Below are 45354 nucleotides of genomic sequence, written 5' to 3' on the forward strand. Positions count from 1 at the left end.
GGGACAGGACTCTTTTTTGCCGCTTCATCGTTAAAAATAAGCGCTTAGAGTGACTAAACTTATTATTTTTAACATCGAATCGCCTAAAAAATAGTCGCTGTCAGTGCCATGGTCGAATGTTCAACACGCCCTAATATTTTGCAGAAACTATAGCCCATTAAAAAAGGCAAATAACGTGAATCGCTATTTGCCCTTTTTAAAACTCTATAATTGTTTATAGCAGTTGATTTACTTAGCCTTCGAGCTATTCGCCTTTAAGCTTTTAGCCTTCATAGTCACGAACTTGGTTACGTAGCTGCTGCTTGTATTCAGGCGTGATTGGTTGGTTCTCTTCATCGAGCATAATCGCGTCAAGATCGCTTGCCATCATATAAGCAATGCTCATCATGCTATCGAAGCTGCGCACGGCTTGTGGATGTGGCAATGATAAAAACATAACGATGCCGTTATACGTGTTGGTCGCGACACTATGCGGATCAAAGGGCGCGATACCACTGTCGGTGATACCCATCATGCTAAACCACAGCATACCCGTGCCGTCTTTTTGCTCATAGCGATGGAACATATTCATCGCGCCATAGCGTAGACCATATTTATCAATCAATGCTAGCAGATCATGACCACGGATAATCGCGGTTGGACGATCGCGATATTGGTGCGGCAAGATGGTGATATTAATGTTGTCTTTGGCATTGATCAAGGGACCGTTTTGCGCGTCATCGCCTGACTCTGATAGATGCTGATCGAGTATCGGACTGTTGTTGTCAAAGCTTGGCTCTTCTGCGGTATCAATCGATGGCATCAGGCTATCTGTTGCTGACATGAGGCTAGAGAATGCATCAGGCTCTTGCTCGATATGCATCTGCTCAGCCGCTTCTGCAAACTCAGCATTATCAGCGCGACGTTGCTCTTCTTGCCAGCGCGCATAGTCCTCATTGTCGACGACGTCGTGACCTTCATCCGCCATAGTGTCACGCTCAGCAGTCAGCTGGGCATCGACACTGGTATGAGTCTGCGTCAATGGCTCTTCTTCAACGACAGCATTCAGATAAGTGCGGTCAGGGCCAATGCTCGTCTCGCCAGCAACCGTATCATCAAAGTCTGGCTGATCAACGATATTGCGCTCATGACGCGGTATGATGGGAATACCGTTTTTATCATAATTGACCGCAGCAGCTTCAGCACCATTACGGCGCTTAAAACTGCGAATGACCATAAACAGCCCTGCGAGCACGATAAACGCGGCAATGGCAATCAATACAAACTGAATAGCGGTCATGATAAATACATCCTAGTATATATAACAAAAGGGAATACACAAACGAGCATAAATGGCAATATTCTAGCATGGCTGACCCATGTCGTCACCACATTGTGTACTTTATAACCAGTATGCTGGACTGAGGTCAAGCATATTTGTATTTATGCCGATGGATTGATTATATTTGCATCGCTTTGATTCTCATAGCGCTTTTAATTTTGGCTTTTTTAGTCTTAGCTCTCTACATAACGCGCGGCTTCATCGAGCGACACACTGACTAGGGTAGAAATACCTGCGCTTGGCATGGTGATGCCTTTTAGCTCATCGGCAATCTGCATCGTCAGTTTATTATGACTGATAAAGATAAACTGCAAATCATCTGCCAGCTCATGAATCAGGCTAGTAAAACGCGCGACATTGGCATCATCGAGTGGCGCATCGACTTCATCAAGCACACAAAACGGCGCAGGATGCTGCTTAAATATTGCAAAAATCAGGCTAAGCGCAGTCAGCGTTTTTTCACCGCCCGAGAGTACGGCTAAGCGACTATTGCGCTTGCCCTTTGGCTGCGCCATCAAGGTAAGCCCTGCCCGCCATTGCTCCGACTTTGGCGTATTGGCTGGCATCTCGTCTGTGTTCAGTGTCAGACTGGCTTGCCCGCCGCCAAACACTTTAGCAAACAAATTGGCCAGCTCATTATTGACCGCATCGAGCGTCTGCATAAATAGCGTCTTGGTCGTCTCATCGATCGAAGCAATCGCTTCAGTCAACGTTTGCATACTGGCGGCGATATCGGTGGTCTGCTGTTCGAGTGGCTCCAAGCGCTCATTGACCTCGGCCAACTCCGCGACAGCAGCAAGATTGACAGCGCCAATCTTACTTAATTGCTGGGTCAGCTTGGCACGTTCGGACGCAAGCTCAGCGATTTTGTCTGGGCGCACACGGCGATCATGAGCGATAAAATCTGCCAGCAAGTTTGAGACACTCATGGTTTGTTGCGTATGCTCTGATGCCGCATTATATTTCTCACTTACTCGAGTATAAGCATCTAGAGCGCTTTGGGTATGTCTACTTGCATCCTCCAAACGCGCGGCACTTAATGCTAACTCAGTTGCATGCTGTGCAAGTTCGCTTTGCTGCTTTTGCAAGGTATTTTGCAACGTATCAAATACCGTCTGCTGCTCAGCATACGTTTGCTTTAGCGCTGTGAGCGCGCTATCACGCTCGCTCAATAACGCTTGCTGCTCATCGCGCGTTGTCTGTGCGCTATGCAGTGCGGCTTGCAGCTCGGGCAGTTTAGCTTGCTGCTGCTTGTGACGCGCCTGTAGACTCTGCTGATTCTCTAATGACTTATCATATTGCTCGGTTGCACGCGCCAGACTGCTCACACGATGCTCTAGGCGCATCTCATACTGCTGAATACGTAGCTGCAGTGCCTGCCAAGCCTCATCATCGGCTTGACGCGCGCGGTGTAGCTCGCTGCGCTCAGATTGTAATTGCTGATTGGTCACTCGTGCCTCTACTATTTGCGGCGTGACTGTGGCGATCTCGCGTTCGATATGCTGCTGCTCATGAATAAGTATCTGCGCCTCATGCGCAAGCTCTTGCTTTTCTTGCTCAAGCGCTACTTTATCAGCGTTTAGGCGTTGGCTATCCGCTTGCAAGCGCTCAGCGTTGGCTCGCTCGGTCGTCAGTTGCTGCTGGTATTTATGCTTATCACGGGTTAATTGCTCAGCTTGGGCGCGCGTTTCTTCTAGACTGACCATCAATGCGTCATAGTCACGCTGGTGTTTTGCGATGGATTTTTGCTGATTGTCGATGCTCAACTCTAGCTCACCGAGCAGGTCCTCTAGCGTTTGCAAACGCGTGCGCTGCGCCAAACGCTGGGTGAGAAACTGACTGCTGCCCTCGCTTTGATCGTCTTGCGCGCCCGCAAGCTTACTCAAATTAAGCGTGCCTTGACAACTAATGACCCAACCATCAGCAGTCAGTAGAAGTGCTGATGACGGTAATGACTTTAAGACATCGGCAAACACGTTAATATCATGCTCACTAGTAGACTCAAACTGCGCTGTGTATAGATAACACTGCTGCCATAGCGCAAGCGCAGGCTGCGCAATCAGCTGTGATAATGGCAACACTTTATCAGTTAAGCTCTCTGGTAAGTCGCTGATAAAGGCACTGTCTCTGGTTTTATTTTGCTTCGCAGGCAACCATAGGCTATGACCCGTTGCTAGTGTTTTTTCTTCTGTACTGGCTGAGGTGTTTTGTACGGTTTGATAAGTCAGTAAATCAGTAATGTCATGTTCAAGTACTTGCCACAAACTCAAACTATTGGCTTTTTGATCCGCATCATTCATATGATCAGCACGTGCTGAATTGGTGTGGCTTGCAATTAATACATGGCTATCTATCCATAACGCTAAAACACTATCGAGTAGCTGTGCGTGCGCTTGCCCTGTCGCACTCAGTTCAATCTGCTCTCGCAGCGTGGCAATGGCCAATTGCTGCGTATTTACAGCGCCACTATCGGTGTTATTTGTTACAGCTGCTTTGTTTTGAGAGTTTGTTATAGGCTTAGGGTGCAATATCTGATGCAAAGTGTCGTATTCACCTGCCAGCAGCGCATGACGTTTTTCATCATCGCTCAGCTCGCGTTGCTGCGTGTTCAGTCGCTGCTGCAAATGATGCGCTTGCGGCTGTATCTCAGACAGACGTTCATCCACACCCTCTCGTTGACGCTCAATCTGCTGTAGCGTTGTGCTCAGTTCAGTGACTTGCTGCGCTAGCGCTTGACTTAGGTCGTGCTTATCCGCTGCCTGACTTGCATCAGCACTGGCACTAACAGCATTAGTATTATCAGATGGCGCTATAGACTGCTGCAATTGCTGCCAGAGGTTTTGCCAATTTTGCTCGCGGCGTTGCCACTTATCATCGCTTTGCTGGTGACGCTTTTGTGCTTGAGTATTAATCGCCTGCTGCTGCTCAAGCGTCCGAGCCTTGTCTTGCAAGCGTGATAGCTGGTTTTGCGCATCATGCCACGCGCGCTGCAATGGTTGCTCATTACGCTTATAATTGTCGCGCTTGTGAGTCAGCTCAGCGAGCTGTGGGCGTAACCTCTCTAATGCTTGCTGCTGCTCAGCTTGTTCAGTGTTAAGCCGCTCGATATCAGCGAGTGATTGCTGGCGCTGCTGCGCCAAGTAAGACAGTTGCTGCTCTATCGCCATTAGTTGTGAGGTGACATCACCTAATTGATGCTCAGCGTTTTGGTAGCCCAGCTGCTGCTCGTAATGCGCGCTTTGGGCATCATCTTTGAGCCATTGCTCTTGGTTAATACGAGCGGTGAGCTTATCTTGCTTTGCCTTTAGCGTGTCATAATCCGCTTGCAATGTTGACACTTCAGCCGTACTGCGCTCATGTATGATTTTTTGCTGCTGATGCTGCTGCTTGGCCTGATAGAGCTGCTGAATGGCAAGCTGCTGCTCAATATCAGCCAAGCTTAGAGAGGTTTCTTCGTGACGCTGCGCGCTCGCTGCCTGTTTGGACAGTGCCTTTTGTTGGCGGAGCAGCTCGCTTTGCATATCGTGCAGACGCGCCAGATTGTCTCTTGTCTTTTCAAGCTTTTTTTGTGTCTCTTCGCGGCGCGCCTGATAGCGCGACACCCCAGCCGCTTCTTCGATAAACTCGCGCAATTGCAAAGGACTTGACTCAACAATCCGCCCAATCATGCCTTGCTCAATGACCGCATAACTACGCGCACCCAACCCTGTTCCCAAGAACACATCGACCACATCGCGGCGACGACAGCGCGTACCATTGATAAAGTAATCTGAGCGGCCGTCTTTATTTACCTGACGGCGAACGGACAGCTCTTGGTACAAGTTAAGCTCATGGCGAATACCCGTTTGCTCATCTTGGGTATGCTCAAAGGTCAGCTCAACGCTGGCAACGCTCTTGGCCGTTTTATCCTGCGTACCGGCAAAGATGACATCACTCATCGCACCGCCGCGCAGCTGCTTGGCGGAGGTCTCACCCAGCACCCAGCGTATGGCATCAATCACATTGGATTTGCCGCAGCCGTTTGGCCCGACGATGGCGGTGATACCATGACGAAAGGTAAAGGTCGTTGGATTGGCAAAAGATTTGAAACCTGCCAGCTTTAAGGATTTTAAACGCATGAATAGTCAGTTGATATGGCGAAAACAGGCGGCTATTCTACCTGAAATTGTCGTGAGTTTTTAGGGTTAAACGTCTAAGTGCATAAACGATTTTGCCTTCAGGCTCTGATGAAACCCATGTAGCAGTTTTTGCTCGACTTGGCTGACGTTGTTTTCTGCCAAGTAGCGCTGATTGAACTCAATCAATGCCGACCACGTGATACTGGCCACTTGTAGATGATCGACGATTTCTAACAGCTCTGGTCTTAATAGATGCTGATACTTCTTGGGTCTTTTGTGACACAGTGCCAGCTCTCGGTCGGCTAAGCGCTGCTTATTGTGCTCTAGCTCACTGCCACCGATGAACAACAACAAAAACTTTGCGCCTTTATCAATAAAGCCTTTATCAAGTAAATGCTCATACATCACGCAGTACTTGAGCAGCTGATCTGGGTTTTTTCGACCATTAAATTTCAATTCATTGGCGACCAGCACATTCGCCTGATGGTTGTAGGCCAAGTTGTCCATATACATCGCTTTTAGCTCGGTGCTGGCCTCAAACAATCCGCTGTTGCCATGGGTTGACCATGATCCATTTGGCTCAAAGGCGATGAATTGCTGATAAAATGAGTCTAAGTAGACATCGCTACATAAACTCAAAAAGATATCGAACTCTTTGTTGAGATACTCTTCAGAAAAAAACATGACACGGCGGGTGGCTTCTCTCGGATGACAGATACCGACCCTTTGTGTTGAATAGGTCTCTAGCTGCTCAGACTCATGCATCTTTGCAGTGAGCTTTTTGATGACGGCGTGTTCGACCTCTTCCAGATTTTTTCCTGCTAGCTCTGGATCGATTGCCCATTCGATGATTTGGCGTACATATTGCTTTTTGGTAATTCCAAGAATTTGCTTTGGCTCCCACGCCAAAAACTCTACCATATTGGTAAGACCAGTCGTCCATGATAGCTGATCTTTCAAGTGACTCACCGAGCCAAAGACACGGCGATATTTTTCTGCTGCTTTCATACTAAGAATGTCTCATGGTTTACATTTTTTACAACAAAGATGTGCCGTGATTACAACACACCCAATCCACTTAATAACAACTGCCCTCCTGCAAATATCAATAATACGCCAAACGCGCGCTTGAGCATCAAGGCAGGCAATACATGAGCGAGTTTGGCACCCACTTTTGCCATTGCAAAGCTCGCCGCCGAAATAAATAAGAATCCGGTGACGTGGACAAACCCGATGGTGCCCTCGGGCAGATTAACCACATCTTGACCAAACCAGGCAAACCCAGCCGCGCCAGCTAAGGCAATGGGTAGACCGCACGCCGCTGACGTACCGACCGATTGCTTCATCGGCAGTCCCGCCCAGTTCAAAAACGGTACGGTCAAACTACCACCGCCAATACCGAAGATAGACGACGCCATACCAATGCCCGTACCTGCGCCAAACTGCACCCCAGCAGGCGGCAACGGCTTACCCACTTGCTCTTTGTTAGAAAAGAACAGCATTTTTAGCGCAACCAATAGCGCACCGACCCCAATGATGGCTTGTAGCGCCTGACCATCAATCATATCTGCGATACCAGCGCCGACCAAACTTCCGATAACCAAACCAAGCGCCATCTTGCGCCACACTTCCCAGCGGACACCGCCGCGTTTATTGTGAGCCGTCAGTGAGCTGATCGAGGTCACAACAATGGTCGCAAGAGACGTACCAATAGCTAGGTGTGTCACCACCTCTGGCGAAAAGTCGTACGCGGTAAAAATCCAGACCAGGGCGGGGACGATAATCATGCCGCCGCCCACGCCAAACAAGCCTGCACTGACACCTGCAAATGCCCCTGCAATCACAAACCACACATATAACATCATAGAACAAACCTTTTATAATACTGGCCTAGTATTAATTTTATTGCCTACCTACTGGTTTCTTAGCGCACTTAACTGTATTTGCCAAATCTCAACGTGACCTTTATGCTGTCTTTGGTAACCGCTTAGTATATCAAAGTTTCCCTTAACCACATCGATTAAACTTATGCCACCACTCACCAATTCTTCTCCCGCTTTATCCGAGCTTAACCACCGCCACGTTGCCAGTAGCGCCTCAACCAATAGCGAGCTGATCGAAGCGTTGCAAGATGGGTCGTTAGATATCGCAGCCGTACACGTCTTGACCGCAGAAACCCAAAGCGCTGGACGTGGACAACATGGGCGCTCGTGGCAGTCGCCGCGCGGCAATGTCTACCTGTCGTTGTACCATCCGGTGCATATGCCAGTTAGTGGTTTATTGTCTTTAATTATTGGCCTTGAGCTGGCAAAAATGCCTGTTATCCAAACCGTAAATCAGCAACTACAAGCGCAAGGTCTGACGCCAATTGGGGTGAAATGGGCAAATGACTTAGGGTTTTATCAGAGTCAAGCCAATCATCATTCTGAATTGGCGCACTCTGCACCCGATGGTTCAGCTTTAGACAGCGCCATCTCACTTCAGCGCACATTGCCCTTTCAAAAGCTCGCTGGCATCTTAATAGAACCCGTGACCAAATCTGGCAAGCTGGTTGGTGTGGTACTAGGCATTGGGTTGAATGTAAAAGCTGCGCCAACGCTCACCGCGCAAACCTCTGAGGGGATGAGTTATCAGGCGATCAGCTTACAGGACATCCATGAGTTGCTACATCCAGAAGTGGCATCTACCACGAGCCTGCCAGACCTACAAACGCTGTATCAGCAGATGAGCAAAGCACTGATGGCGGCGATGACCCGCTTTGAGCATTTGGGTATAGAAAAACCAACAGGTCATACGTACTATTTAGATGGATTTTTGCAGCAGTTTGCAGCGATGGATGCGCTAGCCGGTCTGCGTTTACGTGTTACCCAAGACTATAATAATGAGAAAAAAGTCATGACGGGAGTCGCTTGCGGTGTCGATACTCATGGGTGTTTGCAATTACAGCAAGATAACGGTAAGATTTCTACGCTTTTTACTGGACGTATTGACGTTATTTATTAGGCTTAACCACCAAACTGACGAGCACCATCATTAACGAGCGCTATATAAAGGGATTTTTATGCTCTGGCTTGATCTTGGCAATACCCGCCTAAAATACTGGCTGACCGACGATATCGGGCAGATAGTCTCACATGATGCCAAGCAGCATCTGCAAGCACCCGCTGAATTACTCATGGGTCTGACTGACCGCTTTGAGCGTTATGCGCCCGATTTTATTGGTATCTCATCCGTACTGGGCGATGCGCTAAATGCCCAAGTATCAGAGACACTGAGTCGTTTGAACATTCCATTTGAGTTTGTCCATGTTGATGCCGCGCATGCGCTTATGAAAAGTGCTTATAATGACCAGCAGCTCGGCTGTGACCGCTGGCTACAGATGCTCGGCGCCGTCGATAAGAAAAAACGCCAATGCGTGATCGGCTGCGGTACGGCGGTGACGATTGACTTGATTGATCACGCTGAGCATTTGGGTGGTTATATCTTCCCCAGTATCTACTTACAACGCGAGTCTCTGTTTTCTGGAACCAAACAAATCACTATCTCTAACGGTACATTTGATAGTGTTAGCCAAGGCATGACCACCCAAGATGCGGTGCACCGCGGTATCTTGCTCTCTATCGTTGGTGCGGTTAATGAGATTAGCCGTCGTCACCCAAACTTTGAAGTGATCATGACAGGCGGCGATGCAGCCACTATCTCTCAGCATGTCAATCGCCCCGTACGCTTGCGCGATGATTTATTATTAAATGGTCTGGCACGGTATTTTGATTATCGTAATAAGCCATAATCCATCATAGATAAGCCAATATCATACTGTCACACTGACAAAAAAAGCAGCACGTTTAAAGCGTGCTGCTTTTTTATTAGATACTTTTCTCTTTTATAAGGTCAAAGCTTTGCTAGCTACTGCCCTAACCCTTTTTTATTTGGTCTCGTTAAACAGCTCACGACCGACCAGCATACGACGAATCTCGCTAGTACCTGCGCCAATCTCATACAGCTTAGCATCGCGCCAGTAGCGACCGAGTGGATACTCGTTGGTATACCCATTACCGCCAAATATCTGAATGCCCTCACCTGCCATCCATGTGGCTTTTTCGGCGCACCATAGAATCACGCTTGCACAGTCTTTTCGCACTTCTCGACTATGACCAGCGCCGCCCGCGTCCAACATATCGAGGTTTTTACCCACGGTGTATAAGAAGCTACGACCTGCCTGCAAAATAGTATACATATCAGCCACTTTGCTTTGGATAAGCTGAAACTCACCAATTGCTTGACCAAACTGCTTGCGCTCATGGATATAAGGGACGACATTGTCCATCACCGCCTGCATGATACCGATAGGCCCTGCCGCCAAGACGGCACGCTCATAATCTAGGCCACTCATGAGTACCTTAACGCCTTCATTGAGACCGCCCAAGATATTTTCACTTGGTACGGTGACATTGTTAAAAGTCATCTCACCCGTATGGCTACCGCGCATGCCAAGCTTGTCGAGCTTTTGCGCGGTACCAAACCCTTCCATACCTTTTTCTACGATAAAGGCAGTCATGCCTTTGGCACCCATCTCAGGACTGGTCTTGGCATAGACCACCATCACATCCGCATCAGGACCATTGGTGATCCACATTTTGCTACCGTTCAAGATGTAATTGCCGTCTTTTTCTTCGGCTTTGAGCTTCATGCTGACGACATCTGAGCCAGCGCCTGTCTCACTCATTGCCAATGATCCAATGAATTCACCACTGATGAGCTTTGGCAGATATTTCTGCTTTTGTGCTTCAGAGCCGTTGCGTTTGATTTGGTTAATGCACAAATTAGAATGCGCACCATAGCTAAGCGCCACCGATGCCGATGCTCGGCTAATCTCTTCCATCGCCACCATATGAGCGACATAGCCCATGTTGGAGCCGCCGTACTCTTCAGGAACGGTAATGCCATGTAAACCCAAATCGCCCATTTTTTGCCACAGATCCATAGGGAATTCATCGCTACTGTCAATCTCTGCTGCACGCGGGGCAATCTCATTGGCCGCAAACTGCTGTACGACATCACGTAGCGCGTCAATATCTTCGCCAAGCTGAAAATTCAATCCGGGTAAACTCATAACCATTCCTTGTTTTTTGAGGTTTTATTTTTGAAAATTTACGTTTTATTTTGCCTAGTTTATAAGCGATTCTAATCAGAGAAGTACCTTTATCATGATGTACTGCTAGGATAATTTTTCTTGCTTGCTGTGCCTTCGCAGACAGAGGCGACGAAAATTTATCCTAGCAGCACTGTATTCCTTTTATGATAGGTATAATTATAATTAAGACTGACGTTTATTAATCAAAGCCCGTGCCACATTTGAGCCATTTGGACGCTTTAAAAACCCACTAATACGCTCGCCTGCCACGACCAATTTTTCCAAATCGATACCCGTGCTGATACCCATGCCATGCAGCATATATACCACATCTTCGGTCGCGACATTGCCCGTTGCGCCTTTGGCATACGGACAACCACCGAGGCCCGCCACCGAGGTATCAAATTCGCTGACCCCCATTTGTAGCGCGGCTAAGGTATTGCTGAGTGCTTGACCGTAAGTATCATGAAAGTGACCTGATAACATGGCAATATCAGCATACTCAAGGGCTGCTTGTAGGGCGCGCTGCACTTTGAGGGGTGTACCCACACCAATGGTATCAGCAATGCCAATCTGCTCTGAACCAATCTCAATCAACCGCTTGGTGACATAAGCGACTTGGCTAGGGTCAATCTCGCCTTCATAAGGACAACCAACGGTACAAGAGATAACGCCGCGTACTTTGATACCTTGCGCTTTTGCCGCAGCGGCAACGGGCGCGAAACGCTCAATGCTTTCATCAATACTACAATTAATATTTTTCTGACTAAAAGTTTCACTGGCTGAGCCAAAAATAACGATTTCATCAGGACGATGCAAGACGGCATTTTCAAAGCCGCGCATATTGGGCACTAGGACTGAGTAACAAATATCTGTCTGACGTTTCTTCTCAAGTGCTTCAAGTAGCGCGCTATTATCGCCCATTTGTGGCACCCACTTTGGCGAGACAAAACTGGTCGCCTCCAGTTTTTTAATCCCTGCGTCAATTAAATCATTGATAAGCGTTTGCTTAACCTCAGTCGGTACCGTCATGGATTCGTTTTGCAATCCATCACGCGGACTGACATCGACGATGGTGACATGGCTTGGATACGAATGGTCTGGATACGGAATATTCATTTTTATAATCCTTTTTACTGACTCTCTTCACTATCGATGCGCAGTAACTCATCACCATCAGCAACCGAAGCACCTGCAGCAAATAACAACTCTGCCACCACACCATCTGTTGGCGCGGTAATGGTATGTTCAATTTTCATGGCCTCAATGACCGCAAGTGGTTCGCCTTTTTTCACAGTATCGCCAACAGCTACTTTGAATGCAACGACTTGACCTGGCATCGGTGATTTTAAGCTACCAACCGCTGCGGTATCCTCACCCACATGCGCCATCACATCAATCAGGGTAATCTCATCGCGTCCGCTATCTGTGAACACATAAACTGTCTCATTATTAACCCAGCTCTGCGCACTGATACGTGCACCCTCTAACCATAAGGTATGATTGTGCGCATCACTGCTATCATAGCTGACTTGCCCTTCATAAACCGTTTCAGTCTGAGCTGCGACATTGATATTGCTATCATCCTGCGTATTCGCGACTTCTTTACCAATGACAAGCGCAAAGCTACTGAGATTCTCGCTACCTTTTTTATTGTCAAAGCAACTCACATTGTGCCAATTGCTGATACGAGCAATATATGACTGCTCATTATAAATGAGGCTAAATGAGCGAGTGTAATCGCTATAAGCACGGAACCCTGTCGGCTTACTAAAGGGGTCGTTGTCTATCTTTTGTAATACGGCTTCGCTCGCAAGCTGCTGCGTAATAGCCGTCACCACAAGCGTCGATAATCCAAGCGGATGCTGATCAAACAGCTTGTCCTGCTCACGCTCTATCAATGCCGTATCAAGATTGGCGTTGCTAAATGAGTCGGTATTTAAGATATAACGCAAAAATGCCACATTATTTGGTAGACCCACAATACGCGTCTGCGCCAATGCTCGATCTAGTCTCGCCAACGCTTGCTCGCGTGTGGGTGCGTGGACGATAAGCTTGGCAATCATAGAATCGTAGAAGGGACTGATGACATCACCCTCGCGTACGCCATCATCGATACGCACATCAGCGCCGTTTTTATCAATGACAAAGGTGCTGTGCTCAGGCTTCTGGTAGGTAAACAACGTTCCTGTCGCTGGTAAAAAATTATTGTCAGGGTTTTCAGCACAGATACGCGCTTCGATCGCATGACCATTGATCGTCAAATCGTCTTGCGATTTTGGCAATGGCTGACCCGCAGCGACCAACAGTTGCCACTCGACCAAATCCACACCAGTAATGGCTTCGCTGACTGGATGCTCAACTTGCAAGCGCGTGTTCATCTCCATGAAATAGAAATTCATCGTGCCTTCGCGCTGCTCCACAATAAACTCAACCGTGCCTGCCCCAACGTAATCAACCGCACGTGCTGCTTCGATGGCGGCTGTGCCCATCGCTTCACGCATTGAGGTATCTACGCCCGGTGCCGGCGCTTCTTCTAATACTTTTTGATGGCGACGCTGCACGGAGCAATCACGCTCAAACAGATGCACGTAATTGCCATGCGTATCGCCAAATACTTGGATTTCGATATGACGTGGTTTGAGCGCATATTTTTCGATCAACACTTGATCATTGCCAAAACTGGTAATTGCTTCACGGCGGCACGAGTCTAATAGATCGACAAAATCGCTGCTTTGCTCAACGATACGCATGCCTTTACCGCCGCCGCCTGCACTCGCTTTAATCAATACTGGATAACCAATAGCATCTGCTTGCTGCTGCAAAAACTGGGCGTCTTGATTGTCACCATGATAGCCGGGTATCAGCGGCACGCCAGCGGCCTCCATCAAGCGCTTGGACTCAGATTTGCCGCCCATGGCGCGAATCGCCTCAGCAGAGGGTCCGATAAACACCAAACCAGCCTCTTGGCAGGCCTGTGCAAAATCGGCGTTTTCACTCAAAAACCCATAGCCTGGGTGGATGGCCTCAGCACCTGTTTGCTTAGCGATGGCAATAATGGCATCGCCTTTGAGATAGCTGTCTTTCGGTGCCGAACCGCCTAGATAGATCGCTTCATCACAGACCGCCACGTGCTTGGCACTGCGATCGGCATCAGAATACACCGCGACGGTACTGACGCCCAGACGCTTAGCAGTCGCGGCCACTCGGCAAGCAATTTCACCACGGTTGGCAATTAGAATTTTAGAAAACATAACTATCCCTGTATCTTGTCGTTATTATTTGACGTCTTGTCTATTTGTCCGTTTATCTATTCGTTTATCGTTAGTCTGCTGTCAACCAATCAGGCTTGCGCTTTTGCAAAAATGCTTGCACGCCCTCCTTTCCTTGTGTTGATGAGCGAATATCCGCAATACCTTTTACCGTATCAGCAATCAGCTCATCAGTAATGGGCGCGCCTGCTATATCATGTAATAGCTGTTTGCAGGTTTTGACCGCATCGGGGCTGTTCTTGACGACCTTGCTACAGAATGCCGCCACTTCATCATCCAGCCACTCTTCGCTCACGCGCTCGTGAATAAAGCCAAGCTGACGTGCTTTTTTGGCATCAAACACCTCTGCACTTAAGAAGTAACGCTGCGCAGCTCTAGCGCCCATCGCTCGGATGACATAAGGACTGATGGTCGCAGGCGCCAAGCCCAAGCGCACTTCGCTCAGGCAAAAATTGGCAATTTTGACAGCGATGGCCACATCACAGACGGCAACGAGACCCATACCACCTGCATAGACATCGCCTTGGATTGCCGCAATCGTCGGCTTGGGACATTCATAAATCGTCTTGAGCATTTGCGCCAATTTATCCGCATCCGCTAGATTTTCTTCATAGCTATAGTCCGCCATGGCGCGCATCCAATTAAGATCAGCGCCCGCACAAAATGCTTTACCAGCAGCGGCTAATACAATGACACGTACGTCATCGTTAGCACCTAATTTGGTAAATACATCAGTCAGCTCGGCAATCATCTCATCATTAAAAGCATTACGTATTTCAGGACGGTTCAATGTCACCGCCGCCACGTGCTGCTCAACGCTGACCAGCAGGCTTTTATAATTGTTCATAAGTATTCCATTATATTAAAACTACTTTTTACGCAACGCTTCAATACGATTTAAAACTGAAGTTGCATTTGAATTCTCACCATCTAGATGATTCAGCGCTACCAACCTTTTACAAGCCGTTTCCAAGGAAGATAAAGCAAAGAACAACTCATCATTTTGATCTATTTTTTCTTCAGAAGACTCTAATCTTTCAATAACAACTATAAAATCTTTTAAGATTGCTGAATATATTCTCTTACTAGTTTCATTATCGTTCGTTTTTTCATGGATGATTGCTGACTTAATCATGCCATCACCAACTAAAGCATAATTCGTGTTGAAAAAGTTCAGAATTATATTCGCATAAATATCCGTAGCACTTAATTCATAGTCAATTAAGTCTTTATCCGATAAATAATGTACAACATTAAACGCTAAGCCTCTTAGATTCTCACTAGCAAAATAAACCGACGCTGAACGAACTGTTGAGTTTTTAGGTAAATACAGAGAAAATTCCTGAATTGCATTAAGACATGCAGCGAGCTCATCTAGATTATTCTCTAATTCTTCTTTTGATAAAGAAGTAATAAATTCAACTCTTTTTTGAATGTCATCCAACTTCAGATTGATGATCTCTTGTTCTGTCAACTCGTCGTTACTTATCATACTGTTGTTTTCCGAATAGCTATTTGTTTTCTCAAAAGCAAGCTCACTATGAGCACTATTAATATATCCAATTACCATAAACAGGAGTGTTAAAACCTTAATAGATTTAGACATAACAAATTTATTCTTAATAATATTTCAATAGAGAGTGTATATAAATTACATTCTAAAGACACCAAACGTCGTCTCTTCAATCGGTGCGTTATAGGCAGCGCTCAGTCCCAATGCCAATACATGACGGGTATCAGCAGGATCAATCACGCCATCGTCCCACATGCGCGCGGTGGCATAATAGGGATGACCTTGCGCTTCATACATTTCACGAATTGGCGCTTTAAATGCCGCTTCATCCTCGTCACTCCACGCCTCACCCTTGCGATCAAAGTTATCACGCTTGACCGTTGCCAAGACCGAGGCTGCTTGCTCACCGCCCATGACAGAGATGCGTGCATTTGGCCACATCCATAAGAAACGCGGACTGTAAGCACGGCCACACATACCGTAGTTACCCGCGCCAAACGAGCCACCAACGATGACGGTGAATTTCGGTACTTTGGCATTGGCAACTGCCATCACCATTTTGGCACCGTGGCGGGCAATGCCTTCGTTTTCGTATTTACGCCCAACCATAAAGCCTGTGATATTCTGCAAAAATACCAATGGAATTTTGCGTTTACAACACAGCTCGATGAAATGCGTGCCTTTTTGCGCCGACTCACTAAATAGAATGCCGTTATTAGCGATGATACCCACAGGCATCCCTTCGATATGAGCAAATCCACACACCAGCGTCGTACCAAAACGCGCTTTGAATTCATCAAACGCACTGTCATCAACGATACGGGCGATAATTTCTTTGATATCAAATGGCTTGCGCTTGTCCGTCGGAATCACGCCGTACAGCTCTTTGGCGTCATAACGTGGCGGCTTGGGCGTAATTTGATTAGGAATGTGTTTGGCAGGACGATTCAAATGACTGACGATATTACGAGCGATTGATAACGCATGAGTATCGTTTTGTGCTAAGTGATCGACCACGCCTGATAGCCGCGTGTGCACATCGCCGCCGCCCAAATCCTCTGCGGTCACTTCTTCGCCTGTTGCGGCTTTTACCAGTGGAGGCCCACCCAAAAAGATGGTGCCTTGCTCTTTGACAATAATAGACTCATCGCTCATGGCAGGCACATAGGCACCGCCAGCCGTACAGCTACCCATGACCACCGCGATTTGCGGAATACCTGCCGCACTGAGGTTGGCTTGATTAAAAAAGATACGGCCAAAATGCTCTTTATCAGGAAACACATCATCTTGGTTCGGTAAGTTAGCACCGCCTGAATCCACCAGATAAACACACGGCAAATGATTTTCTTGTGCAATTTCTTGAGCGCGCAAATGCTTTTTGACCGTCATTGGATAGTAGGTGCCGCCTTTTACCGTGGCATCATTACAGACAATCATACACTCAATACCATTGATACGACCAATACCAGCAATCACGCCAGCCGCTGGAATCTCTTCGCCATACATGTCATGAGCGGCCATCGGTGCTACTTCCAAAAACGGCGTACCCACATCAAGCAAACGCTCAACTCGCTCGCGTGGTAGTAGCTTGCCACGTGCTAGATGCTTGGCACGTGCGCGCTCTGAGCCGCCTTGGGCGACTTTACGCAAGTGTACATACAGGTCATCGACGATCGCTTGCATCGCCGCACTGTTTTGCTGAAAGTCGCTTGAGTTTGGTCTCAGTTTACTGGTTATGATAGCGCTCATGATATCCCTTTTTCTTTGATACATAGATACGTAAATGCGAGTAGCTTTTATATGAATGATGCCAACTGCTATTTTTTAAGTATGACTCACATAGTTCATCTTTAGTGTTTTAGAGCTTATAAATAGGCTTACGACAAACCCAACTCTTCTTTCATTTGCTCAATGATTTTATACTTTTGAATCTTGCCCGTGATGGTCATGGGATACTCAGTGACAAAGCGATAGTAAGCAGGCACTTTATAATGAGCGATATGCTCGCTGCAGAATTCACGGACTTCCTCTTCCGTCAAGCAGCCCGGCTCTTTAGGAATAATCCACGCCGCCAGCACTTCACCATAACGCTCGTCGGGTATCCCAACGATTTGCACATCGCGAATTTTTGGATGACGATAAAGGTAGTTTTCGATCTCGACTGGATAGATGTTTTCACCACCGCGAATCACCATGTCTTTACTCCGGCCGACGATTTTCACATAGCCGTCTTCATCCATCGTTGCCAAATCACCCGTGTGCATCCAACCATCTTGAATGGCTTCTCGCGTTTTAAAACGGCTACCCCAATAGCCTTTCATCACTGAATAACCACGCGTGAGTAGCTCGCCAGTCTCCCCGATAGGCACAATCTCGCCCGTCTCAGTGTCGATCACTTTTACCTCAAGTGCAGGCTGTACCAATCCTACGGTCGAGACTTGCTTCTCAAGAGGGGTGTGCTCATTGGTCTGGCAAGAGACTGGACTGGTCTCTGTCATACCATAGGCAATGGTGACCTCCTTCATGTGCATCTTGTCGATGACGCGGCGCATGACCTCAATCGGACAGCTGGAACCTGCCATGATGCCTGTACGCAAACTGGATAAATCAAAGTTTTCAAATTCAGGATGGTCAAGCTCGGCGATAAACATCGTCGGCACACCATGTAGACCTGTACATTTCTCTTCTTCAACCGCTTTTAATACCGTCAACGGCTCAAAGCCATCGTTTGGATAGACGATACAACCACCGTGCGTGAGAATCGCGAGATTACCAAGCACCATGCCAAAGCAATGATACAACGGTACTGGAATGCACAGTCTGTCAGCTTCCGTGAGATTCATGGCCTCACCAATGAAGTAGCCGTTATTAAGAATATTTCGATGGCTCAGCGTCGCGCCTTTTGGTGTGCCTGTCGTGCCACTAGTGAACTGCACGTTGATGGCATCAGTATTTTTGAGCTTAGCTTGACGCTCGGCCACGCGTGGATCGTTGGCGTCGCCTTCCGCCATCCATGCAGAGAACTTTTGCATGAAACCAAACTCCTCATCAGAGTCTGGCTCATCAATCCAAATGATACGTTCAATCGTTGGAATCTCAACCAAATCAAGCTGGGTATAATCTTTGTGATAAATCTCAGGACAGAGCTCACGAATCAGGCTGGCATAGTCACTGGTTTTAAAATGGCGCATAAGCACAAGTGCCGAGCAGCCGAGTTTGTTCAAGGCATATTGCAGCTCAAAGGTACGGTAGGCAGGGTTGATATTGACAAGGATAACGCCGACTTTTGCGGTGGCCAATTGCATCAGCAACCATTCAGCATTGTTGTGTGACCAAATCCCGATGCGATCGCCAATCTCAAGCCCCATTTCAATCATACTACTGGCTAGCTGATTGACCTGCTGCTGTAGCTCACGATATGTCCAGCGAATATTTTGATGACAGACGACCAGCGCTTCACGATCTGGATATTTGGACACAATGGCATCAAAAAAGTCGCCGATTGTCGCTTCAATCAGCGGCACATCAGGACCTTTATCATAGCTTTGGGTGAGCGGCGCATTTACTGAACGTGCGCCCATATTGATACTAGGGATATTATCTAAAATAGCATCGAAATCAACGTGAGTCGCATCGAAATTAGAATTTTGAGTCATAACGAGTCCTTTCGTTTTACTTTTTATAGTATTCATAGATAGTGCTGATTAATCGCTGGCGAGCAAACCTTCTTCCTTGATTCGGTCTGATATAGTATTCAGCTACTATAACGCTATAAATGAAAGCATGTCAACAATATCAATACGGTATGTATCATTTAATTGGTTATTTAAAGACCTTGATTAAAAAAAGATACCACAAAAACATGGCAGGTTTTTGAAATAAAAAAGCCAGCCACATCATAAGGAATGGGCTGGCTCAATCAGTAACGTGATCTTTTAAACTTGCTTTTTAAACAAGTCTATCAGGATGCTTTGGGAGTGGCAGGCGCTTTGATTGTCACCGTTGCGCTCACTGCATCAGTGTCATCTAACAAGTCCATGATGAGTTCATCATCGCTTTCCGTCTTCACTTGCCAATTCCCAACCGCGTTTGGCACACCCGTTACCATCACCGAAATCGCTTTGTTCTTTAGGCGAATCATTGGTGGTTTATGATCATAACCGCTGTGCTCGTGCCCTAAGATATCATCAGCGATGGTCGCAGCCTGTGCGCGTAATGGCGCCACATAACGACAGGCAACCCCATTGATCGACATACAATCACCAATGGCATAGATGTGTGCAGTGTCGGTGCGCAATGTCGATTCATCAACCACAATACCCGTACGACGATCGAACTCCACGCCCGCTGCCGCTGGTAATTGCTCATCAACGGTCAGACCCGTACTGGCAATCACATGGTCTACGATCAATGGCTCAGGTTGCTCTACATCTGCATTATCTTCAGTTGAGGCAAGCGGTGCGTAGTCTACTTTTAGCTTTTCGGCGTCGCTGCTGTCATTAATACGAGTGACGGCTGACACTTGATAACCACCCAAAAATTGAATGCCTTGTGACTCAATCGCTTTGGCAATACGTGCCGTCGCTTTGGCTGGTAGCATTTGTGATAATGGCGCATCATTCAAATCAATCAAGGTCACTTGATGACCTGCTTTTAGCAAGTCTTCCGCGATTTCTGTCCCGACCATACCAGCGCCAACGACGGCAACGTGCTGACTACCGGTTGCCAGCTTTTCTTGTAGCTGACCGAACTGCTTGATATGATTGACATGCCAGACCAAATCCTCTGGCAAGCTTTTGGGGAAAATAGGATGCGCACCCATCGCCAGCACCAACTTACCATAGCTGATCGTCGCATAATCCGTGTGGGCTGGATCTGGTCTATTAGCAGAGATAAGCTGTAACTGCTGGGTGGCCGTATCAATATCTGTGACCTGTGTATCGGCAAGCAAGGTCACGCCTGCGGTTTTTGCCGCATCGCTACCAGATGCCCGTACCAAGTCTGATGCGCGCTTGTTTTGGCTGATCGCCATGGTCAGCATGGGCTTATGATAGCGATCGCCACTATCGGAGGTGATCAAGGTAATCGGAATATCTGCATCTTTTGCACGAATCGCATCAATCACATGCCAGCCTGCCAAGCCTGCACCAATGATGACAACGCCATTTTTTGATGAGGTTGCCGATGCTACAGATAGATTGTCTACGCTCATAAAAACTCCAATATGGTTTATGAATTATTCTAATTATCAACAAGGATGGCAGCCATTGTATCAGTAAACAGACATGCACTCACCTATCTAACCGTATAACCAATCACATATTCATCTATAGTCGAACCACTATTAAAGTGTTACAGCGTTAGACTCGTTTAGCCTACTACTGTAGTACTTGCACTCGTCTGCCTTGTACCACTTTTAATATTGATTGACTATAAACCAAATTGCTAGATTAACGCCCATAAAAAAGCGCCTATTAATAGACGCTCTTTATTGATGATTTCATTTATGTTTGAAGCACTAGCATCAATACAGCCAAGGTGATTAATGATTCAAAATCTTCGATAAGAACATCTGCGCACGATCACTTTTTGCACCTTCAAAGAATTCGTCTTTACTACAGTTCTCAACGATATGCCCTTCATCCATAAAGATAATGCGATTGGCAACCTGACTGGCAAAACCCATCTCATGGGTCACGCACATCATGGTCATGCCCTCACGCGCCAGCTCGACCATGACGTCAAGCACCTCTTGAATCATCTCAGGATCGAGCGCTGAGGTTGGCTCATCAAAGAGCATCGCCACAGGATCCATTGCCAGTGCGCGGGCAATCGCGACGCGCTGCTGCTGACCGCCAGAGAGCTCGGCTGGGTATTTTGCCGCTTGTACCGTCAGACCAACGCGGTCTAGATACGCCATGGCCTTTTGCTTGGCCTCACTTTCTTTACGGCCCAAGACCTTAATCTGAGCCACTGTCAAATTGTCAATAATGGTCAAATGCGGAAACAATTCAAAATGCTGAAACACCATGCCGACACGGCTACGTAATTTAGGCAGATTGGTTTTTGAATCACCGACAGAGATGCCGTTGACCATGATGTTACCTTTTTGAAAAGGCTCAAGTCCATTGACTGTCTTAATCAGCGTCGATTTACCACTACCTGAAGGGCCACAAACGACGACCACGTCCCCTTTATGCACGTGCGCCGTACAGTCAGTTAGTACTTGAAAGTCGCCGTACCATTTGCTGACATTGGACATTTGAATGACCATCTCATCCGTCGCATGACCATTGTTAGTCACCAGTCCACCAAAGGAATTTATGTATGTATCAGCATTGCTCATCACTGGCTCCTAACCACATTATTATCGATAGCCATCGTTTAAAAATTAAATCAAAATACCAAACCACAATCTTAACGCTCAAAATCCTAAGCGAGACATCTATTAAAATCGCAAGCGTTTTTGTAGCTGCTGCACGCCCATAGACGCACTTAAGCTAATCACAAAGTAGACAGCGCCAGCCCCTAAGATATAAGGGGTGAGTAAGCCCATGAGCTCACCGCGGACGTAGGCAGCGCGGAAAAAGTCGGTCAAACCAATGGCGAATACCAACGTCGTATCTTGGAACAAGATAATACACTGCTGCAAAATCAGCGGTAGCATTTTGCGAAAGGCTTGCGGCAAGATGACCAGACGCATGGTCTGCCCGTAAGTCATGCCAAGCGCTTTGGCAGCATTGACCTGACCGCTACCGATCGATTGAATACCTGCACGCACCACTTCTGAAAAGTAGGCAGCCTCAAACATCATGAAGGCCACCACACAAGAGGCAAACGCGGCATTGATTTGTAGATACTTACCTGCTATCCAAAAATAAATCATCGGTACAGCAAAATAAAACCACAGTAGTACCAAGAGCAGCGGCACTGAGCGGAAATAGTTGACGTATAGCCTAGAAGGTACTTCAAGCGCTTTGATACCAGACAAGCGCATCAACGCCAATACGGTACCCAAACTAATACCACCAATAATTGCCAAGAACAGCACTTTTAAGGTGGTGATCATACCGCCCATCAAACCAGGATAGGCTGTTGCCAATTCGGTCATCATACTCATTTCTGACCTCCTGCAATCAGCCCCGGCACGCGCAGTTTGCGCTCGATCAGTCCCATTATCGCGATTAAGGACAAGTTAAATACCAAGTAAATAATCGTCGCGTAGGTATAAATCTCAATACTGTTCTGCGTGTATTCACTGATGGTTTTGGTTTGACTGATCAGCTCCATTACCCCAACGAGCGAGGCGACAGAGGCGTTTTTGAAGCAGTTGGTCAACTCCGAGCTGAGCGGCGGCAAGATAATACGAAAGGCTTGTGGTAGCAGCACTTCTTTATAGACTTGCGGAATACTAAAACCCAGTGCATATGCGGCATTGGTCTGTCCGTCAGGTAGGGATTCAATCCCTGTACGAACTTGCTCAACGATACGAGCAGCAGTAAATAAGCCAAGACCGATACTCGCTGACAGCATGGCTGAGGTATTCGGCGACAAGTCCTTATACCACCATTCTTGTATCGTGGGCGTGAGCCAGCCGGGTGCGATGTAAAACCAAAAAAACAGTTGTACTAGCAGTGGAATATTGCGAAAGAATGTCACATAAGCCGTACCAATCGCTCGCGCCGTCTTGCTCGGCAGCGTGCGCATGATACCAAAGATGGTACCGACGACCATGGCGATGGCCCATGCGATACTGCCGATTAATAGCAGCCAGCCAAGACCAGTAATCATCCAATGGATATAAAGCTCGTTACCGATACCAGTTTGCTCAAAGAGCACACCCCAGTTCCAGCTATAATTCATGGTTGTCTCTCCCAGCAGCGATTCATAAGCCTATAGGTCAGACACATAATATCTGACCTATAGGCAAGCCATATTGAGGGACAAAGAGCTTATTGAGGGGTCGCCGTTTTTGGCTGAGCACCGTCATGCGGATTGGCAATCAACGCTTTTAAGTTGTCAGACATCTCGAAGTTTAGATTGACGTTTTTCGGTGGGACTGGGTTCAAGAACCATTTGTCATAAATGCTATTGATTTCGCCTGAGCTAAAGACATTATTTAACGCTTCATTGACGACGGCTTTGAATTCAGGATCGTCTTTACGCATCATACAGCCATAAATCTCAAACGATTGTGGCTCACCAACGATAACCCATTCATCAGGATTTTTTGCTTTGGCTTTTTCGCCTGCGAGCAATACATCATCCATCATAAAGGCATCAGCACGACCATTTTCTAACATCAAAAAGGCTTCGCCGTGATCTTTTGCTGAGATGATATTCATATCCATATTGTTGTCAGCATCGTATTGACGGATATAACGCTCTGAGGTCGTACCTGCCGTGGTGACTAGGGTTTTACCTTTCAGGTCTTCAAAATTCTGAATACCAGAGTCTTTTTTGGTCAACAGACGCGTACCAATCTCAAAGAAACCATTAGAGAATGCCACTTGTTTTTGACGCTCTTCGTTGTTGGTGGTTGAGCCACACTCAAAATCCACCGTACCATTTTGAACCAATGGGATACGCGTTTGTGAGGTAATCAAGTTATAACGGACGTTGAGATCTGGCATGTTTAGCTTTTGCTTAACGGCTTCGACGACTTTCATTTCTAAATCGTGTGCATAGCCGATAGGCTGATTAGGATCATCAGCAATATAAGAAAATGGAATAGAGGAGTCACGGTGACCGACGACGATGGTGCCAGAGTCTTTGATTTTTTGTAGCGTGCCGTTGGTATCCGTGGCAGCAGCTTCTGTCGTGGTGGCATCATCTGCAGCTGGCGCTTCGGCTGTGGTCTGGCTACTGTTGTTACAGCCAGCTAAGCCCAATGCCATAAAGGCCGCCAAAGTCAACGGTTTAGAAAATAAGTGGGTCATGGAATACATCCTTTTATCACAAGCTTTTATCACAAGATTGAATGAGTGCTTTGAAGACACGAGTCTGATTGACCGATCTCATTGCCCCGCATCCGTACGGTTGTTGCTGTTGTTTGTCACAATGCAACTCAATGTTACTGTACAACAAATTTGTGTTAGATGGTAAGTTTTTTTTAAAGGAAGTGATATTTTGGAATATATTTATTTTTTACCTAAAAGCCGCTGGTTCCCAATTACTACATCACTATAGAAATAGACAGATAGCTGACTCATTCATACCTAGATTTGTCCCTCATTGATACATGTAATCAAGAAAACATTGTGATCATAATATTGTGGTTGCTACGATTGATAAATTGGCCATAGTCCCCATAAAGCTAACAACTTCCTAATACTACAAATGACTTATGACACAAGATACTCAAGTCCCGAATACGGACAGCCAAACTGCTGGCACTCATAGCGACAACGACATACGCCAACGTTTTTTTATTGAAGATTCGCCCGTGCGCGGTGATGTGGTACGCCTATCACGCAGCTACGCCAGCACGATTGCCCAAAAGCCCTACCCTGAAGCCATCAAACGCTTATTGGGCGAGATGCTGACGGCGGCAAGTTTGCTGATCAGTACCGTTAAAATTAACGGTCGTCTCTCTATCCAGTTGCAATCATCAGACAGCGATAGCTTGCTGAATTGGGCGATGGCAGAATGCGATCAAGACGGTATCATCCGTGCGCTTGCCAGCTGGAAAGGCGAGACGGATGAGCAAGTGCAGGCTTGGGACAATATGATCCATGCCAAAGATGCCTTTGCTGAGCTGGGTGCTATGGGACAAGGGGTATTGTTCATTAATATTCACCCTGAAGGTGGCGAATCGTACCAAGGTATCGTTGAGCGTAGCCATGACAACTTGGCAGATTGCTTGGCGCATTATCAAAAGCAATCAGCACAGATTCCAACGCTCATTAACCTAGCATCTGATGGCTTGCAAGCGGGTGGTATCTTGGTACAGATGTTACCGCGTACTGCAGAAGAAACGTCTGAAGTTGAGCAGAACCAAGATGCGGGTATCGACGATGATCTATGGACACGTCTAAGCGTGTTGACGCGCACGGTCAAGGCAGAAGAGCTGACGACATTGGATGCCAATGAGATTCTGTATCGCTTGTATCATGAAGAAAACATCGTCGCCCCTGAGCCTGCGCCTCTAGCCTTTGGCTGCACCTGCTCACGCGAGAAGTGTGAGATGGCAATCGAGCAAATCGGTGAAGCGGAAGCGTTAGACATCGTCGAAGAGCAAGGCGGTACGTTTGAGATGGATTGCGGATTCTGCGGTGAAGTCTATAAATTCAACAAAGATGATGTAGCAGCAGTATTTGCTGATTAGTTTTTTATCTCTAAGCATCAGCCCTCATAAAAACCCCTCAAGTGTGATGCTTGAGGGGGTTTTTTTGGAGAAGTGCTATTATGCAAGAAATATCTTTGTTTTTTTATTCTATTCACTTTAGATAAATATGGGTTAGGTTAGACATGAAAAATTCAGAAGTGTTAGATAGTGACGGAAGTGTTAGGTTTCCAAAGAGAACAATGTGGATAAGCTTCTTAATTCTGTTAGCTATGGGAGCTATGATATCTCTTTGGTTCAGCTTCAGCGAAACTAACGATTGGTCTAATATATCACTAGGTGATATTGGTGCTATTCTTTCTGGAACATTCACAGCATTAGCTTGGTACTGGTTTATTGAAGCTTACTTACTACAAAGTAAAGAGTTAGCCTTACAACGTAAAACCTTGGAAACTCAAGTTGAAGAACTAAAGCATTCTGTGCGTGCGCAACAAGGTTCTGAGCAGGCTCTTCACATCCAGTCAAACGCTCTCACAAGGCAGTTATCGATCACTGAAAAGCAATTCACTGACTATCAAGAAGAGAAAAAGAGAAGTGTTCCCAACTTTATATTAATAGATACTCCATATCATACAGTTCAAGCATATGATGAAAAAACTGGTTCTAGTTATCAAGATGAAGAGTTTCTAAAACTATCATCCACTACAAATCTAAATAGTGTAACTTTTGATTGTTATATTGCATTCAAAAATATTGGCGCTGAGTGTAAAATAAGCCATATTGATGTTAGCGATCTTAGCATCTCCAATAGTAGTATGGATTTTGATCATAAACTGTTTTTTAAAATAGATTCTAGCAACAATACTATTGCTCATATCAATATTACTTTAAACATACTAGCTAAAGATTCATCAACATTAGAAATTGGAGATTTATATATACTTTACCGCAAACCTGAGATGGTTTTTAATCTAGAACTATTTTATAGTCAGGACAAGCTATCTTCCTCTGACAGTTATAGACTATCTATAAACGAACAGGAGTATAACCTAACTAAAAAGAATGAAGATTAATTTACTCTAATATAAAGTGTAGTTCGAAAACATTCACTATACCGCCACAGCCAAACTTCTAGGATAAGAATGTATGCGCGGACGTCCAGCATAGTCGCTTAGACCATTATCGAGCAGCCATTCAACGACTTGCTCACGCACTCGCCTGCTATGGATTAAGTTAAGATGATTGACGCCATAAAACACCGCTTTATGACCCTCTGGTACAAACAACGCATGCTCGGCATCATCTTCACCTAACGCGGATGCGACCGATACCAAGCTATCTCCTAGCAAATCCGTCATCTTAGATTCGTAATGTGTCTCAATCAATGCACTGGCGACAAAGTAAGTTTTGATACCACTTGGCAGGCGCGCAGGATGACGAAAGTGTTGTGGTAATACGCTGCGGCCTTCTAGCGCTTTCCAATCAGCATCACGAATACTGCCATGACGCAGATCAATAATACCCGCACTACGCATATCACCGAGCTTTGCAAGCGAGCCTGCAAATGGCAACTTGGCGATGATGTCTTGCACATAATTACCGATACGCTCAAGCACTGCCCCATGATGCGGTGAACCTAAGGTGATGAGATTGCCCACGCGCTTTATCCAATCTAGGCGCTCTTGCTCACCATAAAACAGCGCACTGCGCGCCACCAAGCCGCCCATGCTATGACCCACCAAATCTATCTGAGTAATATTTGGGTTATTATCGACCACGTCCTGTAGTAATTGAGAGAATTTACGACCGCTGCGTGAGATACGTCGACCTGTATTGTAATCTAAGTACAGAACGGTGGTATCAGGCTGGCTGATATGAATCGCCTCGCCCAGATCATTGCCTTCTTGCGACTGCCAGCTTAAGTGACTCATGCACAAGCCATGGCACAAAATAGCAATCCGCCCTGATAGCCGCTCACTTTGGGGCTTACCATCTTTGGTGTATAACATCATCGGAATTGCGAGCGCATTTTGATTGTTGACCAGATGATCACCCATGACACCATTGATGACGTTGACCAGCTTTTTTAGTGAGTCAGGTAGTGGCTGAGCTGTTTTTTGCACGATGAAGTTTTTGTATATGCGTAATACAGAGGCCAGATTGTTACCGACCATCAGCATGATATGGCGTATCGTGCCATAGATGCGCCCAGTGAAACCGCGCTGCCATTTGTTGAGATGCTTATCATTGAACCGACCTAAGGGACGCAAGATGACTTCACGGTGGATGGACTCCACAATCTCAGTGACCTCAACCACCCCCATAGTCGCAAGCTGTGCCAACCCTTCAAAAAAATCCGCCAAAGAGACAGGAGTTTTAGTCGTTTCCTCATTGTCTTCTGCGTCTGCCAATAATTTGACCAGCTCATCCATATCGATGGCTTCAAGTTGATCTATCTGCTCGTACAAATCACCATGCCGTGGCACGCTATCAGCTGAGAAAAAATGCGCATCAAGCTCATGGCGATTACGCGTATAACTGCTATCATTCTGAGCGCTACTGTCACTAACACGGTTGTTATAAAACAAATTTTGACTGCTCATAGTATTGGCACGTTTAGCGAAAGAGGGGTTTTTCTATACTATCCTTTAACAGTCGCAAATAGAAGCGAATGATTTAGTTTTAGCGTTCGTTTGTGACCAAAAGAGACGTATGGATGATGAACGGTATCTCTATTATTGTTAAAGCATTATCTAATATATGCACCAAAAGAAAAAATCCCAAGCCGAAACTTGGGATTTTTATTTAGTGAATACGCCTTTCTGCTACTTTTACTTTCTACTGATTCGTCATCTAGCGCTTACCGAGCTATGCCGGGCTGGCTGCCGACTCAAATGATTCCGCCAATATGACATCGCCGTCTTCTTTGGTAATCATAACCGTCGCTGAGCGCGGAGTACTACCGCCAGCGACCGCACCCCATGTATTACCTGGATGCTGAATGTTGATAAACAATGTTTTGAAATCTGGTGCCATGGTAATACCGGTGACTTCGCAGCCTTCAGGACCGACAAAGAAGCGTTTGATATTGTCGTTACTAGCCGGCATGCCAATGCGCGTTTGCTGTCCCGCTGATGTCGTGATGGTAGTACCATCGCTGACTTTGCCCGGTAATGCCGCAAGCAGCATACAGCTGGTAGTATCAGTATAAGCGCCGTCATCCGTCTGAATCCACAACACGCCACGTGGATCAAAATACAAACCATCAGGAGAAGACAAATCATTACTAGCACTTAACTGCGATAAATTTTCTGCGGATAAGTTACTTGGTGCACCAAACAGATAAATATCCCACTCAAAACTCGTTGCAGCATGGTCGCCACCGGCTTCTGCCCAGCGAATGATATGACCGTTGTCATTACCACTTGGTTGGCCATTGACTTGATAGCTACGCGGGTTAGCAGCTGATAAAGGTTGGTCATCACGCACACCGCGATATTTATTGTTGGTCAATGTCACATAGACATCGCCCGTCATAGGACTGACCGATACCCATTCTGGTCGATCCATCTTGGTGGCGCCAGCGGCATCGCCAGCAGCGCGAGCATAGACCAGCACTTCATCTTGGCTATTAAATGGTAACGAACTATTGAAGGCATCTAGTCCATTTTGACCTTGAACAAGTGCTTTCCACTCACCGCTGCCATCTTCATTAAATATGGCAACATATAGCGTACCATCATTCAGGTATTTGTCACCAGCTTTGAGCCCGCCACCGATATCCGCATTTGACCACATCGCTTTGGAGACGAACTTATAAATATACTCGCCACGCGCGTCATCACCCATATAAAATACCACAGGTTTGCCTTGCTTAACGGGTGCATAGGCACAGTTTTCATGGGCAAATCGACCCATGGCGGTACGTTTTTGCGGTGTAGAGTTTTGGTCAAACGGATCAATCTCAGTGATATAGCCAAAGGTATTGAAACCATTACGATAATCAGCAGCAGCACTAGCACCAACAGCAGTCATATCCCAACGTGAAAACTCGTCTGTGATGATGGCGTCTTTGGCGTCAGGCGTGTGCCATAGATATCTAGAGCCTGGAGAGTTTTCTGGTGCACCGTAACGCTCGCGACCATAGTTATCACTGGCGCTTAACTGACTGGCATCTTGTCCGCGTGCAAACACACCCAAGAAGTTCTCTTCTGTGGTCAGGTAAGTGCCCCAAGGTGACAAGCCTGCACCGCAGTTATTATTAATGCCGCGCGTCTGAAAACCTGTTGGGTCAAACTTGGTTTTGACCAAATCAGAGCCTGCCACAGGGCCTGCCAACTGTGCGGTCGTACTACTAGTGATACGTCGATTGTATTTGGAGTTTGGCACCATCTCATAGCCCATGCCATTTGCGCGGCGCTTCATCTCAACCACGGCCACACCATGGCAGTTGACTTCACGGCGCACATCGCTGGCAAGGCGGCGGCGTTGGAATAAAGGCGCAGCATCTTTATCTTCGATGACATAATAGCCAAACGGGCTTAGCTCCTCACTATTCACATATTCGTGATTCATAACCAGTAGGCCATTCTCTGAGGCTTTGGCATCATAGGCATTGCTGTTTTTGCCAAAGAACCACATGCCATCATGGTTATCGCCCATGCGCCATTCAAATGATTCTGCCGACTGCTCACGATTGTCTTTCCAGTCGTCAAGGCCAGGCATCAGCGGTGTGCCAAGCGGCAGTATCATCTCTGCCTTGTAACCTTCTGCCACCGTCATCGTCTCAGCAGTTGAGTGCGCTACGGCCTTAAACTTTAAGGTTTCAGGACGCTTCAAATCACCCTGCGCCGGAATAGCAGCATCATTGCCATCTTCGATAATAGGACTGCTGATATTGTCATCGTCATCACTACAACCAACCAAAGGTAGCGCGCCAAAAAACGCTGCTGCCGTCAACCCTGTACCACCTTTTAGAATACTACGGCGATTCAGACGGCGATTAATAACCGTCTGAAAATCAGTATTATTAGTAGGGTTTGAATCTTCAACGATTTCGTGAGCGAGCTCTAGTTCTTTATTCAATAATGTCATTATCAGTCACCTTGCTATTGGGCTAGATTGGCGGAGAGTGGGTCGCGGCGTCACATTACAACCACAAAAATACGAATTCCGCTTAAGTCTACTGACTCTTTATGACAGCACGCTGAACGATAGATGACAAACTCATGACAAATAACTGTACAAACAATTATTGAGATATATAAGTATTAAAAATTTTGAAAAATATATGAAGTCTAAAAAATAAAAGCCCCAAGCAGTGGCTCAGGGCTTTTTGATATTTATGACGACTAGTACTGGTTCATTTAGCAAGCTTACTGCACTTGTGTTACCCATTCATGAGCACCCAATGTTAGTTTGAGCTTATCGCCTGCTTGTAGTACACCCACACCGCTTGGTGTACCAGTCATAATCACATCACCCGCCTGTAAGCTAAAAGCGTGACTGATATTGACCAGCAGCTCGTAAACAGGGAACAGCATCAAAGCACTATCGCCATCTTGTACCAGCTTATCATTGATGGTGAGCTGATAATGGACATCGTGAAGATTGCCAAACGCTTGCGGGTCGATCCAGTCAGCAAGCACGCATGCCCCATCAAAACACTTGGCACGCTCCCATGGATGACCTTTTTCTTTAAGGGTGCTCTGCAAATCACGCAAGGTCAAATCCAGCCCCAACGTCACCCCGTCAATCGCCTGCTGTGCCTCTTCAATCGTTGCCATCGACAGGTCAGCTGACAGCTGAATACATAGCTCAGCCTCGTAATGCGTCCCGCCAAATATCTCTGGATTGGGGCGCACCACATCACTACGAATAGAGACCACTGAAGACGCTGGCTTCATAAACAGTATGGGCGATGACGGCACTTCATTGCCAAGCTCTTCTGCATGCGCCGCATAGTTACGACCCACACAGACGACTTTGCCAATAGAGCTACGCAGACGCTCATTGTGGTTATCAATGCTCTGTTCTTCATTGACACCAGCAGCAATGGCATTTGCTAATGACATATGTGGCGATTGGCTCATACTAGACTCTCCCTATTAATGATAAATATTTTTCAGCAATCCCTACTATATTGTCTACCGTCACCTTTATTGTCATCTTGGCGACCATTCATGACTAGTGACTCTCTACGGAATCGTGTTGGTCACCACATCTGGTGGCACATAGCTGGCGTGTCGGTTCATACGTTTTTCAAACAGTCTAAAGCTAAACAAGATAACCCATGACAGCACAAGATAAACGATACCGGCAGCAAAGAACAGCTCCATCAGCGTATAGGTACGCGCACTGATCGTACGAGCCACCCCCGTAATATCCATCAACGCGATGGTCGATGCGAGCGCACTGCCCTTTAGCATAAAGATAACTTCATTACTGTAGGCGGGTATCACAATACCAAACGCACGCGGCAACGTTACACGTGTCAGCTTCTGCCATTTTGACATACCAAGCGCATCGGCCGCCTCAAGCTCACCGACAGGTATCGTCTGAATCGCACCGCGTATAATCTCTGCCAGATATGCACTGGTATTTAGGGTAAAGGCAATGATGGCACACCAGTATGCTTGACTGAGCACCGGCTCCCATAAAAACGACTCACGCACCGCCCCGAACTGACCGAGACCATAATAAATCAGGAATATCTGCACCAGCAGCGGCGTACCGCGGAAAAAGAAAATATAAAGAAATGGCAATATCTGTACTAACCAGCTCTTCGACAAGCGCAGCAGCGCTAGAATCAAACCAAAAAACAATCCGACAATACCTGAGATCACGACCAGCTGTACAGTCAGTACCGCACCGCCCAGTAAATCAGGTATATGATCAAAAATGACCTGCCAATTCCAATCCATAGTATCTCTCCTCTATCCTATGGTCGATTGACTGTGAGTGGATTGACGGCTTATCTTTTTGGCATAGCGTGCCGCTGGATTGGCGCGCCACTCAAGCCACATCATAAAGCCAGTAATCAACATGGTCAGACCCAAATAAATAATCGCGGCTGCCATATAAAAGGTAAACGGCTGCTGTGTTGACTGCGCAGCACGCGACGACTGATACATAATATCTTTGAGACCCACGACCGACACCAGCGCAGTGTCTTTGAGCAGTACCAAAAATAAATTGCCCAAACCTGGCAATGCAATCTGCCATACTTGCGGCAACGTTATGCGATAAAAGGTCTGAAAAGGACGCATACCAATCGCTTGCGACGCTTCTCGTTGCCCTATCGGAATCTCTTGAATCGACATGCGAAAAATCTCAGTCGCATACGCCCCAAAAGCGATCGACAGCGCCATGACACCGCCCCAAAAAGCGCTAATCTCGACATAGTCGTTGTAGCCGAACTTTTTGAGGATGCTCATCAATAAGATTGAGCCGCCATAATAAATAAAGAGCACCAATAGCAACTCAGGAATACCGCGCATCGTCGCAGTATAGACAGTCGCAAGCTTACGCAGCAACCAGATATTGGACATCTTTGCGGTTGCGCCAAGCAAGCCTAAGGCCAGACCAATGATTAAACTGGTCACGGCAAGCTGTATGGTGACGGTAGCGCCGCTTAATAAAAGCGCGCCAAATCCTTGTAAGTCAAACACGATTATCCACTCAGTCTCTTTATATTAGCAATTTGCAAAATATGAGTTAAAAGAATCAGCATCAATAGCTGAACGCAGTCCATCACCGTATTTTATACCACCTTAATACAGATGGTCGTCGTCAAAAAAAAATGACGTCAGAGCAATACGATGCGCACCGCGATAATTGACACAGTAGAAATGAGCGCTGATTTTATCATATTCGCTCGCCGTGATGTTAATCCTGACGCGTAAAAGCTGTGTCTAAACCGTACTTAAACAGACACTTGGGCAAATACGCTTGAAACGAACTGACTAAATTTGAGTAAAGCGAATGGTGAATAACGATGACTATGCCACGACCATGCGATACGTTTATGGAATAATAAAAAAGGACATCACCATCATGGCAATATCCTTTTATTAATCAAAACAATATTTTTTGACTGCTATCTTTAACTACTGTTAGCTATTAACTAACGTTTTCTGTCGCTGGTTGCTTGCTAATATCTGCATCTGTATCTTCGCCTGTATTTGCGTCCTCATCAACTGTACTCGTTGCAGATACTGGCACCGCAAAGTACTTTTGATTGATTTTATCGTAAGTACCATTAGCCTTTATATTGGCTAAAGATTGATTGATCTTTGCTTGTAGCGGATCGCCTGGGCGTACTGCTATCGCAAAGTTATCATTGATATCAATCTCTTCACCTTTTAGTGCATATTTACTACCAGCAGGAGAGCTCAGCCATTCTATCGCAGGCAGCTTATCAGAAATCATCGCATCGACGCGGTTTGATCCTAGATCCAAAAACGCATTGCTCAGCGTATCATAAAGCTTCATGTCAGCTTTTGGATATGTGTCTTCGAACCACTGTGATGAGATGGTCGAGCGCTGTGCGGCAATCGAGTGAGCGTCGATGTCGCTTTGCTTACTAGGGTCAAAACTGCTGTCTTTTTTGGCCAAAAAAACCAAGGTATTGCTAAAGTATGGGTCGGTAAAGCTGACCTGCTCTAAACGCTCTGGCGTAACGGACATCGCCGCGACAATCGCATCATACTTACCGGCTTTTAGACCAGGAATAATACCGTCCCAATCTTGCGCCATAATCTCACAAGTCACCTGCATATCGGCACAGATGGCATTGGCTATCTCAACGTCAAAACCACCCAGTGTCCCATCCGCATTGGTATAGTTAAAAGGTGCATACGCCCCTTCCGTACCAATACGCAGTACGTCATCCTTAGTTGCCTTTGTTTCGGTCGTATCAGAACTGGTATCGGCCGCATTCTCTTGGCTATTGCTACAGCCAGCGACGGTAAAAATGGTCGCTAGCGTAAGTAATGGCACAGATAGACGGCTGCTCATCATAGCGCTAATAATAGATTTGCCAGTCGTAGCACGGACTGGAACACAGTGATTGCTCATGATCATCCTTGGGTTTTCTTGGGTAAACAACACTTTTCAAAATAACGGTCTATGCAGAAGACGTCGTCTTAGTTCGTTGCCGCTTCAGCTGGTGCGTCTTCTTCAACGACTATGACTTCATCGACGCCATCAGTCACGACTGCTTTTTGTGCCGCAGCGGTCGAGCTGGTACCAAAGTAACTGCCAGTGATTTGATCATAAGTGCCGTTGTCTTTTAGCTCAGCCAATGCCGCATTGAATTTGGCAACCAATGGATCGCCTTTACGGAAGGCTATACCCATCGCATCGTCATTGGTGCTGATCTCGTCACCTTTTACTTCATAGTCTTTGCCGGCGTCTGTTTTTAGCCAGTCAATACCAGTGACTTTATCAGACATCATACCGCGCACACGACCTGAGGTTAGATCTAAATAGGCATTGTCTTGAGTATCATATAGCTTGATATCAGCATCCGCGTGCTCGTCCTGTAGATACTGTGAGGCCACGGTAGAGCGCTGTGAAGCGATTGGTTGACCTTTTAGCGAATCGATGCTGATATCGTCGCCTTTTTTACCAATCAAGATGATACCACTATGGAAGTAAGGGTCACTGAAGTCGACCACTTCTTTACGTTCAGGGGTGATTGACATACCAGCGATGGCTGCATCAAATTTCTGTGCATTCAACCCTGGAATCAAACCATCCCAATCTTGAGAGATGACTTCACACTCAGCTTTCATTTGTGCGCATAATGCGTCAACCAACTCAATCTCGTAGCCGATCAGTTTGCCATCAGCATCGGTATAACTAAATGGCTTGTAGCTTGATTCTGTTGCGATTTTGATGTTCATAGGTGCTTCAGTCGCGGTGTCCGCGTCAGCGCTTTCTGCTGGTGCTGAGCTGTTGTTACAACCTGCCAGCAGTAGCATGGCGGCGCTAAGCGGTGCTAGCAACAATGCTTTTTTGCTCATTGATGATGTCATTGAAAGTGTCATACCTATTATTCCTTAATATAGTTACCAGCCATATCGTCACTTATTACGTGCTGCTTGATGCCTTATTGAGCGCCACTTACTCAGTACTTGTCAGTGGCGCGCGCGTATTCGCAGCAATCTTTAGTGAGTCATTATTGACCAAAGTTTTGCTGCTCAAGACGGGCAAGCTCACCGTTGCTACGGATCTCGCTCAATGCTTTATCAAATTCCGCTTTGAGTCCATCACCTTTACGCACGGCAATAGCAATATTGTCATCGTTATCAATCTCATCACCAACGATACCGAAGCCTTCTTTATTGTCAGCGAGCCATGATTTGGCAGAGACTTTTTCGGCCAATACTGCATCGCTACGACCAGACTTTAGATCCAAGTAGGCATTGTCGTAGTTGTCATATAGCTGAACGGTATTGCCATCTTTGCCTTCGTAGTTATCTTGTAGATAAGCGCCTGGCGTGGTAGAACGCTGTCCACCAAGCGTGACGTTTTGGATCGCCATTGGATCAAAGCTGCCATCAGTGTTGGTGAGCCATACCATGGTATTGGCAAAATACGGTTCGCTGAAATCGACTTTTTCTTGACGCTCAGCAGTGATTGACATACCTGCGATAACGGCATCATATTTTTGTGCCAATAGACCTGGGATAATACCGTCCCAATCCTGCGCTACGATTTCACAGTTGGCTTGCATCTGCTCACACAAGGCATTGGCAACATCGACATCAAAACCGCTCAAGCTACCATCAGCATTGGTATAGTTAAACGGAGGGTAAGCGCCTTCGGTTGCAATGCGGATGGTTTTGCCAGTCGTTTCTGCGGCAGGTGCATCGGCATTGGCTTCGGTAGTTTCATCGGCAGGTTGGCTACAAGCGCTTAGCATGAGCGCAGCAGAGACGGTCATCGATGACCACAATAGACGAGCGTTCGACATCATATGTTCCTTAAATTCTGATGGGTATGGATATGGGGTTCTGATACTTTGTTCTCTGACGTCCCTGACAGACAAGCAATATAGATAGCAGAATAATGGACAGCCGTTAAAATTGACCGACTATAAACATTTTGATAATACCTGAGTAAAAAATCAAAAACAAACGTTTTGCATACTTGCAGTGACTATCGAGTAATGAAGGATAAACAATAGTTACGCTATAGTGATTTTTCGTTTGATAGGATTCGATGGCGGTAGAGCCGGTAGGGCTTTACCACTATCTGATTTCTGATTTGGACAGGATTAGTGCGGACGATGCGAGGCCATAAAATCTTTGACGCGCTCGGAGGTAGGATTGTCAAAAACTTGCTCAGGTGTGCCGATCTCCTCAACCACCCCTTGGTGCAAGAAGACCACTTTGCTTGATACTTCACGGGCAAAGCGCATTTCATGAGTGACGATCAGCATGGTACGCCCTTCTTCCGCCAGTTCTCGCATCACAGCCAGTACTTCATTGACCAGCTCAGGATCTAGCGCCGAGGTTGGCTCATCAAACAAAAGCACTTGCGGCTGCATGGCAAGTGCGCGAGCGATGGCCACGCGCTGACGCTGACCACCAGACAAGTTCGCTGGATAGGCGTCTTTTTTATCGAGCAAACCGACTTTGTCGAGCAGTTGTTCAGCATCGCTAATCGCTTGGGCTTTTTTGATCTTGAGAACCTGCGTTGGCCCCTCAATGATGTTTTGCAAAATCGTCTTATGTGGCCACAAATTAAAGTTTTGGAAGACGAACCCAACGCGAGCGCGCAAGCTTTCTAACTGCTTCACATCCGCCGCTTGCAGCTCACCTGATCTGGCAGGTTTTAGCATCAGCTCTTCGTTACCGATCAGGATACGACCTTGATTGGGATTTTCGAGCAAGTTAATACAGCGCAGCAATGTCGATTTACCTGAGCCAGATGAGCCCAAAATAGAGATGACATCACCATCATAGGCCGTCAGAGACACTCCCTTGAGCACCTCTAATGAGCCATAACTTTTATGGATGTCTTGTAAGTCTAGGGCGATAGGCCGAGTTGGTTTTTTTGCAGTATCAAGCATGGTTCAGCAGACTTCCAATAAATATGAGTGAAAACACGAATAAAAATAAATAAGAGCCGTATATATAGTATAAGTATCTATAGCATTATTATGCTAATGCTACGCCTGAGCAGGCCAAGAGAAAAATGCCATATTGTCTCTTATTACACAGTAAAAAGGCAAATCTTGTGTTTAACCAGTCAGTTAATCAGTACTGGATAACTGACTGGCACAAAAAAGCCCAGACCATATTTATCGCTCTGGGCTTTATTTTATCACTTTCGCGTGCCAGACGTTGTTTTATCTGATAATGCTATATTGACCAACACACTATCATAGCGTTTGGCGCGCCATAAAACTTAGTACGTCGATACATGCTCTGAATCTTCCGTACCATCCAGTACTTCTGCCTCATCAGCGGTTGCCACAGCCACATCATCCCCTGTACTGACAGCCATGCTATCATCAGCGGTAGCAACGGCGATATCGTCAGAGCTACTCGCAGTTGCGGTTGCATTCTCTTCAACGCTGGTTTGGGCGTCAACGCTTGTATCCGCTTGCGTCTCCATTGGTGTCTCATCTTTACTACAAGCACTTAGCGCAAGCATCCCTGCAACCAAGCCAACCGTCATCCAGTTTTTGTATGTCATGTTTTTAGTCGTCATCGTTATTCTCCATTACTTGTCATATGATTCAGCGTCATTTATTGATAGTGCCGTTTTCTTAGTGCCTACTATACTGATGATACATCGCAGCTACCTTAGTATTTACAGCGCAGTTCTGTTAAAGGCACGTAAACACAGCTCACAAAATATTTGAAGCAACCCTTTTTAGACACTAGGAAACAAGCTTTAAAACAACCCTTTGTAAAGTCACTTTAATGCTTTGTAAAGCGGGTTCTGTTCACAAAATCATCTTTACTATCGCCGCAATCTCCTCTATGTTAAATAGCATAATGACCTATGGACCGCTAAATAGGCATTCAAAACTGATTTTTTGCTAAATTTTCGCCTTTTTAGGCGCTTTTATTTATATAAAACTGATATCACATAAGGAGAATAATTGATGAGTCAAGCAAATACGACGGATATTACCACCTACATGCAGTCTGTTGGCAAGCAAGCCAGAGCCGCTTCTCGTGCGCTCGCGGCAGCCAACACAGGCGACAAAAACTCAGCACTCATGGCCATTCATGATGAGCTAGTCAATGCCAAGCCAGATATTTTGGCAGCCAATAAAATCGATATGGACAACGGTCACAAAAACGAGCTTGATAGCGCTCTGCTCGATCGCTTGGAATTAAACGAAGCACGATTCAACGCTATGCTCCAAGGCCTAAAAGACGTGGCGAGCCTGCCTGATCCAATCGGCGAAGTGACGGATATGACTTATCAGCCATCAGGGATTCATTTGGGCAAAATGCGTGTGCCACTGGGCGTCGTTGGCATGATTTATGAATCGCGTCCTAACGTAACCTTAGAAGCTGCTTCACTGGCACTAAAATCAGGCAACGCCATCATCTTACGCGGTGGCTCTGAAGCGTTTGAATCCAATCAAGCGATTGCCAAATGCATCATAAAAGGCCTTGGCCACACGGATCTCTCTGAGCACAGCGTGCAGGTATTGCAAACGACCGATCGAGCTGCTGTTGGTGAGCTGATCACCATGACTGAATATGTAGATGTCATCGTACCGCGTGGCGGCAAAGGTCTGATTGAGCGTATTAGCAACGACGCCTGCGTCCCTGTGATCAAGCATCTAGATGGTAACTGCCATACCTTTATCGATAGCGATGCGGATCCTGAGATTGCCATCAAAGTCAGTGTCAATGCCAAAACCCATCGTTATGGTACGTGCAACACGATGGAAACGCTGCTGATTGATGCCTCTATCGCCAAAGATTTACTGCCCAAGATTGCCACCGCCATTATCGAGGCCGATGATGCCATGCAACTGCGTGTTGACGAAAGTGCTGAGAGTATCTTGGCCGATGTGATCACCTTAAACGGTCACTTGTCTGCTGCTACCTCTGAGGACTGGGATACAGAATATCTTGCCCCTATTCTTGCGGTCAAAGTCGTCGACGGTATCGATGAGGCGATTGAACATATCAATACACATGGCAGCCATCATACCGATGTCATCATCACGGACAACTATACCAAATCGCAACGCTTCATTCGTGAAGTGGACTCAGCGAGCGTCATGATTAACGCCTCTAGCCGTTTTGCTGATGGCTTTGAATATGGTCTTGGTGCTGAGATTGGCATCTCAACGGACAAAATCCATGCGCGCGGCCCAGTGGGTCTTGAAGGTTTGACCTCGCAAAAATGGATCGTCTATGGTCATGGTGAAGTACGTGCATAACTAAATCTGTATTCATGATTGAATCGAGAGTTTGAGAACGTCGGCCATTGTGCTGGCGTTTTTTTATGATAATCATAGCTATCTATATTACGGATATCTAAACAATAAGGAGCGGTGCCACCATGCAAAGCGGCAAGATTAAACATTGGAATCACGAAAAAGGCTATGGCTTTATCGATGTCGATAATCAAGATGAGGACGTGTTTTTTCATATTAGCAAAGTAAGTTTGGCGGAGCCGATAGCGGTTGGTCGACGTGTCTATTTCACGAGTAGTCGTAATGATAAAAACCAATTGCGTGCCACCAAAGTGACGTCAGCCATACTCAGCATTGAACCAGATACTGCACCAAATACACCAAGGCAGATGCCCAATAATAGCAAACGAGATAATCACAGCCGCCTCTCAAATCGCAACCATCAAAACACTCGTCAAAATAGCTCTCGCAACAAGAGAAGCCTAGGCAGTACCCTATTTAGCCTCATTGCCATTATCGCTGTCGCTGTCTACTTCTTTGGTGATTTAGGCTCGACGTTATCTCAATATACGTCTGACAATACCAGTCAAGTCGCCACAACTGACACAACTGATACAACGACCACTAGCATCACGGGCGATGCACAAGTCGATAAGACGATTGCGCTGATTCAACAAGGTGGGCCATACCCTTATCCCAATAAAGATGGTACAACGTTTTATAACCGTGAAGGCAGACTACCCGCCCAGTCGCAAGGCTACTACCGCGAATACACCGTACCCACCCCTGGCGTCTCACATCGCGGTGCGCGGCGTATCGTCACAGGTGGTCGCCCGCCCACTGTTTATTACTTAACCGTCGATCACTATGACAGTTTTCAAAAGCTAGAGGTGCACTAACATGAAACAAGCGAATATGAAACAAGAAGCCATGAATCAGAAAGATACGAGCCAAGCCATCCACTATGTCAGTCAAGACCCCATTAACCAAAACGGTACAGCGCTATCTGCCGTCATTCCTACTCAGGCTGTTACCATACCCGCGTGTGACACACTGGACAAAACCACGCTATTGACGAGTCTGGCGCGTGCCTGCCACTTCCCCAGCTATTTCTCACACAATTGGGACAGTGCATGGGACTGTCTGACAGACAGCGATGTGCGGCACTTAGTGCTTGATTTGACGGTAATAAAAAAGATAAACACCGAAGACTTCAATATCTTTAAAAGCATTATCGAAGATGCTTATAGCGACTTTGGTAAGCCGCAACTGTGGATTATTGTGCCTTTTGAGAATGACACTTAGCGGTGGAAGAGTGACGAGGAGACTGCAGGGAGCAATAAAGACATCTTTGAAAGACCCGATAGCATGCGCTTTATCACAGCATCCTCTACTATCGAGACATTAGCGCTATTTGCAGGGGCATTGGCTTTTGCCGATGGGATGACGCTCGTGGCTGAGGGCACATGGTTTGAGCTACCGACGTTCGTCTGGGCACTGGCAGGCGGCGTCATCATACGCAATATATTAACGATGGTCTTCAATTTTGAGATGTTTGATCGCTCGATTGATGTATTTGGTAATGCGTCTTTGAGTCTGTTTTTGGCAATGGCGTTACTGTCATTGAAGCTGTGGCAGTTGACGGATTTGGCAGGGCCTGTATTGGTCATATTGATCGTACAGACCATCATCATGATTATCTACGTCTACCTCATTACCTTTAAAGTCATGGGCAAAGACTATGACGCGGCAGTACTCTCAGCAGGACATTGCGGTTTTGGTATGGGAGCTACCCCGACAGCGATTGCCAATATGCAAGCAGTCACGGATCGCTATCTTCCCTCGCCGAAAGCCTTCTTAATCGTGCCAATGGTTGGTGCGTTCTTTGTCGATATCGTCAATGCCACGATATTGCAAATATTCACCAAGTTGCCGTTTATGTAATACTACGTCTGAGCGTATTTAAACCGTGATTAATCTCGAGGAGATTGCATGGGTCACATCGTGTGATAGCATTATTATCAAATACGATGTGATCTCACCGCCATTCATCGTATCAATAGACATTACTCAGAATTATTAAAACTTATTAAAAGTATCGAGGCATTTTATGTTGGTATTTGCCATTATTCTTGTGGTTTCAGGCGCACTCATTATTGGTGCATTATGGGGTCTATACGGCTACATGCCTGACTGGATACAAGGCAATCTGCTTGCGCTGGCAGGTGGTGCGCTCATGAGCACAGTGGTACTTGAGATGATTCAACCTGCGATTGGCGAGAGTGGTTTGTGGACGACTGTCGCCTTTACCGTGTTAGGCGCAGTGGTCTTTACGGGTATTGACTATCTGATTGATGAAAAAATGCAAAACAAAGGCGGGGCAGGTTTGCTTGCCGCTATTACGCTTGATGGTATCCCAGAAAACTTAGCGCTTGGCGTCGCGCTGATTGGTGGTAACGCTTTACAAGTCGCGGCACTAGCAGGGTCTATTTTATTATCAAATCTCCCAGAAGCCGCAGGCGGTGCCAAACAAATGCGCGATGGTGGTAGCAGTCACAAAAAAATACTCATGCTATGGATTGGTGCAGCTATTTTATTATCATTAGCAGCTATTATTGGCAAAACGCTTCTCAAAGATGTCGATGATGCAGTAATTAGTGCAATTGACTGTTTTGCCGCAGGGGCGGTGATTGCTTCATTAGCGACAGAAGTTTTTCCGTCTGCATTTAAAGATGGCAACCATTGGGCGGGTATCAGCACTGCTATTGGTTTGGTGCTGGCATTAGGACTCAATCAACTCGGTGGCTGAGGTTCTAAATATTCGTAGGGTTTAAATTTGCCCCTTATTGCATGAGCATGCTCTTATCGCACAATTATTTGAATGAATAAAACCGCCCAGCAATAATTTTGGGCGGTTTTTATTTATCTGACATTCGGTTCAAATATGTCTAGGTGCGGCGTCATGCAGCAACATGATCGACTCACTAAAGCGTAAACCCAATCACGTTGAGCTTGTTCTCTTCTGCAAACTTAAACAACTCGTGAACGTGATTTAAATTCTCACGAAACGTATTCAAACCTTCTTGGCTCTCTGCTTCGTGGTAGCCGATATCGTGTACCAATTTTTTTAAGTCTGTCGCGGCAAACGCTTTGACGATCTCAGGTACGACGGCCACATTGTATAATAAACCGTCATGCTGCTCATGCAGCGGGGTGCTATTGTTTGCCAAAAACAACAAATCGCACAAGGCATAATGCCCCTCTCCCAATAACTCAACCAGTTCTTCCGTATAATTTTCAAGAGACGCTTGTCTCACATCTAAGTATTGGTTATCGCGATTTTCTCTTAGCTCATCCAGTGTCATATCACCAACAAGTATGCTGGTTAAATTTTCCTCGCGAACACTACAAAAGCAAAACGACATAGTTGTTGAAATAGACATCGTATCTTCCTTAACTGTGATTAAAAATAAAAACCGCCTAGCAAACGCTAAGCGGTTTTTTGTTATACAACTCTCAAATAGAGTCAGTTAATACTTACTGGTTTTTTTCGTACACTGGTAGCTCTTTGCAGATTGCTTCTACCTTACCGCGTACTTCAGCTGCAACCGCTTCATCACCGCGGCTGTCTAGCACGTCACAGATCCAGCCTGCCAAATCAGCTGCTTGCGCTTCGTTGAAGCCGCGAGTCGTAATCGCTGGCGTACCGATACGGATACCAGAGGTGACGAATGGTGATTTTGGATCGTTTGGTACGGCGTTTTTGTTCACAGTGATGTGTGCATCACCAAGCCATTTGTCGGCTTCTTTACCAGTCATTTCTTGCTTCACTAGGCTGATCAGCATGAGATGGTTTTCAGTACCACCAGAGATGATTTCATAGCCACGCTCTTGAATGACTTTTGCCATGGCTTGTGCGTTTTTCACGACTTGCTGCTGATAGGTTTTGAAGTTGTCTTCTAGCGCTTCTTTAAAGCAAACCGCTTTTGCCGCGATGACGTGCATGAGCGGGCCACCTTGGTTGCCTGGGAATACGGCAGAGTTTAGCTTTTTAGCAAGTTTCTCATCACGCGACAAGATCATACCTGAACGCGGGCCACGTAGGGTTTTGTGCGTGGTGGTGGTGGCCACATCCGCGAAAGGTATTGGGCTTGGATAGACGCCGCCCGCAACAAGACCAGCAACGTGTGCCATATCTACTAGTAGATACGCGCCTACTTCGTCAGCGATGTCACGGAAACGCTGCCAATCAACGACTTGTGAATACGCTGAGAAACCTGCAATGATCATTTTTGGCTTGTGCTCACGCGCTAGGGCTTCTACTTGATCATAGTCAATAAGGCCAGTGCCATCGACCAATCCGTACTGTACGGCATTGTAGTTCAGACCTGAGAAGTTGATGTGCGCGCCATGCGTCAAGTGACCACCAGCGTCTAGACTCATGCCAAGTACCGTGTCATTGGCTTCTAGCAACGCTAAAAATACAGCAGAGTTTGCTTGGCTGCCTGAATGTGGCTGGACGTTGACATACTCAGCACCGAACAGCTCTTTTGCACGGTCAATGGCCAATTGTTCAATGACATCGACATGCTCACAGCCACCATAATAACGCTTACCAGGATAGCCTTCAGCGTATTTGTTGGTCAAATCAGTGCCTTGCGCTTCCATCACTGCTTGTGAGCAGTAGTTTTCAGAGGCAATCAACTCGATGTGATTTTCTTGACGAACGCTTTCTGCAGCCATCGCTTCAGCAAGGGTCGGATCAAACTCTTTGATAGAAATGTCTTTAAACATAATAATGTCCTAAGTAGTGACTGTCATTGAAAAAGTATCATTAAAAAGAAGCTGATAGCTTGCCCACAATCAAACGAACACTGCATCGACGTTGCTCAAAGTATGCTAGGTACTTGTGCACGCTGCTCTTTTGCCAGCTGTTTTATGGTACGACCATGATTGTGAATGGCGACTATCAGTAAAAATTAACATAAGAATAAACACAGGCAGTTGGCCTGCATTAACTTGACCGATCCGTCAATAAAATCGATATACAGCGGCATCGATAGCATTGCGAAAGCGTAAGTGTAACATGAAAAATTGTGCGATGAGCGCAAAAAAGCCTACCTGAAGATGAGCAAATTAAATGGCGATATAACACAGATAAATAGCCAATTAAATAGGGCGTGTTGAACATTCGACCATGGCACTGACAGCGACTATTTTTTAGGCGATTCGATGTTAAAAATAATAAGTTTAGTCATTCTAAGCGCTTATTTTTAACGATGAAGCGGCAAAAAAGAGTCCTGTCCC

At 46.4% G+C, this 45354-nt stretch carries 36 protein-coding genes and 1 pseudogene; 9 read left to right on the forward strand and 28 right to left on the reverse strand.

Features of this window, described 5'->3' with window-relative positions:
• Positions 1-262: 262 nt before the first annotated feature.
• From BTW00_RS12560 to BTW00_RS12575, 4 genes are all read right to left on the reverse strand, one after another.
• Positions 263-1279 (reverse strand): cell division protein ZipA C-terminal FtsZ-binding domain-containing protein, encoded by a 1017-nt coding sequence (locus BTW00_RS12560; RefSeq protein WP_075107694.1) that lies wholly within the window; start codon positions 1277-1279, stop codon positions 263-265.
• 215 nt (positions 1280-1494) lie between these two features.
• The gene (locus tag BTW00_RS12565; protein ID WP_075107695.1) at positions 1495-5439 is read right to left on the reverse strand and encodes an AAA family ATPase; all 3945 of its coding nucleotides are present in this window, start codon (positions 5437-5439) and stop codon (positions 1495-1497) included.
• A gap of 66 nt (positions 5440-5505) precedes the next feature.
• The gene (locus BTW00_RS12570; RefSeq protein ID WP_075107696.1) at positions 5506-6447 is read right to left on the reverse strand and encodes a hypothetical protein; all 942 of its coding nucleotides are present in this window, start codon (positions 6445-6447) and stop codon (positions 5506-5508) included.
• Between the two features lie 50 nt (positions 6448-6497).
• Positions 6498-7301: a sulfite exporter TauE/SafE family protein gene (locus BTW00_RS12575; protein ID WP_075107724.1), complete on the reverse strand. Its 804-nt coding sequence runs from the start codon at positions 7299-7301 to the stop codon at positions 6498-6500.
• A gap of 166 nt (positions 7302-7467) precedes the next feature.
• Between BTW00_RS12575 and BTW00_RS12580 the strand changes: the two genes are divergently transcribed.
• Together BTW00_RS12580 and BTW00_RS12585 are read left to right on the forward strand one after the other, a co-directional pair.
• Positions 7468-8442, forward strand: coding sequence for a biotin--[acetyl-CoA-carboxylase] ligase (locus tag BTW00_RS12580; RefSeq protein ID WP_075107697.1), 975 nt, complete (start codon positions 7468-7470; stop codon positions 8440-8442).
• Between the two features lie 58 nt (positions 8443-8500).
• On the forward strand, positions 8501-9229 hold the full coding sequence (locus BTW00_RS12585; protein ID WP_075107698.1) for a pantothenate kinase: 729 nt from the start codon (positions 8501-8503) through the stop codon (positions 9227-9229).
• A 135-nt stretch (positions 9230-9364) separates the two neighbouring features.
• On the opposite strand, the gene BTW00_RS12590 is transcribed toward BTW00_RS12585, so the two are convergent.
• The 12 genes from BTW00_RS12590 to BTW00_RS12645 all read right to left on the reverse strand — a co-directional run bounded on the left by BTW00_RS12590 (position 9365) and on the right by BTW00_RS12645 (position 24297).
• Positions 9365-10552 carry an isovaleryl-CoA dehydrogenase gene (locus BTW00_RS12590; RefSeq protein WP_075107699.1) on the reverse strand — a complete coding sequence of 396 codons (1188 nt, stop codon included), beginning with the start codon at positions 10550-10552 and terminating at the stop codon, positions 9365-9367.
• Between the two features lie 204 nt (positions 10553-10756).
• The gene (locus tag BTW00_RS12595) at positions 10757-11692 is read right to left on the reverse strand and encodes a hydroxymethylglutaryl-CoA lyase (RefSeq protein WP_075107700.1); all 936 of its coding nucleotides are present in this window, start codon (positions 11690-11692) and stop codon (positions 10757-10759) included.
• A 14-nt stretch (positions 11693-11706) separates the two neighbouring features.
• Positions 11707-13827 (reverse strand): acetyl/propionyl/methylcrotonyl-CoA carboxylase subunit alpha, encoded by a 2121-nt coding sequence (locus BTW00_RS12600; protein ID WP_075107701.1) that lies wholly within the window; start codon positions 13825-13827, stop codon positions 11707-11709.
• Between the two features lie 70 nt (positions 13828-13897).
• A complete protein-coding gene (locus BTW00_RS12605) occupies positions 13898-14692 on the reverse strand; it encodes an enoyl-CoA hydratase/isomerase family protein (RefSeq protein ID WP_075107702.1) in 795 nt (264 codons plus the stop codon).
• Positions 14693-14713: 21 nt separating this feature from the next.
• Positions 14714-15451, reverse strand: a complete 738-nt coding sequence (locus BTW00_RS12610) for a hypothetical protein (protein ID WP_075107703.1) — start codon at positions 15449-15451, stop codon at positions 14714-14716.
• A gap of 45 nt (positions 15452-15496) precedes the next feature.
• Positions 15497-17107: a carboxyl transferase domain-containing protein gene (locus BTW00_RS12615; protein WP_075107704.1), complete on the reverse strand. Its 1611-nt coding sequence runs from the start codon at positions 17105-17107 to the stop codon at positions 15497-15499.
• A 128-nt stretch (positions 17108-17235) separates the two neighbouring features.
• Positions 17236-19014, reverse strand: coding sequence for an AMP-binding protein (locus BTW00_RS12620; protein WP_075107705.1), 1779 nt, complete (start codon positions 19012-19014; stop codon positions 17236-17238).
• 305 nt (positions 19015-19319) lie between these two features.
• A complete protein-coding gene (locus BTW00_RS12625) occupies positions 19320-20570 on the reverse strand; it encodes an FAD-dependent oxidoreductase (RefSeq protein ID WP_075107706.1) in 1251 nt (416 codons plus the stop codon).
• Positions 20571-20900: 330 nt separating this feature from the next.
• Positions 20901-21632, reverse strand: coding sequence for an amino acid ABC transporter ATP-binding protein (locus BTW00_RS12630; RefSeq protein WP_075107725.1), 732 nt, complete (start codon positions 21630-21632; stop codon positions 20901-20903).
• A 174-nt stretch (positions 21633-21806) separates the two neighbouring features.
• Positions 21807-22478, reverse strand: coding sequence for an ABC transporter permease subunit (locus BTW00_RS12635; RefSeq protein ID WP_075107707.1), 672 nt, complete (start codon positions 22476-22478; stop codon positions 21807-21809).
• On the reverse strand, positions 22475-23221 hold the full coding sequence (locus BTW00_RS12640; RefSeq protein ID WP_075107708.1) for an amino acid ABC transporter permease: 747 nt from the start codon (positions 23219-23221) through the stop codon (positions 22475-22477). The genes BTW00_RS12635 and BTW00_RS12640 overlap by 4 nt, the downstream gene beginning before the upstream one ends.
• A gap of 89 nt (positions 23222-23310) precedes the next feature.
• A complete protein-coding gene (locus tag BTW00_RS12645; protein WP_143506617.1) occupies positions 23311-24297 on the reverse strand; it encodes a glutamate/aspartate ABC transporter substrate-binding protein in 987 nt (328 codons plus the stop codon).
• Positions 24298-24704: 407 nt separating this feature from the next.
• Between BTW00_RS12645 and BTW00_RS12650 the strand changes: the two genes are divergently transcribed.
• Together BTW00_RS12650 and BTW00_RS12655 are read left to right on the forward strand one after the other, a co-directional pair.
• Positions 24705-25685 carry an Hsp33 family molecular chaperone HslO gene (locus BTW00_RS12650; protein WP_075107710.1) on the forward strand — a complete coding sequence of 327 codons (981 nt, stop codon included), beginning with the start codon at positions 24705-24707 and terminating at the stop codon, positions 25683-25685.
• A gap of 143 nt (positions 25686-25828) precedes the next feature.
• Complete coding sequence (locus tag BTW00_RS12655; RefSeq protein ID WP_075107711.1) at positions 25829-26716, forward strand: hypothetical protein; 888 nt, start codon at positions 25829-25831, stop codon at positions 26714-26716.
• Between the two features lie 36 nt (positions 26717-26752).
• On the opposite strand, the gene BTW00_RS12660 is transcribed toward BTW00_RS12655, so the two are convergent.
• From BTW00_RS12660 to BTW00_RS12705, 10 genes are all read right to left on the reverse strand, one after another.
• The gene (locus BTW00_RS12660) at positions 26753-28246 is read right to left on the reverse strand and encodes an alpha/beta fold hydrolase (protein WP_083603657.1); all 1494 of its coding nucleotides are present in this window, start codon (positions 28244-28246) and stop codon (positions 26753-26755) included.
• Positions 28247-28511: 265 nt separating this feature from the next.
• The gene (locus BTW00_RS12665) at positions 28512-30737 is read right to left on the reverse strand and encodes a PhoX family phosphatase (protein ID WP_075107712.1); all 2226 of its coding nucleotides are present in this window, start codon (positions 30735-30737) and stop codon (positions 28512-28514) included.
• 281 nt (positions 30738-31018) lie between these two features.
• Positions 31019-31648: a fumarylacetoacetate hydrolase family protein gene (locus BTW00_RS12670; RefSeq protein WP_075107727.1), complete on the reverse strand. Its 630-nt coding sequence runs from the start codon at positions 31646-31648 to the stop codon at positions 31019-31021.
• A 192-nt stretch (positions 31649-31840) separates the two neighbouring features.
• A complete protein-coding gene (locus BTW00_RS12675; RefSeq protein WP_075107713.1) occupies positions 31841-32566 on the reverse strand; it encodes an ABC transporter permease in 726 nt (241 codons plus the stop codon).
• Positions 32567-32578: 12 nt separating this feature from the next.
• Positions 32579-33313 (reverse strand): ABC transporter permease, encoded by a 735-nt coding sequence (locus tag BTW00_RS12680; RefSeq protein ID WP_071002335.1) that lies wholly within the window; start codon positions 33311-33313, stop codon positions 32579-32581.
• 451 nt (positions 33314-33764) lie between these two features.
• A complete protein-coding gene (locus BTW00_RS12685; RefSeq protein WP_075107714.1) occupies positions 33765-34721 on the reverse strand; it encodes an ABC transporter substrate-binding protein in 957 nt (318 codons plus the stop codon).
• A gap of 68 nt (positions 34722-34789) precedes the next feature.
• Positions 34790-35695, reverse strand: coding sequence for a transporter substrate-binding domain-containing protein (locus BTW00_RS12690; RefSeq protein WP_075107715.1), 906 nt, complete (start codon positions 35693-35695; stop codon positions 34790-34792).
• 131 nt (positions 35696-35826) lie between these two features.
• Complete coding sequence (locus BTW00_RS12695; protein WP_178379309.1) at positions 35827-36627, reverse strand: transporter substrate-binding domain-containing protein; 801 nt, start codon at positions 36625-36627, stop codon at positions 35827-35829.
• A gap of 300 nt (positions 36628-36927) precedes the next feature.
• Positions 36928-37725: an ABC transporter ATP-binding protein gene (locus BTW00_RS12700; protein WP_075107717.1), complete on the reverse strand. Its 798-nt coding sequence runs from the start codon at positions 37723-37725 to the stop codon at positions 36928-36930.
• 338 nt (positions 37726-38063) lie between these two features.
• On the reverse strand, positions 38064-38369 hold the full coding sequence (locus tag BTW00_RS12705; protein WP_075107718.1) for a hypothetical protein: 306 nt from the start codon (positions 38367-38369) through the stop codon (positions 38064-38066).
• A 400-nt stretch (positions 38370-38769) separates the two neighbouring features.
• On the opposite strand from BTW00_RS12705, the gene BTW00_RS12710 reads away from it, so the two are divergent.
• The 5 genes and pseudogenes from BTW00_RS12710 (at position 38770) to BTW00_RS12730 (ending at position 42856) form a co-directional block, all read left to right on the forward strand.
• Positions 38770-40071 (forward strand): glutamate-5-semialdehyde dehydrogenase, encoded by a 1302-nt coding sequence (locus BTW00_RS12710; RefSeq protein WP_075107719.1) that lies wholly within the window; start codon positions 38770-38772, stop codon positions 40069-40071.
• Between the two features lie 122 nt (positions 40072-40193).
• A complete protein-coding gene (locus tag BTW00_RS12715) occupies positions 40194-40946 on the forward strand; it encodes a ribonuclease domain-containing protein (RefSeq protein WP_075107720.1) in 753 nt (250 codons plus the stop codon).
• A gap of 1 nt (position 40947) precedes the next feature.
• Entirely contained in the window at positions 40948-41352 is a 405-nt protein-coding gene (locus tag BTW00_RS12720; protein WP_256714075.1) for a barstar family protein, read from the forward strand.
• Positions 41353-41358: 6 nt separating this feature from the next.
• A pseudogene (locus BTW00_RS12725) lies at positions 41359-41991 on the forward strand (sodium/glutamate symporter); the annotation flags it as partial.
• Between the two features lie 166 nt (positions 41992-42157).
• Entirely contained in the window at positions 42158-42856 is a 699-nt protein-coding gene (locus BTW00_RS12730; protein WP_075107721.1) for a ZIP family metal transporter, read from the forward strand.
• Between the two features lie 175 nt (positions 42857-43031).
• Here BTW00_RS12730 and BTW00_RS12735 read toward each other — a convergent pair whose 3' ends face one another.
• Entirely contained in the window at positions 43032-43490 is a 459-nt protein-coding gene (locus BTW00_RS12735) for a hypothetical protein (protein WP_075107722.1), read from the reverse strand.
• A gap of 94 nt (positions 43491-43584) precedes the next feature.
• The gene (gene glyA / locus BTW00_RS12740) at positions 43585-44841 is read right to left on the reverse strand and encodes a serine hydroxymethyltransferase (protein ID WP_075107723.1); all 1257 of its coding nucleotides are present in this window, start codon (positions 44839-44841) and stop codon (positions 43585-43587) included.
• Positions 44842-45354 lie beyond the last annotated feature (513 nt).

The organism is Psychrobacter sp. C 20.9 (assembly GCF_001921765.1).
In the GTDB taxonomy this organism is placed as follows: domain Bacteria; phylum Pseudomonadota; class Gammaproteobacteria; order Pseudomonadales; family Moraxellaceae; genus Psychrobacter; species Psychrobacter piscatorii_B.

What these genes read in the sequence shown, in the direction of transcription:
- BTW00_RS12560 (WP_075107694.1), bottom strand. Translation starts at nt 1,279, where the DNA reads ATGACCGCTATTCAGTTTGTATTGATTGCCATTGCCGCGTTTATCGTG.
- BTW00_RS12565 (WP_075107695.1), bottom strand. Translation starts at nt 5,439, where the DNA reads ATGCGTTTAAAATCCTTAAAGCTGGCAGGTTTCAAATCTTTTGCCAAT.
- BTW00_RS12570 (WP_075107696.1), bottom strand. Translation starts at nt 6,447, where the DNA reads ATGAAAGCAGCAGAAAAATATCGCCGTGTCTTTGGCTCGGTGAGTCAC.
- BTW00_RS12575 (WP_075107724.1), bottom strand. Translation starts at nt 7,301, where the DNA reads ATGTTATATGTGTGGTTTGTGATTGCAGGGGCATTTGCAGGTGTCAGT.
- BTW00_RS12580 (WP_075107697.1), top strand. Translation starts at nt 7,468, where the DNA reads ATGCCACCACTCACCAATTCTTCTCCCGCTTTATCCGAGCTTAACCAC.
- BTW00_RS12585 (WP_075107698.1), top strand. Translation starts at nt 8,501, where the DNA reads ATGCTCTGGCTTGATCTTGGCAATACCCGCCTAAAATACTGGCTGACC.
- BTW00_RS12590 (WP_075107699.1), bottom strand. Translation starts at nt 10,552, where the DNA reads ATGAGTTTACCCGGATTGAATTTTCAGCTTGGCGAAGATATTGACGCG.
- BTW00_RS12595 (WP_075107700.1), bottom strand. Translation starts at nt 11,692, where the DNA reads ATGAATATTCCGTATCCAGACCATTCGTATCCAAGCCATGTCACCATC.
- BTW00_RS12600 (WP_075107701.1), bottom strand. Translation starts at nt 13,827, where the DNA reads ATGTTTTCTAAAATTCTAATTGCCAACCGTGGTGAAATTGCTTGCCGA.
- BTW00_RS12605 (WP_075107702.1), bottom strand. Translation starts at nt 14,692, where the DNA reads ATGAACAATTATAAAAGCCTGCTGGTCAGCGTTGAGCAGCACGTGGCG.
- BTW00_RS12610 (WP_075107703.1), bottom strand. Translation starts at nt 15,451, where the DNA reads ATGTCTAAATCTATTAAGGTTTTAACACTCCTGTTTATGGTAATTGGA.
- BTW00_RS12615 (WP_075107704.1), bottom strand. Translation starts at nt 17,107, where the DNA reads ATGAGCGCTATCATAACCAGTAAACTGAGACCAAACTCAAGCGACTTT.
- BTW00_RS12620 (WP_075107705.1), bottom strand. Translation starts at nt 19,014, where the DNA reads ATGACTCAAAATTCTAATTTCGATGCGACTCACGTTGATTTCGATGCT.
- BTW00_RS12625 (WP_075107706.1), bottom strand. Translation starts at nt 20,570, where the DNA reads ATGAGCGTAGACAATCTATCTGTAGCATCGGCAACCTCATCAAAAAAT.
- BTW00_RS12630 (WP_075107725.1), bottom strand. Translation starts at nt 21,632, where the DNA reads ATGGTCATTCAAATGTCCAATGTCAGCAAATGGTACGGCGACTTTCAA.
- BTW00_RS12635 (WP_075107707.1), bottom strand. Translation starts at nt 22,478, where the DNA reads ATGAGTATGATGACCGAATTGGCAACAGCCTATCCTGGTTTGATGGGC.
- BTW00_RS12640 (WP_075107708.1), bottom strand. Translation starts at nt 23,221, where the DNA reads ATGAATTATAGCTGGAACTGGGGTGTGCTCTTTGAGCAAACTGGTATC.
- BTW00_RS12645 (WP_143506617.1), bottom strand. Translation starts at nt 24,297, where the DNA reads ATGACCCACTTATTTTCTAAACCGTTGACTTTGGCGGCCTTTATGGCA.
- BTW00_RS12650 (WP_075107710.1), top strand. Translation starts at nt 24,705, where the DNA reads ATGACACAAGATACTCAAGTCCCGAATACGGACAGCCAAACTGCTGGC.
- BTW00_RS12655 (WP_075107711.1), top strand. Translation starts at nt 25,829, where the DNA reads ATGAAAAATTCAGAAGTGTTAGATAGTGACGGAAGTGTTAGGTTTCCA.
- BTW00_RS12660 (WP_083603657.1), bottom strand. Translation starts at nt 28,246, where the DNA reads ATGAGCAGTCAAAATTTGTTTTATAACAACCGTGTTAGTGACAGTAGC.
- BTW00_RS12665 (WP_075107712.1), bottom strand. Translation starts at nt 30,737, where the DNA reads ATGACATTATTGAATAAAGAACTAGAGCTCGCTCACGAAATCGTTGAA.
- BTW00_RS12675 (WP_075107713.1), bottom strand. Translation starts at nt 32,566, where the DNA reads ATGGATTGGAATTGGCAGGTCATTTTTGATCATATACCTGATTTACTG.
- BTW00_RS12685 (WP_075107714.1), bottom strand. Translation starts at nt 34,721, where the DNA reads ATGAGCAATCACTGTGTTCCAGTCCGTGCTACGACTGGCAAATCTATT.
- BTW00_RS12690 (WP_075107715.1), bottom strand. Translation starts at nt 35,695, where the DNA reads ATGACACTTTCAATGACATCATCAATGAGCAAAAAAGCATTGTTGCTA.
- BTW00_RS12695 (WP_178379309.1), bottom strand. Translation starts at nt 36,627, where the DNA reads ATGATGTCGAACGCTCGTCTATTGTGGTCATCGATGACCGTCTCTGCT.
- BTW00_RS12700 (WP_075107717.1), bottom strand. Translation starts at nt 37,725, where the DNA reads ATGCTTGATACTGCAAAAAAACCAACTCGGCCTATCGCCCTAGACTTA.
- BTW00_RS12705 (WP_075107718.1), bottom strand. Translation starts at nt 38,369, where the DNA reads ATGACGACTAAAAACATGACATACAAAAACTGGATGACGGTTGGCTTG.
- BTW00_RS12710 (WP_075107719.1), top strand. Translation starts at nt 38,770, where the DNA reads ATGAGTCAAGCAAATACGACGGATATTACCACCTACATGCAGTCTGTT.
- BTW00_RS12715 (WP_075107720.1), top strand. Translation starts at nt 40,194, where the DNA reads ATGCAAAGCGGCAAGATTAAACATTGGAATCACGAAAAAGGCTATGGC.
- BTW00_RS12720 (WP_256714075.1), top strand. Translation starts at nt 40,948, where the DNA reads ATGAAACAAGCGAATATGAAACAAGAAGCCATGAATCAGAAAGATACG.
- BTW00_RS12730 (WP_075107721.1), top strand. Translation starts at nt 42,158, where the DNA reads ATGTTGGTATTTGCCATTATTCTTGTGGTTTCAGGCGCACTCATTATT.
- BTW00_RS12735 (WP_075107722.1), bottom strand. Translation starts at nt 43,490, where the DNA reads ATGTCTATTTCAACAACTATGTCGTTTTGCTTTTGTAGTGTTCGCGAG.
- glyA (WP_075107723.1), bottom strand. Translation starts at nt 44,841, where the DNA reads ATGTTTAAAGACATTTCTATCAAAGAGTTTGATCCGACCCTTGCTGAA.